Source organism: Erwinia sorbitola (assembly GCF_009738185.1).
GTDB lineage: Bacteria > Pseudomonadota > Gammaproteobacteria > Enterobacterales > Enterobacteriaceae > Erwinia > Erwinia sorbitola.
In genome coordinates, this window is record NZ_CP046509.1 from 2,338,603 (window position 1) to 2,396,273 (window position 57,671).

A 57,671-nucleotide genomic window follows, 5' to 3' on the forward strand; every position below is an offset into this window, starting at 1 on the left:
CATGAGCAGAGACCGGAGCGCGCGCTTCACCCTGCTGGCGCAGACCAGCATAGCTGGCAACGATGGCGAAGATGGCGGCAATAATGAGTTTTTTATTCATGCGCGCAGTTTAGCAAAACTGGCCTGGCAGATGATGAGAAAAATGCGATGCGGCCCGCACTTCAGGGGCCGCCGTTCGGGGGAGTTATTTATCTGCGTACTTCTTCATATTTTCAGGCGTGACCAGCTCAAACGGGATCCAGTGATAAGCGTCCAGTTTTTCGCCTTTGATCAGACGCTGTGCCACATCAACGGAGGCTTTGCCCTGTCCCACGGCATCCTGGAACACCGTCACCTGCATTTTACCGGAAGACATCGCCTTTAGTCCGTCAGGCGTGGCATCAATACCGCCTACCAGCACCTTACTCTCTTTGTTGCCTGACTGTTGCAGCGCCATAATGGCCCCAATCGCCATTTCATCATTGTTGGCGGCAACGATATCGATCTCTTCACCGTTACTGATCCAACTCAGCATCAGATCCATACCTTCACTGCGCGAGTAGTTGGCGCTCTGCTTCTGTACGACTTTCATTTTCGGATATTTAGCCACTACCTGTTCAACGTCTTTTGTACGCTGCAAAGCACCAGCATCGCTCAGGTTGCCAATCATTACCCCAACTTTGCCCTGATAATTAGCGAGTCGCGCCAGCTCTTCCATTTGTAAAGTGCCAGACTGCTTCTCATCTGATCCGACAAATACTACGCCCGGTGGCAGGGTTTTATCGCCAGGAGTACGGTTAACATAGACCAGCGGGACTTTCGCCTGGCTGACCAGTTTGGTCATCGCCGGGGTACCTGCTGAGTTCACCGGGTCAACGATAATCGCATCAACGCCTGCGCTGATAAAGCTCTGAACCTGATCGGTTTGACGGCCGACATCACCGCGAGCATCTTCAAACTGCACGGTAATGCCGCGCTCTTTAGCTTCTTTATCAATCGCCTGGCGAATAATGGTCAGGAAGTTCTGATCAAAGTAGGCCATTGATACGCCGATGGTTTCAGCCAGCGTTGAAGTGGAGCAGCTCAGTGCCGCTACCAGCAGCAGTTTTTTCATATGTTTCATTCTTATTCTCCAGAGGCGGCAAGATATCCTTGCGGTGAAAATGAAATATAAACACCGCAGCGAGAGAGTAATGAAACAAATGGTTTATCAGCAATCTAAATTTAACGGAATCGCAACATTCGTCACGCTTTACGTTCAAGAGGAGTAAAAACCCAATATCCGCTGCTCATTGCGGACTTCCATCCACGCAGGCCGGGCAGTTACCCTTCCTGATCGACACCGACGTTTAGCCTCAGGGAACATCAAAATATTAATTTTTTTTCTGACTGGCGCTTTCAGGCATTGGGACTATTCTTACGTCGGGATCGTTGCTGGTTCCTTTATGGTACAGTTTTACCGCCCGGCGAAAGCCGGGTTTTTTATGTCTGCGGAAAAACAAGGAGCATGTACCGATGATTATGCCGGTCAAAATTCTGTATATTCATTCAGCCGTCAGTATTACCTTAGGCGTTTTGCTTTATAACACTTATCGCAGAAAAGGAAGAAACCCCTCTGTTAAGAGCACAGCAATCATTATATTGCTTTTGATGCTGGCCATCGTCGCCGCTCTGGGAGGCTATCTTTGGGATGATATACATTCAGAATATTGATTGATGATGTGAATACTGTGGGTCACCCATACACCCAATCCATCGTAAGCATCAGAACTGGCGGTAATTGCTGAAAAAAGCGTGGTCAGCAGCATACTATCGCCCACACATCGAAACGGCAGTGTGGGCGATAGGATAAACATGTAAATCTGAAGCCAGCTAAAATTTTGCAAAAATATAAATGAACATTACCTAATGAAGAAAAACAGGAATGCCAAAACTGTCATGATTCCTGTTGCCCATTTCCATTTTTTGGATTTTTCAAAGTAAAAAAAGACTATCTGAGATATGAAGATAAAAAACAATATTATTCCACTAAAAACCTTTCCATTATCACTGCTATTATTTAGTGAACCTTGAGGAATCGTCGGATCCATATCGTATACCACATCGTATTTATCCACCATAGATAAATAAATCAGTACCATGCACAGTAGATAGAAAAGAATAAATAAAATCCTAATAAACTTATTCATATCATCTTAACCCTATTGCCAGATCAGCCTATTAAAGTGTTGCCAATTTTTCACAATAAAATCACCATATCGCGTATCTTTTTTGATACTTTCCAGGCTTGGGTTGGTGCCCCGGTTATATCTGGCTCCAATAATTTTTACATCATTCATACTAAGCTGAGATGGTAACTTGTCATAGTCGGCAAGTTGACGTAAGTGCATAGCCGCGAGGTTGATATTATAGGTGTCTTTTTCAAGACACTGCGACAGTACGCGGAGTTCTGATGTGCTCATCTGGTCTGCATTGAGGCCCATAGTTTTAGCGGCTGTACGCAGTTGCATACTGACGAATCCAAACGAGGTTTTAGCCGGTGGAGAGGTTACAGTGAAATTACGGTCGATATAGGCTGGCCCGCTCCAATCTATGACGCGAACCTCAAAAGCAAAACGATCTATAATATTTGGATCTCCGCCTACCTCAATCCAGCAGACACCAGCGAGTAATTCTGGGGGAAGTTTATAGCGAAGAGCAGTCGATCTGATCTGCGAACTATGTTTTTTGACCCAGGTGTCTTTAAAACCTCTGGCATAGTGTCTGCCGCCGCCGAATCTTTCAGGAAGGACTTTCCAGCGGAATACATCAAGAAAAGTCCATGAAGGTGATTTTGTCATCACCCTGCATTGTTCAAAGTTACGCATGTCCATATAAAAACCTCCATTTATTTCTCTCTGATGCTCAATGAAAAATCACGTTAAAAACTTTCGACTCTGAGAGCCTCAAAGAAACTCGAAAACCTGCTCGCCGCCATACTTTTAGTTATCTGATAAATCAGTCCATACGCTTATTTTATGCGACATATGAGAACCGTAAACAACCAAAAAAATATGTTTCATTTTTACAATCATATCGATGCCCAGACTCTTTGGTTCATAAAAGCAAATCAATGACTGATAAATATAACCATGATCGGCGTAAGGAATGGAAGGTCTTGGCAGTATAAAACTGCCCTGTTTTGCAGGGGTTTTGCAGAAGAGCTTTTTAACCCCGACATTTCCCCTTACTCACCCATACACCCAATCCATCGTAAGCATCAGAACTGGCGTGGTAATTGCTGAAAAAAGCGTGGTCAGCAGCATACTCGTCGCCGCCGGGCCGGTCAGCGCGTTAAACTGCTGTGACATCAGATAAACGTTAACGCCTACCGCCATTGAGGCCAGCAGCACCACCACCTTACTTTCCAGCGGTGGCAGGCCGATCATCCATGCAAGCCCCCACACCACCAGCGGCTGCACGATAAGTTTGATAGCGCTCAGGGCATAACTGATCGCCAACCCGTCTTTAATCCGGTATCCCGCCAGGCTCATTCCCAGCGCCACCAGCGCCAGAGGCACAGCAATCTGCCCCAGCATGGTCACGGGCTGGTCGATAAACTGTGGCAGCGGCAGGCCGGTAAGACTGAACAAGGTACCGGAAAGAATGCCAATAATTAGCGGATTTTTCAGTACGCTGATGGCGGTATTGCCGAAGCCTCTGAGGTTTAGCGCACCGTGTTTAAACCACTCCACCGAAACAGTTGCCAGCGTCCAGAGAATTAAACCATTAAATACCAGTACCAGTGCGACGGAGGGGATAGCCGCATCACCCAGCATCACGCGGGCAATAGGCAGGCCGAGAAGAACGTTATTGGAGAAGATGCCGCCGAGGGCAAATACCGAGCCGGAAATACCGTCGAGCTTAAATGCCCGCGATGCCACGACCCTGCCAAGTAAAAAAACCAGCAGGCAGCCGCCAAAAAAAGCGAGCAGCAGACGAGCATCCACCGGGGGGCCGTTGCTGAAATCACACATCAGACGAAATAACATCGCCGGTAATGCCACACGAAACACCAGACGGTTGATGGCGCTGGTAATACTCTCAGGCCACTGACGCCAGCGCACCAGCAGCCATCCAAGAGCAATCAGTACAAACAGCGGCATGGCGATAAAGATCTGATGCAGCAGCGTGGCAAGTAGCGACATGGAAATCATCCGTCAGGGCCGGTAAAACCCGGCCGCTATTAAATTAGTCGGGCAGCGCGCAGCTCCGCTTTCAGATAGGCGTAATACACCGGAGCAGCCACCACTCCGGCCAGGCCAAAGGCCGATTCAAATACCAGCATAGCGAGCAGAATTTCCCATGTCTTGGCACTGATACGGCTACCGAAAATTCGCGCATTGATAAAGTATTCCAGCTTGTGGATCAGCACGAGGTAAATCAGCGCAATCAGTGCAGCCTCAAGGGAAATAGAGAGACCGATCAGCACAATTACAGTATTCGAGATCAGATTGCCGATAATCGGCAGCAGTCCGGCAATAAAGGTCAGTACCACCACGGTTTTGGCAAACGGGAAGTGCAGACCAAACATCGGCAGTACGCCAAACAGGAAGCCACAGGTGAGCACAGTATTCACCAGCGACACTTTAATCTGTGCAAATACCACATTATGGAACGCCGCCGCGAGGGTAGATAAACGATCCAGCATTGCCTGTTTCAGCGGTGCTTCCGGTCGTACTGCGCCGCTGTTGCGCAGCGAGATGATCGCCCCAAGCAGCATGCCAATCAGCATGGTGGCAAAGGTATGTGCAGCGCTACGACCAAAAGTCTGCACCACAACAAGATGTTCACGCAGCCAGGTCACCACCTGATTTTGCAGCTCATCAATATCAGACGGCAAATAGCGGGTGACTACCGGCGACAGCGTATGCTGCGCATCTTCCAGTAACTTACTGGCGGTGGCATGAAATGCGGCGGGGTTTTGGAAATCGTGCAACAGGAAACCGATAAGTTTGGTTATACCGGTAACCAGGGAGAGAATAATCACCACGCTGAGGAACATGATACTGATCCAGCGGGCAATCGGCCCTTTCACCAGGCGCTCAACCAGCGGCGTCAGGGCAAGGATGGTTTCATAGACGATAAATCCGGCAAGAAAACAGGGCAGCAAACGAAGCGGGAAGATGGCGAACAGCGCAATAAAAATAAGTCCGTAGCTGGCGATCTGACATAACTGTGCCCGATTAACGTTACGTATTTCCATGACCAATCCTGTCTGAAAAACAAAAAATGAAGCGAATTCAGACAGTATACTATGCGGCCGCCAGATTTTGCTGAATTAACGGCGATGCGCCAGTCTTCTGACCAGGCGATCGCCCATCATCTGAACGCCCTGCACCATCAGTACCAGTACCACCACGGTGCCAATCATCACCGGCTGATTGAAACGCTGATAACCATAACGGATCGCCAGATCGCCTAAACCCCCGCCGCCAATCACTCCGGCCATGGATGAAAAACCAATCAACATCACCAGCGTAAGCGTCATCCCTGCCAGCAGCGCGGGCAACGCCTCAGGCAGCAGTACTTTACTGACCACGTGCCATCCGCTGCCACCCATGGAGACGATCGCTTCAATGCGCCCTTTGGCTACTTCATCCAGCGCATTTTCAACGATTCGGGCAAAAAATGGGATGGCTCCCAGAGTAATGGGCACCACTGCCGCAGCGCTGCCCAGCGTGGTTCCTACAATAAGGCGGGTTAGTGGGATCAGCGCAATCAGCAGCACCACAAATGGCAGCGAGCGCCCGATATTGACCACCGTCCCCAACAACGCATTCAGATGCGGCAGCGGCAAAATGCTGTTGCGACGGCTGATAAACAGCAGTACGCCCAACGGTAAGCCAATCAGCAGGGTAAACAGCCCGGCCAGCCCCACCATATAGAGGGTTTCCAGCGTGGCAGTGGCGATCATCTGCCAAAGTTCATTCAGATCTAAGCTACTGCGCACAGTTCACCTCTGCTGATACCATGCCGTTGCAGGAAATGCTGTTCGGCCAGCGGATCGTGCAGCAAGGCCTTACGCAGGGCCGAATCCGGCTGCCGGAGCAGCGTACTGAGTGCCCCGCTTTCAACAATTTTTCCCCCTTCCAGCAGTGCGGCGCGATCGCAAATTGCTTTCACCACTTCCAGCTGATGAGTGATCATGACAATCGTCAGACCAAACTGCTGATTAATCTGTTGCAGCAGCGCCAGCACTGAAGCGGTGGTTTCAACATCCAGAGCGCTGGTCGCTTCGTCACACAGCAAATATCCGGGCTGTGCCGCCAGCGCCCGTGCAATTCCTACCCGCTGCTGCTGACCGCCGGAAAGCTGTGAGGGAAAAACGTCTGCTTTGTTGCTCAGTCCCACCAAATCCAGCAGCTCCGCGACGCGTGCCCGCCGCTGTGCCCCTTTCACACCGGCAATTTCCAGCGGCACCGCCACATTACCTGCCACGGTGCGCGAATGCAGCAAGTTGAAATGCTGAAAGATCATACCGCTACGCCGTCGCTGCTGGCGCAGTGCAGCCAGGCTCAAACGGGTGATATCTTCACCGTCGATGCACACCCGACCGGTATCGGGGCGTTCAAGCAGATTAAGGCAGCGGATCAGGGTACTTTTCCCCGCGCCGCTGCGGCCGAGAATGCCGAATATCGATCCGTCCGGAACGGTCAGTGAGACGTTATCCAGCGCCGGAGGCTGATCGGGACTGAAGCGTCTGGAGACATTCTCAATTTCAATCATGTTAGTGCCCTGCCACCGGGATTACCGATCCTTTATAATTCTGCTGAATAAACTCAGCTACCTGCTTCGATTCCAGATCTTTTGCCAGCTGTTTAATCCGGGGATCGTTAGCCAGCTGCGGCGTAGTCACCAGGATATTGGCATACGGATTATTTTTTGCACTTTCCAGACCTAACGCGTCCTTCGCCGGGGTCAGCCCCGCTTCCAGCGCATAGTTGCCATTAATGACCGCCAGATCGACATCATCCAGCGCCCGGGGGATCTGCGGTGATTCCACCTCAAGTATTTTCAGATGCTTTGGATTGGTGGCGATATCTTTTGGCGTCGCCTGGTCTTTCGCCGGGTCGCCGAAGCCGGGTTTTAACGTAATCAGCCCCTGACTTTGCAGCAGGTAGAGCGCGCGACTCAGGTTGGTAACGTTATTGGGCACCGCTACCGTGCCTTTATCCGGCACTTGTTGCAGGCTTTTTACTTTGCGGGAGTAGATGCCTAGCGGTTCAATATGCACCGTCGCCGCCACGATAAATTTCTGCCCAAGAGCCTTTTCCTGATCGCGCAGGTATGGCACATGCTGGAAGTAGTTAGCATCAACATCGCCATGAGCCAGCAGTTCGTTGGCGTTTATACCGCTGGTCAGTTCAATAATTTTAATATCGAGTGACGGGTCGATTTTCTTAACATAGTTAAGAATTTCTGCGTGAGGTACGGCATCTGCCGCAATTCGCAGTGTCTCTGCCGCCTGAGCTGAAAAAGCCAGAGTAAGGGATAAGGCGATCCCTGCTAAAGAGAATGGTGCATGTCTGATCATTGCCGTTCCTTCTGTTATGCGGTGTGTTGGGGTTGTTGTTGTTGTTGTAATTCCTGATACCAGCGGGCTGCGACGTCCGGATGGGAGCGCAGCCGCCCTTTCAGATAGTTCCAGCCCACATCCCGCAACAGCGGATTGAGCGGATCGCTTGCCGGACCGTGGGCCAGGGAGGCAATCTTTTCCGGTAGATTGAAGACGGGGACTACCGCATCCAGCTGTGCGCCGAGAAAGAAGGCGATCGACAGCCGATCCTGTCCGTTTGGCGGAGATACCACCCGGTGTACCGTAGCGCGCAGGTAGCCATTGCTGGTCAGCTCAAGAAGTTCTCCGATATTGACCACAAATGCGCCCTGAAGAGGCAGTGCATCTACCCAGCGATCCGGCTCCACTTCTACCTGCAATCCGCGCTGCTGATCCTGTAACAGGAAACTCAGGAAGCCAGAATCTTTATGCGCCCCTACCCCCTGACTGGTGGTTTCCGCAGTCTGACCGGGGTAGCGGATTAGCTTAATATGTTCGTTGGGTTTTTCGCCGTAAAGCGGATCGAATGCATCCGGCGCCAGTTCCAGAGCCTGTGCGAAAGCCCGCAGCAAGCGCTGAGACATTGCCGTCATCTCTTTCTGCCAGTGCAGCAGGGTCGGTTTCAGTTCCGGCAGCGCTTCCGGCCACAGGTTCGGACCCTGCAAACGCTTCCAGCCAGCTTCACCAGCTTGCAGCGGCAGCGCTGGCCGCTCGGCACCGATATCAAACTGTTCCCGCCAGTCCGGCTGGCTGCGCGTCACCTCCGAACCCGCCCGGTTATAGCCGCGAAAGTGTGGAGAGTGGATCATCGATACCCGTTGTTTATCATCCTCTGGCAGGGCAAAAAATTGCCGGGACAGCTGCTGTACTCTGGCAGACAGCGCGGTATCAACGCCGTGATTGATCAGATAAAAAAACCCGACGTCACGTGCGGAGCGACTCAGTTTTTGCAGAAAAGCCTGCTGCTGCTCTGCGGTGCCATCAAGCTGCGAAAAGTCGAGAATTGGTAATGAGGTAATCTGGGTCATAGTTGCTCCGTAACGGGTCAGCAATCGCTGCGAATCTCTGTGGGAGACTATTCCGCTTTTTGGGCTGGCGGTAAAATATCAATAGTGGCAAAGGTTTACACACAGCTGAATAACGCCAGTTGGCAACAGTAGAAAGGGAGATATACGTAACGGGGAGGAGCTTGCAGTATGCGCTATGCCGGGTAGCGTGGCGCGTTAGAACGGTATCAACACTGACATGAACGGACGTATTGACGTCCGTTCATGTCGCAGGGGATTTTACAGTCAGGCAGCGTGCGATGCGACTTGTACCTGACGACGCCATGCGCCCGGCGACTGACCAAACTGACGTTTAAAACTACGGTTGAATGATTGCTGAGAATCAAAGCCAAAGCTGATTGCCACATCCAGAATCGGCTCACCGCCCCTTGCGAGACGTTCAGCGGATTTTTTCAGACGGCGTTCACGGATATATTCACCCAGCGCATAGCCGGTGTGCTGTTTAAACATGCGTTGCAGGTGCCATTTCGAATAGCCAGCACGAGCAGAAACCGTGTCTAAATCCATTTTCCCTTCAATATGGGTATCAATCCACTTAACGAGATCGTTAATAAAATCATCATGGCTCATCGGACTTCCCCTGTTTAGATTAATGCGGTGTTGTTATTAATGGGTGATGCTCAGAGCTGCTTAAAGAGCAACTTTAACGAGTGCACTTAATAACGGTAAGACAGGCACCGCTATAATGCAAGTTTTATTGTTACATTAAACGCATTTTTCAGGCCTGTCGGGGATCGACAATATCAGGGCTGCTGGGGGAGAATTGAGGCAGGATGCCCCCTACAGAAAACCTCGTAGGGGGATTCTGAAAATTAAATCATGATGCGCAGCGTTGATCGGGATTGAGGCTGTCACGCTGCAAAATCTCACGCAGAGCATCGGCTACGGTGCGTTTAGCCAGCACGTCGAGGGAAGCCTGTTCGGCCTCTTTTGCCAGCTGTTTGAAGTACCAGCAGGCATTAGCACTGACCACACACAGGGCCGGAACATCCGGGCGCCCTGCCATAAGCGGTTTATCTTCGATCACAGAAGTATAAATCTCACACAGGGTGATCTGATCGGCTGGACGAGCAAGGCGAGTCGTCCCGCAGCGGCCAAGCGTGGAGACAATAATTCCGTCACGCGTCAGCGGCACCATCATTTTACGCACAAAGCTGGGATTGGCATCCAGACCATCGGCGAGAATTTTACTGGTACAACGTTGCCCCTCGCCATCCGCCTTGGCGATACACAACACCATTTGTAAAGCGGTGGGAAAGCGAATATCAAGCATGATGTGATCCTTGCTTCATTCTGTTCATCTGGAAACGATTCACTGTAATAAAAGCATTAAAAATCAGTCAACTATAAAACACATGAATTTAATAATATAACAAACTCTGACACATTTATGAAGCAACCCACTAAGCACTAATGGCGATTGATCATATCACCATGATTTGCAGGGACTTATATCCGGCCTCGTTCAACCCACAGATACACTGGCTATAGCATGAATACTTAACAATAAGGTTCCTGTGACGGCTTGCTTATTTCTTCTGCTGTTCGTGCAGGTAGCGGTATACAACCGACAGGTCTTTAGCCCCATAACCGGCATCAACCGCTCCCTGCCACTGGGTAGCAATGCTCTGTAGCATCGGCATTGGACGCTTTCCGGCTGCGTCCAGCGCCAGCTGTGCATCTTTCAGCGCCCAGGTAAGCTGCATCTGCGCCGGATACTCTCCTGCGCTAATCATCGCCAGCTTACCTTTTACATAGGGTGCCGCCAGCGGGCCGCCATCCAGCACCTGCCAGAAATCATCCGGGGTAAATCCAAACTGCTGTGCCAGCTGGGTACTTTCAGCCACACCCTGCATGATTGAGACCAGCCAGGCGTTTGCCACCAGTTTCATTTTCGAACCAGCCCCCGCTTCGCCCAGCCATTTTGTCCCTTTGGCGATCGCGGCAAATACCGGCTCAATCGCCGCAGCACGCTGACGATCGCCGCTGGCGAGTACCAGAATCTGTGCCTGCTCGGCCGGGGTTTTGGTGCCGGAAACCGGCGCATCCAGCAGAACAACATCCGGGCGTAATGTATGGATGCTGTTAATAAGTTGCTGCGTTGCATCAACGCCGATAGTGCCCATCTGGCATAGCACCGCATCGGGTTTCAGCAGTGGAAGAATCTGTTCACAGGTAGCAAGCGTAGTCGCGCCATCGGAGAGCATGACGATAACCACATCAGCATCAGCCACCGCCTGCTCCCGGGTATCACACAGTGTAAGCCCGGCTGGGATCAGGTCTTCACCGCGCGCGCGGGTACGGTTCCAGCCATAGACATGGAATGATTTTTTTAGCAGATTTGCAGCGAAAGCGTGACCCATCGCACCCAGTCCCAGAACGGCGACTGAAGGAAGTGATTTCATGGCGGTATTTCTCCCTGATAATGAACAAGATGACGCAATTGCGCCATCAGCTATCGACCAGGGTATCGTAGTTTTACGATTTACAACAGCCTGCCTGTGCTGACTGTAGTAGAGAAGCACTGATGCTGATTCAGCAAGCTACCCACTGTGCATCAACATGCTGCGAGGGGTGGAAGCGAATCCGGCTTCCGCTCATTGTCCAGACTTCCACACTTTGTGGCGTGGTACGAATCATAGCCAGTTTTACTAACGCGCCAAACTGACGAAGTTGATGATTTAGCGTTAACTGTCGTGCCGGGATGACCATATATTCCCCTTCCAGATTCATCTATTGCTGTGCAGTACGATTTATTTTACTGCGCGAAATATTAGCAATTCATGCTAAACCTGTAGTTGACCACGATCAACCATTGATAACGCTATGTGATTAAGCAATGTCTGAACTGAAAAGGGTTGTCAGAATATTGAACGACCTATGCGTTCTGCCAGCAGCTCCAGCGCTGCCGTTCCCGCCAGCGAGTTTCCGGAACCATCCAGCTCCGGCGACCATACTGCAATAGTCATCTCCCCCGGCACTACGGCAACTATTCCGCCACCTACTCCGGATTTACCTGGCATTCCGACACGCCAGGCAAACTCCCCTGCACCGTCGTACATCCCGCTGGTAACCATCAGGGCGTTAATTTGTCGCGTCTGTTTAGGCGTCAGCAGCGGCTCTTCCTGTCCCAGCCCTCTGCCATGGTTGGCGAGATAGAGGAAACAGCGGGCCAGTTCGACACAGTTCAGCGTCATTGAGCAGTAATGGAAGTAGGTTTGCAGCACCTTCGTTACATCGTTGTCGAAATTGCCGAAGGATTTCATCAGCCAGGCAATTGCGGCATTACGCGCCGAGTGGTCATATTCGGAGCGGGCCACATGACGGTCATAGTTAATTTCCGGCTCACCGGTAAGGCTGCGCACCACTTCAAGCATACGCTGACGTGGTGCGGTAAGACGGGTTTCCAGCATGTCGCACACCACCAGCGCTCCCGCATTGATAAATGGATTGCGCGGCTTGCCCTGCTCCAGTTCTAATTGCAGGAGCGAGTTGAACGGCTGCCCGGATGGTTCTTTGCCCACCCGCTGCCAGATCTCATTATCCTGATAGCGTGTCAGTGCCAGCGTCAGCGACAGCACTTTGGAGATTGACTGGATGGAAAAACGCTCCTGCGCATCACCGGCCTGATAGAGAGTGCCATCCAGCGTACAGACCGCTATTCCCAGCCGGTTGGCGGGCACCTCTGCCAGCGCGGGAATATAGTCAGCCACTTTCCCCTGACCAATTAATGGCCGTACCTGATGCAAAATGTCATTTAACAATGCATTATCCAGAACGCTCACGTTTATCTTTCCTCTGCTGGCCTGACAGGATAAATTTCAAGGCGATTCTGCGGCCTTGCTCCGGTAACGTCAAACGCTGATATGGAGAATCTCTCCGCTGTTTTTAGCGGGATTTGGCGCTGAATACGGCAGCAGGTCATAACCGGTGCTTATATAAAAATTCTGATTTACAATTTAATTGATTTTTTCATTTCATCTGACGAATAAATAAAAGACAATATAGTGACTTTATTCTTTGGCCTGAACTTTCGGGTTAACATTCCTTCAACACATCGTTAACTTCAATGCAATCAACTACTGTTTCCCGTAAGACCGCATGGCTACGCGTGGTTATGCTCGCTATTGCTGCGTTTATTTTTAACACCACTGAATTTGTTCCGGTGGGACTGCTTTCAGATATCGGCAGCAGCTTCTCAATGCAGACGGCGCAGGTCGGCCTGATGCTGACTATTTATGCCTGGGTGGTGGCTCTGATGTCGCTGCCAATGATGCTGCTGACGCGTAATATTGAGCGCCGTCTGTTATTAATTATCATTTTTGTGCTGTTTATTGCCAGCCATGCCCTCTCGTCCGTGGCGTGGGACTTCACTACGCTGGTGGTATCTCGAATCGGTATTGCATTCTCACATGCTATTTTCTGGTCCATTACGGCCTCCCTGGCGATTCGTGTTGCACCGCCAGGGAAAAAAACTCAGGCGCTGAGTATGCTGGCGACAGGAACCGCACTGGCAATGGTTCTTGGGCTTCCCATCGGGCGTATGATCGGCCAGCTGCTTGGATGGCGCATCACCTTTGCGGTCATTGGCGCAGTCGCGCTGGTAACGATGCTGCTGCTGGTGAAACTGTTACCGAAATTACCAAGCGAACATACCGGTTCCTTAAAAAGCGTACCGATGCTATTTCGCCGCCCGGCGCTGGTCGCGCTCTATCTTCTGATTGCCGTAACGGTCACCGCACACTACACCGCGTACAGCTATATTGAACCGTTTATTCAGAGCGTCGCCTCACTGAGCGCAGGATTCACCACATTCCTGCTGTTAATTTTCGGCGCGGCGGGGATTGTTGGCAGCCTGCTGTTCAGTATTTACGGTAATAAATACCCGGCGGCGTTTTTACTGGGCGCTATTGGTTTAATTACGCTGTCGATGCTTTCACTCTATGTCGCTGCGACGCACACGCTGGCTATTTCCACTCTGTGTATCGTCTGGGGCATGGCGATGATGATAATTGGTCTGGCGGTGCAGGTGCGCGTACTGGCGCTGGCGCCCGATGCCACTGATGTAGCGATGTCGCTGCTCTCAGGAATCTATAATATCGGTATCGGTGCTGGCGCACTGCTGGGTAATCAGGTGAGCCTGCATCTTAATATGGCGAGTGTTGGCTATGTGGGTGGCGCAATCGGCGTGCTTTCGCTGTTGTGGTGTGCGTGGAGTATGAAGCGATATCCACAGCTGCGGCTGAATGGTTAATTCATTGCGGTGAGAGCCGGATTTAGTTCATTCAGGTTCGCTTCACCGGCAAAACGGTAAGGCGAACCTGCCATCTGCGCTGTTCAGTACGGGCTACGCACTGCCCATCACCACCACACACTGTCCGGCCCGCACTGCCGAACCAGGCAGTACGCGAACCTCACGGATCACCCCATCGCAGGGGGCCAGCAGCGGGATTTCCATTTTCATCGCCTCGATAATCACCAGCACATCGCCCTGCGTGACACTGTCACCTACGCTGCATTTAACCTGCCACAGATTTCCGGTAATCGCACTTTCAACGGCAAACTGATCCGCTGGCAACATGGCCTCTTCTGCTATTTCAATTACCGCTTCCTGACTATCGAAATGCGCCTGCCCGCTGGCGATCCAGCGCTCGCGCTCGGCGTTAAACGCAGACTGCTGATGCTGACGGAAAGCATTGATGCCCGGAGCCTGATCGGCCAGGAACTGCTGATAATCAGCCAGCGCCAGCTCCGTTTGCTCGATACGCAGCGGATAACGCCCCAGCGGGAAATCACGACGGATACGCAGCAGTTCATCAGCAGATACCGGATAAAACTTAATCTGATCGAAAAAGCGCAGCAGCCACGGCTTGCCGCCGAAGTCAGCCACTTCGCGGTAGCGGTTCCACATTTGCAACGTTCGCCCGACAAACTGGTAGCCTCCCGGCCCCTCCATGCCGTACACGCAAAGATACGCGCCGCCAATTCCCACCGAGTTCTCTGCCGTCCAGGTGCGTGCCGGATTGTACTTAGTGGTTACCAGGCGATGGCGAGGATCGAGCGGCGTAGCGACCGGGGCACCGAGATAAACATCCCCTAGCCCCATCACCAGGTAGCTGGCAGCAAATACGGTGTTAAATACTGCGTCGATATCCGGCAGATCGTTAATACGGCGAATAAATTCCAGGTTGCCCGGGCACCAGGGCGCGTCCCGGCGAACCGTGGTCATATATTTATCAATTGCCAGCTGGCAGGCCGGATCATCCCAGGACAGCGGCAGATAAACCACGCGCGATGGCACACGTAAGTCTCCGCGACTACTGACGTTCTGCCACAAATCGCTGATGATATTCAGCAGCTCGCTTTGCGGTAGCCGATCGGGCTGATAGTGGATCTGTAATGAGCGGATACCCGGCGTCAGATCGATAATGGCCGGATGCGCAAGTGCTTCCAGCGCCTGCATCAGCGCATGCCCACGAAAGCGCAGTACCAGATCCAGCTCCGGTGCACCGATCTCCAGCAGCAGATGAGTATCGCCGGAAAGCCGGGCCACGAGGCGGCAATCATCCTTACCGATATCCAGTACGACCGGAGTACTTAATGCCGCGGGTTGCCAGGACGGTTCCGCCGGGTAAAGCTGTTCCAGCTCCGCCTGACGCCCGGCATTCAAATTTCGGGCAGTGGCAATATCTACTGGCACAAAGCGCAGGCGATCCCCTGCTTTGAGCTGTCCAACCTGCCATAAATCCGCTTCAATTACCGTTACCGGGCAGACAAAGCCGCCGAGGCTGGGGCCGTCCGGGCCAAGGATCACCGGCATATCACCAGTAAAATCAACTGCGCCCACCGCGTACGGGTTGTCGTGAATATTGGACGGATGCAGCCCGGCTTCGCCGCCGCTGTCACGCACCCACTCCGGTTTTGGGCCAATCAGGCGCACTCCGGTACGGCTGGAGTTAAAATGCACCTCCCAGTCGGTGGCAAAGAACGCGTCGATGTAGCCGTCAGTGAAATATTCCGGGGCGGCATGCGGGCCATAAATGACCCGCAGTATTCGAATGTCGGGCAGCCCGGGGGTTAGCGCCTCAGGTAATTTGTCGCCCACCGTGGTATCCGTCAGCTCTGTCAGATGCAGTATATCTCCGGTGCGCAGTGCCCGGCCCGCATGGCCGCCAAACTGGCCGAGGGTAAAGGTGCTTTTACTGCCAAGATAGTCCGGCACCGCAATTCCACCGCGCAGGCAAAGGTAGCTGCGAACACCGGCGCCATCAATAGCGCCCAGGGCTAAGGTGGAGCCAGCAGGGATAAGGAAAGTCTGATTCATCGGCAGTATTTGCCCCTCCAGCGTCAGCTCAATCGGCGCGCCGCATACCACCGCCACGCAGGCTGAGTTAAAGCGCAGCGTCGGGCCGCTGAGAGTAATCTCCAGCGCCGCAGCATCAGGGGCATTGTTCAGCAGACGATTCCCCAGACGCATCGCCCGGTCATCCATGGGGCCGGACGGTGGCACACCCACCGCCCAGTAGCCAAGGCGGCCAGGGTAATCCTGTACTGTGGTCTGCGTTCCGGCGCTCACCACCTCAACGGTGGTTGCCCGATAGCCGAGATCATCCAGGAAGCGCGTCCAGGGTTCGCCGCAGGCAAAGGGTGTGGAGTGCAGAATCTGTTGCAGATACTGACGGTTAACCTCAACGCCGTACAGACGCGTATCGTTGAGGGCCTTATCCAGCGCGGCAATTGCCTGTTCACGAGTGGCACAGCAGGTAATGATTTTTGCCAGCAGCGGGTCAAAAAATGGCGGGATATCGCAGCCAGACTCTACCCAGTTATCAATACGTAACCGTTGCCCGTCGGCATCAGGGAAGCTGACGTCGGTAAGTAAGCCCGGCGATGGCTGAAACTGGCGGCCCGGGTCTTCCGCATACACGCGTGCCTGAATGGCATGACCTTTCGGTGACAGTGTCACGCCAAGTTCTGCCAGCGGCGGCAGCTCTCCGGCGGCCAGCGCTATCATCCAGTGCACCAGATCCACGCCCCACACCTGCTCGGTTACGCCATGCTCAACCTGGAGCCGGGTGTTAACCTCAAGGAACCAGAACTGCTGCGCTGCGCTGTCGTAAACAAATTCCACCGTTCCGGCGCTGCGGTAGTTAACCGCCTTTGCCAGCGTGAGCGCTGCGTCACAAAGGGCTTGTGCAATATCTGCTGGCAGATTAGGTGCGGGGGTCTCTTCAATGACTTTCTGATTACGCCGCTGCACTGAACAGTCACGGACACCCAGCGCAATCGCCTCGCCCTGCCCGTCACCGAAAATCTGCACTTCCAGATGGCGCGCCCGTTCAATATATTTCTCAATAAATACCCCGGCATCGCTGAAGTTGTTCTGCCCAAGGCGTTTCACCGCATCAAACGCCTGCGAGAGCGTCTCGGCGTCGTGGCAGACGCGCATACCGATGCCGCCGCCCCCTGCGGTACTTTTCAGCATCACCGGATAGCCAACCTGGCTTGCAGCTGTCAGTGCTGCATCAACATCATCAAGCAGATCGGTGCCTTCGAGCAGCGGCACCTGCTGCGCCCTCGCCAGCGCACGTGCGGTGTGTTTCAGGCCAAACAGCCGCAGGTGTTCAGCTGTCGGTCCGACAAAAGCGATGCCAGCTTCATCGCAGGCTTCAGCAAAGGCCGCATTCTCTGAGAGAAAACCGTAGCCCGGATGGATAGCCTGTGCGCCACTCGCAATTGCAGCAGCAATAATCTTTTCTATGACCAGATAGGTTTGTGCTGCCGCGCCTTCTCCAAGGCTTATGGCCTCATCGGCTTCACGAATATGCAGGCTGGTCACATCTGCTTCGGAAAATACCGCCACGCTGGTGATATCCATCGTGTGGAGCGTACGCAAAATTCGGCACGCAATCGCGCCACGGTTAGCAATCAGCAGTTTTTTAAACATTAGGCAGACTCACACCAGGGCGGGCCGTCCCGCCAGAATCATGGCCGCCTGGGGTCGTCCCCAGGGGAAAACAAACCGGGTTATCTCAGCGGGTTAATTCCACACCAGCACTTCGGCGGCGGTGGGATTCCAGCCATTGCAGGGATTATTTAGCTGCGGACAGTTGGAGATCAGCACAATGACGTCACACTCGGCGCGCAGTTCCACATACTTACCGGCGGCGGAGATGCCATCTTCAAAGGTCAGTCCGCCCTCTGGCGTCACCGGAACATTCATAAAAAAGTTGATATTAGCGGTGATATCGCGCTTGTTGAGTCTTCCGTCATGCAGGCAGGCGCAGAGAAAATTATCGCGGCAGCTGTGCATATAACGTGTGTCGGCGCTGTAGCGTACGGTGTTGCTCTCCTGAGCGCAGGCCCCGCCAAGGGTATCGTGACGTCCGCAGGTGTCAGCGACGATGGTCAGCAGCGGGTTGCCCAGATTGGAGTAAAGAACGCTGCCGCTGGTCAGATACGCATTATTCTGGCGGCGCAGCGTGCGCTGGGCATCATAGCGTTCACGCGGGCTGGCGGCGCGATAGAACAGCGTATCAACGGCTTGGTTACCTTCCAGATCGTGCAGCCGCAGCGTCTGGCCTTTTTTGACTTCAAACAGGAAGGGCTCCCCCGCCGGGATGATATGGCGGTAGACCGCATCGGCAGGCTGTTTATCACTGGTGGTTAGTGTCATCTGATAGCTCCTTAAACAGCAAAACGTTCGATATTCTGGAAGGCGCGCAGATTTTCCGGACGCGAGGTTTTACACAGCGTCAGACCCTGCGGATCGCTGGCCTCGCGCAGTGACAGCTCTACCGGGCGCGGGGAGTATTCAGGTTCAGGATCCATCGGATGCGGTAAGGCGGTCAGCACTGCGAGCACGTCCATTGGCGCGTAAAGTTCCACCATGCTGCCCGGCGCCGAATGCTGGCTATGGAAAGTGAAACGGCCCTTCTCATCCACCGTCACTTTGCTGAAAAGATTGAGCACCATCGGCAGATCTTCGAGCATAAGATTCCACTTACCCATCTCAACCAGCAGGTTATCCATGCCGTTACGATGGAAGCCGTTGCGCAGTTCCTGATAGCGTCCTTTGCCATATTTTTCCGCGACTTCTGCTGCATTGAGCACGCCGCCGAAGCTGTCATGCCAGCCGCAGGTATCGGTGACTATTGCCGCCAGGACGCGGCCCATATCGGAATAGAGACAGTGCCCTGCACCCAGCCGGGCGGTGTGCTGACCTTTCAGCGTATCCGGCAGGTTAAGCCGTTCGCTTTTTTCATGGGCGTTAAACAGCATCAGACTGACATTGGCTCCGCCGTCGCTATCGGTCAGACGCAGGATCTGCCCCTTTTTTATCACCAGCGAGGTGTGACCGCCGCCGGGTAGCGTCTCTTCATAGTGATGAGTCATGAGAAATCTCCTGATTAAATGGGATGGCTGCCAGCGCCGGATGCGGAATGACCAGAGCTGGCTGCTGCCGCTGGCGCAGGCGGGTTTCGTTCAGGGGCAGATCGTAGGTAACGCGTGCCCCCCAGGCGTTCGGCTCGTGGGGATCGATGCGTATTTTGTCGAATACCATCAGCCGGGTGCCGAGATTGAATCCCTCTGACAGGTCATGGGTGACCATAAATACTGTAAGTTGGGTTTCCTGCCACAATGACAGCAGCAGGCTGTGCATATCCTTGCGAATACCGGGATCCAGCGCGCCGAAAGGTTCGTCGAGCAGCAGAATGCGCGGACGCATAATAAAAGCCTGGGCAATCGCCAGCCGCTGCTGCATGCCTCCGGAAAGCTGGGCCGGATACTTCTCCAGCGCATGGCCCAGCCCTACCCGCATCAGCATCTCTGCCGCCTGTTCGCGTGCCGCTTTTTTCCGCCGACCTGACAGCCGCCCAAGAAAAGGCGCCTGCGGCAACTCCAGCCCGATCGCGACGTTATCCAGCACGTTGAGATGGGGGAACACCGAATAGCGCTGAAATACCACACCACGGCTGGCATCCGGCTCTGCCTTTAGCGGCTGACCTTCCAGCAAGATAGTCCCGCGACTGGGTTTTTCCTGGCCCAGCAGCAGACGCAGGAAAGTCGATTTTCCGCAGCCGGATGCACCGACCAGGGTGCAGAACTCCCCTTCGTTAATGCTCAGATTGAGATTTTCCAGCACCACATGGCTGCCGTACTCCTGCCAGATATGCCTGATATCGATAAAACTCATGATTTTTCTCCCTGTGCCCAGGGGAAGCACAGCCGGTTCAAATGACGCAGCCCGAGATCCATCAGCCACGCCAGCAGGGTGATCCAGATGACATAAGGCAGGATCACATCCATCGCCATATAGCGGCGTACGAGGAAAATGCGATACCCCAGTCCGGCGGTGGATGAGATTGCTTCTGCGGAGATTAAAAACAGCCAGGCAGAACCAAGCAGCAGGCGCAGTGAGGTCAGCAGCCGGGTCAGCAGCAGCGGCAGCACTACCCGCAACACCACCGTCCAGCTGTTGGCTCCAAGGGTTTGCGCTTTGATCACTATCTCTGGGGGGATTTCCCGCGCCCGCTGTTCGAGGTCACGTGCCAGCATCGGCGTAATGCCGATAACGATCAGCATTATTTTCGACAGCTCATCAAGACCAAAGACGATAAACAGCACCGGCAGCATTGCCAGCGGCGGCACCATCGATACGACGGTCATAAATGATGACATTGGCGAGCGCCACATCGGAAATACCCCGGAGGCGATGCCAAAGCACAGTCCAAGCAGTGACGCGATGCCCAGACCAATCAGCAGCCTGCCGAGGCTGGCAGCAGTATCCATCCACAGCAGATAATCACCGCTGCGTTTATCTGCTGTAAAAGCCATGCGCCATACGGCATCAGCCATTTGTCCGATCCCAGGCAGCAGTTTGTCATGGGGATTAGCCTCAAGCCGCACGGCAGAACCGATAAAATAGGCGGCTATCACCAGCACAAACGGCAGCAGAACCAGCATCAGGTGTACACCCTTTTCAGGATGTCGATTAATTTGCCGCATCGTGTGGCCTCCTCTGGATAATCATCACAGCGTGCCGGCGGCGGCCATTTTGAGGTAGCTGTCGTCAAAGCGCAGTTTGATATTGCTGCTGTCGCCCAGGGTGACGTTGCCGGGGAAGCTGATGCCGATAAAGTCGGCACTTTGCGCCCCATCGCCCAGCAGGCCTTTTTCAAAGGAGAAGTTAGCTACGCGCTGCATGGTTTTCGCCAGTTCCGCATCGCTGACAAATTTAAGGTTGTCGGCCGGGGTATAGAACAGATGGGTGGTTTTCAGCTGTGCCTGATAACCACTGAGATCGGTTCCGGACGCTGCCGCCATTGCGTTTAACGCGTTTTTATCCCCCGCTTTCATCTGCGCCATCATTTCATACCATGCCCCGGTCAGCGCTTTGCCCAGCGCCGGGTTGTCTTTTAATACAGCGCTGTTAACTACCATCATATCGATCAGTTCGCCGGGTACCTGGGAGGATTCGAAGACTTCGCTGGTATTAGGGGTGTTTTTGATTACAGAGAGCTGTGGATTCCAGGCCACGGCAGCCTGCACACCGTTAGTGGCAAAGGCGGAGACAATATCCGCATCGGAGGTGTTAACAACGGTTACGTCCTTTTCACGCAACCCGGCTTTTTCAAGGCCGCGTACCAGCAGGTAATGCGATACCGACAGTTCAGGCAGATAGACCTTCATCCCTTTCAGGTCTTTCAGTGTTTTGCCTTTGCCTTTCAGCACCACGCCGTCGTTACCCTCAGAATAGCTGCCGAGGATCAGTGCGGTGGAGTCAACGCCTCCGGCGGCAGGGATCGTCAGGGCATCCATATTGGTCATCGTGCAACCATCGAACTGTCCGGCAGTGTACTGGTTAATGGATTCGATATAGTCGTTAAGCTGGGTAACGTGGATTTTGATACCGTATTTCGCCGCCCATTTATCGATAATTCCGGAGGTGGCAATCTGGCCCCACGGCATCCAGCCTGCATAGATAGTCCAGCAGACATTAAACTCTTTCTTAGGTGCGGCCTGGGAAGGAAGCGCAACAAGTGCGGAAAAACCGAGAAGACAGACGCTCAGGAGATGGGATAGTTTCATGGTTGACCTCTGGTGGTGGCAAAAAAAACGGGCAGCGCGACACACAAGGGTGTTGCTCTCTCCCGGGCTTTTCTCCCGCCGTGTAACCCCAACCGAGGTCGCCAGCTCTCGGACCAGTCATCCACCGAGTGGACCGGAACCCTAGCCTGCTATTGTATTCAGTGATCGGTATTGCGCTGCTGCATAGAAGGGATAAAGCAAGAGTTGTGCCAGAGTGAAGTTGCTGAATAAACCTGGGGTTATTGCTGTTCTACAGAGGCTGACGATCTTAAATGGGGCATCATTTTCTTGCAGGTTGCATCAGAAGTGTGCAGCGGGATATGGCCGCCAGCAGGGTACTGGCAGCGAGTTCAATCAGTCAGCAGATGTTTTGCTGGTAAGCTGATGAGGAAACAGATCAAGCCTCGTCATCTTTCTCGCCCAGCGCCAGCGTCTCCTTCCTGACGCGTTCAATATGAATGGTCAAAAACATACGCTCCTCATTACCCAGCGTATAGTTATAGTTTTTCATCACATGGCGATCGATTTTTTCAACGCATTTATAGGCTTCCGGATAACGATCGCGTACCACATCATGCAGAGACTCATCATCACTATATACGCCTCGCTTCCCCAGCATTCGCTGGGAAAAAAACTTCAGATGGGTGACAAAACGGTTATAACTGAGCGCATCGGTCTGGTAATCAAGCTGTAGCTGATACTTCACAATATGCAGGATCTCCTGCATAAATTTCGTGATATGCATTACCGCAGGCATTTCGCTGCCCAGCTGGGCATTCACCAGGTGCAAAGCGATAAAACCCGCTTCGTCTTCAGGTAGTCGTACTTTCAGACGTTTTTCAATAATATCCAGTGCAGACAGTCCGATTGCATACTCTTTCGGGTAGAGGCTACGAATTTCCCATTGTAAAACATTGCGGATTGGCAAATTTTGCTGATGGCGCGTCAGGGCGAAGTTCACATGATCGGTGAGCGCAATTGCCAGGCTGTCATGCAGCGTGGTCGCCAGTTGCTCGCGGGCCAGGGCAATAATACATTCGGAGGCGATCACCACTTCCAGCGGGATTTCCGATAACATTTCGCTCAGACGCCCACTAAGCTCGTGACTTTTCAGAGCAAAGGTTTTTTCAACCAGGGCAGGATCCAGCTCGTCTCCGCTGCGTTTTTTAAATGCCAGCCCACGCCCCATCACCACCTGTTCATGCCCCTGCTCGTCATGAACTATAACCACGTTATTATTGAGAACTTTCGCTATTTTCATTTCCCTGCCTGAAACAAAAAAACCTGACGGCCGGATGTGTGATCCAGCGGTCAGGTTTTGCCTGTTATCCCCTTCATACTTCAAGCCGCCGATGCGTTGGCTGCGCCCATTCACCCCAGTCACATAGTGATCTATGCTCCTGGGGACTCATGGTCTTGCCGCCTTTCTGCAACTCGAATTATTTAGGGGATTTCCCCTACAATTTAAGCCGCCGATGCGTTGGCTGCGCCCATTCACCCCAGTCACATAGTGATCTATGCTCCTGGGGACTCATGGTCTTGCCGCCTTTCTGCAACTCGAATTATTTAGGGGATTTCCCCTACAATTTAAGCCACAGGTGCGTTGGCTGCACCCCTGCATTTAAGCAACAGGTGCGTTGGCTGCACCCCTGCAATTTAAGCAACAGGTGCGTTGGCTGCCAATTTCAGGTGCAAAGGAGGCGTTGAGTATTAAGGGTCGATACAGTAACAATCCAGTTGAGACACGATAAGGTATTATACGCTCGTCTCAAGTGCCAGATTGCCAATCTGTGATAAAGCTCGCGCTTTGTTACATCTGTTTCTTAGCTGGCTTTCTGGCATTTCGCTGCCGCCAGCTGCTGGAGCTGGATCTGGCGCTCTGTTGCGTGTTTCTGCGCCTGGTGTTTAGCAATGCCGTTACCAATGCCGAAATCCAGCGCAGCACCGACTACCGTCAGCCCGTCAAACTCCCCCGTTTTATCAATCTGCTGCTGCACCCTCGCCTGTTCGGCGATCTGTTGCTGAACGCCCTGGCAGTCAAGCTGGTCGGCCTGCACCGCACTAACGGGAGGCGAAGCAGGATATTGTTTCAACGCACAGCCACTGAGTATCAGAGGCACTACCAGCAGGAGAGTCAGTTTCATGATGATTACCGTATCAGACAGAATGACACTATTATGCAGGCCAGGTGGGGGAATCAATGGCTGAAGCAGCGGCGATTACCGCTGCCTTTTTCAACATTAGTGCTGCAAAATATAGAGCGTGCGGCTGTAAGCAACATCTTCCGGATTAGTGATGGGATAGCCCTTAACGTACGGTTTAATCAGCCGGCCATTAGTATATTGATAGATAGGGGCAATCGGTGCCTGCGCGGCTATCATCTGTTCAGCACGGTTATATTCGTCGTTACGCACCTTGTCGTTAGTCTGGCGGCTTGCCTCAGCCAGCAGCCCGTCATATTCACTGCTTTTAAAGCGCGCGATATTGCCGCTATGACCTGAGGTCAGCAGGCTAAGGAAGCTGGAAGGTTCATTGTAATCCCCTACCCAGGAAGCGCGTATCACATCAAAATTGCCGCTGTTACGGTTATCAATGTAGGTTTTCCACTCCTGGTTTTGCAACTTCACATTAACACCAAGATTTTTCTTCCACATCGAAGCGACAGCAATGGCGATCTTTTTATGCGTTTCAGAGGTGTTATAGAGCAGGGTCAGATTAAGGGGATGTGTTGGGCCATAACCCGCTGCGGCCAGCAGCGCTTTCGCCTGAGCATTCAGTTCTTCCTGGCTGTGCTGCTGCATAAAGCTGGCTTTCGGTGTGAAGCCCGCGGTGACATCGGGCGTAAAGTGCCAGGCAGGTTTTTCTCCGGTGCCCAGTACCTTTTCAGCGATAATTTTACGATCTATCGACCAGGTCAGCGCCTGCCGCACCCGCACATCGGCAGTCGGGCCTTTTTGCGTATTAAATGCATAGTAATAGGTGCCGAGCTGGTCAGGGGTATAGACCTCGCCGGGGATCTGTTTTTTCAGCGTTGCGTACATCTCTTTCGGGAAGGATTCAGTAATATCAATATCGCCAGCGCGGTAACGTTTAGTGGCGCTGGACTCTTCGCTGATCGGCACAAAGGTCACTTTGGTGATCACCGAATGGGCATCATCCCAGTAGTGAGGATTGCGAACCAGTTCCACCTTCTCATTCACTACCCGGTTACTGAGTTGATAGGCACCATTGCCCACCAGATTGCCCGGGCGCGTCCACTGATCCCCATACTGCGCAATCACTTTCTGCGGCACGGGGAACAGGCTGAAGTTAGCAGTAAGGCTGGCAAAATAGGGTACCGGCTTATCTAATGTCACTTTCAGATGAGTGGCGTCAACAGCGCTGACACCCAGTTTATCCGGGGTCATTTCACCTTTAACTATTGCACCCGCATTCTCAATTCCGGCCAGTTCTGCAAACCAGGCGAAAGTGGAGGTGTTTTTAGGATCAACTAAACGCTGCCAGCTATAAACAAAATCGGCAGCAGTGACAGTGTCACCGTTTGACCAGCGCGCGTCTTTTCTTAAGGTGAAAATCCAGGTTTTATTATCACTGCTTTGCCAGGCGGTAGCGACGCCGGGGATAATTTTACCGCTGGCATCCTGATTGGTCAGCCCTTCAAACAGGTCACGGATCACCGGGATCTCAGGTAAACCAACGGCTTTAACCGGATCGAGCGATGCAGGTTCATCCTTAATATGACGAACAACTTCCTGGCGCGCGGCGAGCTGCGTGCCTGCCGGAACATCGGCAGCGTATGATGTGGAGCTGATACACAGCGCTAAAGCAGCCAGCGCAAACGATGGTGATTTCCTCATGGCGATATCCTTACCTGTACCGGTCAACGAAACAGCGATTTTTTACTGCTGGCACTTTAACGTAAATTGACCGGCACGAAATAGTGTTTTTATTCAATGCTCAGGCAGTGTACCGCAGCGGGTGATGTGCTAGTTTTATCGCAGAACTTACTATTCCTGGAGCTGAGTCATGTCGTTACTTCACCCCCGGCCCCTGCGCGGTCGTCTTGATGCCCCCGCGCAACATTACGGGCAGTCGGTACTCGGCGCGCCTCTGCTCTGGTTTCCTGCCCCATTGGCGGATGAGGATAGCGGGCTGATTCTTGCCGGTACTCACGGAGATGAAACCGCTGCCGTTGTGACCCTCTCCTGTGCCATGCGCACGCTTCAGGACAGCCATCGGCGTCATCATGTGGTACTCGCCGTCAATCCGGACGGCTGCCAGCTGGGGTTACGTGCCAATGCTAACGGCGTTGATCTTAACAGAAACTTTCCTGCCGCTAACTGGCAACAGGGTGAGACGGTGTACCGCTGGAACAGCGTGGCTGAAGAACGCGATGTGTTGCTCTCCACTGGAGTTCATGCAGCCTCTGAACCGGAAACTGCGGCACTGTGCCAGCTGATCCACCGGTTATCCCCCGCGTGGATTGTCACCTTTCATGAGCCTCTGGCCTGCATCGAAGACCCTGACAGCAGCACGCTGGGGCACTGGCTGGCGGCTAAAACAGGCCTGCCGCTGGTCAGCAGCGTGGGTTACGCCACGCCGGGTTCCTTTGGCAGCTGGTGCGCCGATATCAGTCTGCCCTGCATCACGGCGGAATTTCCGCCCGTTGCCGCTGATGAAGCCACCGAACGTTATCTGGGCGCCCTGGTCGACCTGTTATACTGGCAGCCTTGACAGTTCTATGCGCCCGCAGCTAAACGGAAGCGCAGGTTCGGAGTCTGCCGCCAGCCAGGTGGGGCCGTCCAGATCAACAAAACGCGCCTGAGGTACCAGCGGTAACGCGGCACGGATGGCGCGCGAAGTGCACAGCATACAGCCGAGCATAATACTAAACCCCTGCTCCTGCGCCGCCTGTGCCAGTTCCAGCGCAGCGGTCAGCCCACCGGTTTTATCCAGTTTGATATTCACCATTTCATATCGCCCTTTTAGCGCCGGCAGGCTTTCCACCGTGTGGCAGCTTTCATCAGCACAGATTGGCAGCGGATGAATAAAGTTTGCCAGAGCTGCATCATCCGCTGCTGGCAGCGGCTGTTCCAGCATCGCCACACCAAGGTCGGCCAGCAGCTGGCAGCGTGCTGCCAGCCCTTCACTGTGCCAGGACTCATTGGCGTCGACAATCAGCGTTGCCTCGGGGACGGCGCTGCGAATAGCCACCAGGCGTTCGGCGATCAAGTGGTCATCAATTTTAATTTTCAATAACCTGGCACCGTTTTCCCACAATGCCAGCGCGCTGCTGGCCATCATTTCCGGCACGTCTATACTGACAGTTTGCGCCATCTCTATCTGCGCGGGCGCATGGCTTCCTGTCAACTGCCACAGGCTCTGGCCGTTGCGCGCTACTTCCATATTCCATAACGCGCTGTCGATAGCATTGCGCGCAGCCCCGGCGGGCATCTGTTGCTTAAGTTCGGCACGGGTTAACCCCTGCTGTAATTCTGGTAGCAGCGCGGTAATTTGCGCCAGCACCGACGCCTCGCTCTCACCGTATCGCGCATAGGGGGTGCATTCACCAAAAGCTCTGATACCATTTTCTTCCAGCTCAACCACGACCACGCCTGCTTCACTGCGGGTGCCTCGTGCGATCACAAAGGGTGAATGTAACGGCCAGTTTTCCGGGTATGTCTTCACAGATCTCATGCTTAAATCCTTCATCTGGGTTGATGCCAGCATTTTTGTATCGCATTTATACTGTCTCACTGGTTCAGCATGACATACACTGAACCAGGTTAAACACCATTAACATTAAAAGGATAGATTATGTCTCAGACCGTACATTTCCAGGGCAATCCGGTTTCCGTTGACGGGCAGCTGCCAACGCCGGGCCAGGTAGCGAAACCGTTTACCCTGGTGGCCAAAGATCTCTCCGATGTCTCTCTCTCCCATTATGCAGGCAAACGTAAAGTTCTGAACATCTTCCCAAGCATTGATACCGGCGTATGTGCCACCTCGGTGCGCAAGTTTAATCAGCTGGCGGGTGATGTTGATAATACTGTTGTGTTGTGTATTTCTGCGGATTTGCCGTTTGCCCAGTCTCGCTTCTGCGGTTCCGATGGACTAAGCAACGTGGTGACGCTCTCCACCCTGCGTGGCGGCGAGTTCAAAAAAGACTACGGTGTGGCGATTGTTGATGGCCCGCTGAAAGGCCTGACTGCCCGTGCGGTAGTGGTGCTGGATGAGAAAGATAACGTTCTTTACAGCCAGCTGGTGAATGAAATCACCACTGAACCAGATTACGATGCAGCCCTGGCAGCACTGAAGTAATACATAATGGGCAGGTCGTTATGACCTGCCCATATTCTATTTCTCTAACCCGTCTACACTTGTACCGCTCAGGTATAACTTTTACTCAGAAGTGCTCTTTTTCTGACTCAGGCCATATTCACGTAATTTATTGGCAATGGCGGTGTGAGAAACACCCAGCCGTTTTGCCAGCTTGCGCGTGCTTGGATAAGAGAGATACAGACGGGTAAGCACTGAACGCTCAAAACGGCTGGTAATTTCATCCAGCGACCCCTCAATGGCATCATCACCGAGCGGCATTTCCATCGCATACTCCGGCAGAACGATATCCTGCGGACGTAGCTCATAGCCGTCCAGCTGCGTCAGCGCGCGGTAAAGCGCATTTTTTAACTGGCGTACGTTACCAGGCCAGGTATAGCGGGTCAGGAAGCCGTTAAGCTGTGCGGAGAGTTTTGGCCGGGGCACGCCCTGCTCATCGGCGAAACGAGCCACGAACATTTCGGTGAGCGGCAGGATATCCTGAGGGCGGTCACGCAGCGGTGGCAGGTTCAGTGTCAGCACGTTGAGCCGATAGAACAGATCCTCGCGGAACTCGCCGCGCTGCACCAGCTCCATCAGATTTTTTTGCGTGGCGCAGATTACCCGCACATCTACATGTACCTCGTGCTCCTCTCCCACCCGGCGGAAAGTGCCATCGTTGAGAAAGCGCAGCAGTTTGGTCTGCATACTTGGTGACATTTCACCGATTTCATCCAGCAGCACTGACCCCCCGCTGGCCTGCTCGAAGAAGCCCTTCTTCCCCTCCAGCGCATTGGGATAGGCTCCTGCCGCATGGCCGAACAGCTCACTTTCAGCAACATCATCCGGCAGCGAAGCGCAGTTCAATGCCAGGAAAGGTTTCTTGCCACGGGCACTGCGCAGATGACAGGCGCGAGCCAGCATATCTTTTCCTGTACCGGTATCACCCACAATCAGTAACGGCGCATCCAGCATCGCCAGCTTGCGAGCCTGATCCACTACCTGGCGCATTTTGCTGCTCACGGCGACAATATGCTGGAATTCGCTGTCGTCGTTGACGGCCAGATTTTGTAATTGCTGCCCCATACGGGCGGTAGATTTTAGTAAAACCACGCCGCCCACCGGGTTTGGCGCTTCTGCGTCCTCATCCTGGGCGTAAATCGGCGTAATCTCCATCAGAAAATCACGCCCCTGTAACACCACATGGTGTGCTTCAGGCACGATGCGGTCACTTTCCAGCCAGCGCTGGAAATTAAAACCACTGATTAATGACCCGGCGCTGTAGTTACGCATTTTCTCTTCGTTGAGGGAAAAAAGGCTCTGTGCCGCCGGGTTCGCCAGCTCTACTTTACTTTTCAGGTCAATGGAAAATACCGGATCAGGCAGTGCGACTAACAGCGCACTTAGCGCGCGGTGTTCTCGCTCTGACGGCAGGTAGGAAACAGTACGAACGTCGGTTACTCCGGGAATACGGCGTATCTCCGCCATTAACTGACTAAACTGCTCAAAGCTGACGGTGGAAAAATTAAGATAGATGCGCCCAATGGCGGCAATTTCGATACCGCGCAGATCGATGCTGCGTTCAACCAGCAGATCCAGCAGTTCGCGGGTCAGGCCGATTCGGTCCTGGCAAAAAACTTCAAGACGCATGCGTTTTAACCTTTATTATCACAGTGCGGAGCGTATCCGCTGATGATACGCTATCCCTCGCCAGGCCAGAAGTGTTCTGTCATGAAAAGTTGACACTCTGTTTAACTGCTCTCTTTATTACCCTTCCCGCTGCGCTGAACGCTCTCTTTCAACTGAACAATCAGTTCACGGCGAAAATCACCCAGGCGCGGTTTATCCCCCTCCAGCCACGGCAATGGACGGCACAGCTCCATCGCTTTGATACCGAGGCGCGCTGTCAGTAATCCGGCACCGATACCCTGCGCTGCACGAGTGGAAAGTCGGGCGGCAAGATCCTGTGACATCCAGTCCATCCCCACTTCGCGGATCAGCTCTGACGCACCGGCAAAGGCGATATTTAACAGTACCAGCCGGAACAGCCGCAACCTGCTGAAGTAACCCAACTCAATGCCATAGAGTGCAGCGATGCGGTTTACCAGCCGCAGATTACGCCAGGCAATAAACGCCATATCCACCAGCGCCAGTGGACTGACGGCGATCATCAGGGTGGATTCAGCCGCATAACGACTGATTTCACGCCGCGCCTGGCGATCGAGCACCGGCTGCACCAGCTGCGCATACAGGGCCACCACCTCCCGGTCGTTCTGGGTTTCATGCAGTGAGGCGTGCCAGCGTTGCAGCGCCGGATGGCCGGAAGACAATCCAGCCTGGTGCGCCAGCTTTTCACAGAATGCACGCCCCTGCCCGCTGCTGTGGCTGGCAAGGAGTTCACGCGCTATATCACGCTCTTCCGCCCTTTCACGCAGACGATAGAGACGACGCCATTCGCTAATCAGCGACCCGGCACCAGCCGCCACAATTAATCCGCCTGCAACGCCTCCGCCCAGGCCGATCCAGTCCTGGGTAATCCACGCCTGGTGCGTCCACTGTACCCCCTGAGCAATAACGCTGACGCCAAACAATCCCAGCCCGGCCATTACCATTTTGCGCCACAGGCTGCGTTTAGGCCGCAGCGCTGCCTCAACTGCCAGTTCACCCGCTCCTTCCGGCTCGATATCCGGTTCCGGATCTGTCGCTATAAAATTATCCTGCTGCGTGGCAAATGCCTGCTGCGGACGGAAAACCGGGGCCGGTTCTTCGCTCAACGGCTTGGCAAAATCGATTCTTGGTTTAATCGGCGTATTCATCGCAGTTTATCTCCCAGTAAAAACTCCAGCGCGGCATCCATGCGGATGTGCGGCAGCGGCCGGTCGACATCCAGATCCTGCGGGCGGAACTGTTCAAAGTGGAAACCCTGATCCTGCCAGAAAGCATGACCAGGCAGGCGTGGCGGTACTTCGCCAGGGTAAACCGTTAGCGGGGTGTTATCGGATAACCGATGCCCGCGCAGTGCCGGAATATTTTCGCCCTGATGTTCGACGTAACCACTGCGTGTCGCCTGCACTGACGCAAGACCAATGCAGTCCATTTTGATGCCTTCAAACGCAGCATTTTGCCACGCATCCTGTACCAGCTGCTGTAACAGCGATACCAGGTTCGCGTGCTGATCAGCGGTGACATGGTCGGATTTAGTAGCGGCAAATTGCAGTTTGTCGATAACCGGAGAAAAGAGGCGGCGAAACAGCGTGCGCTGGCCGTACGAGAAGCTCTGCATCAGCTGAGTCAGCGCCAGACGCATATCGTTAAACGCCTGCGGTCCACTGTTGAGCGGTTGCAGGCAGTCCACCAGTACGATCTGGCGATCAAAACGCAGAAAGTGGTTTTTATAGAAACCCTTCACTACATGCTGGCAATAATAGTGATAGCGGGCGCGCAGCGTTCCGATATTACTGGCTGCATCGGCCTGCGCCAGGCGGGTCTCCTGACCTTCTGCCACGTCAGGCCAGGGGAAAAACTGCAACGCCGGAGCGCCGGCCATATCACCGGGCAGCACAAAACGGCCTGGCTGTATAAAGTGCAGTCCTTCCTGCTTACAGCGCTGTAAATACTCAGTCCAGGCGGCGGCGATGTCAGCCAGACGATTTTCATCAGCGGGAGCCAGCGGATCAAGCCCTTCACACAGCTGACGCCAGCGCTGCGCCCACTCTGCGCGGTCGCCCTGTAACAGGCCGGTCATCTGGCGTGACCAGCTGAGGTAATCCTGCTCCAGCATCGGCAGATCGAGCAACCATTCGCCAGGATAGTCGACAATCTCCAGATAGAGCGTGGAGGTATCTTTAAAGTGCCGCAGCAGAGATTCCTGCGATCGATAACGCAGCGCCAGCCGTATCTCACTGACGCCACGTGTCGGCGTTGGCCAGGCAGCGGGGATGCCGTAGAGCTGGGCGATGCCCTCATCGTATGTAAACCGTGAGACGCCCAGATCGCGCTGCGGTACACGCTTTACTCCCAGCAGGCGGTTTTCACGCGCTGCCGCAAACATTGGCAGACGCGCCCCGGAATTGACATTAAGAAGTTGATTAACCAGAGAGGTAATGAAAGCAGTTTTTCCGCTGCGGCTTAATCCGGTTACCGCGAGGCGCAGATGGCGATCCGCGCCGCGATTGACCAGCGACAGCAATTCATTTTGTAGTCGTTTCATCGGTAGCGTTAGTCCATTAGCAAGTTCTTATTCTCAGAGGAGGCTTAAACGGTCAACACCACAAACTTCTGCTGACGATACTTGAATATCTTCAGATTTTTACTGGAAGGAAGTGTCAGCACGGTTTATTCCCGGCACGGTGGTGAATAACCTAGCTTAACACATCCTCATCGGGCCAAATCAGGGTTTGGCCCAGCGCACACTGGCCCTTTTGATCACTCGACGAATCAGAGGTTCCAGCGCCCAGGCAAGCAGGATTTTTAACGGCCTGCGGGCGACGGATTTAACCGCCCAGCCGCTCAATCCAGCCGGGCCGTAAGTGATAGCGCTGATGAGAATAAATTTTCCGGCCTTTTTCAGGCGCGGATGGGGCTGCCAGTGACGCATAATGTTAACTCCTGAAAAAGTGTCGAAAGATTACAGATGTCTGAAGCGGCTGCGTACGCTAAATGTTTCTGAAGTAACGTAACGCTCCACCTCACGCAGTTCACGCTCACCGCCCTTAAGTTCAGCGCTTAATTCATCCAGCAACTGATGTGCACTAAGTGGCTTATCGCGATCCTGTTCACCTGGTGGCATATCCGGCAGGATGGCAGCCAGCAGGAAATAGCCCACAATGGTCAGCACAAACAGACCGAAAAACAGTGACATAACAACAATTACGCGCACAAGCAGCACAGGCACACCGAGGTACTCGGCAATCCCGGCGCAGACCCCCTTTAGCTTGCCCTGCTGTGGAATGCAGTACAATTTCTTCTGGATCATGGCTGCCTCCAGTTAGGGTGCTCCGCATCAAGAATGGCTTCCAGCGCCTGAATACGCTCACGCATTTTGCGCGCATCCTGGGTCAGCTGCTGAAGGCGTTGCAACTCGTTCTGCGACAGTTCCGCCCCACTATTCTGGCGTTTTGTGTAATGCAGCCAGAGCCAGATTGGCGCTACGAACAGCAGAAACAACGTCAGGGGTAAGGCAATAATGAAGACACTCATTCACGTTCCTTGAAGGTTAGGCTTAACTGTTCTGGCCACTGACGTGGCCAGTTCCGTTACTCACTGCGATTCATTTTCGCTTTCAGCGCAGCCAGCTGCTGACTGATTTCATCGTCAGCCTGTAACTCGGCAAATTCCTGATCCAGGCTTTTCTTTTTACCAAAACTGTGGCTTTCGGCTTCCGCTTCCATATGATCGATACGGCGTTCGAAGGACTCAAAACGCGCCATCGCTTCATCAATTTTACCGCTGTCGAGCTGGCGACGAACATCACGCGATGAAGAGGCTGCCTGATGGCGCAGCGTCAGCGCCTGCTGGCGGGCACGGGTTTCACTCAGTTTGCTTTCCAGCTCGCCAATCTCGCCTTTCATACGGGTAAGGCTCTCTTCAACCTGATTCGCTTCCTGTTGCAGGGAGACGGTCAGATCCGCGAGTTTCTGTTTTTCAATCAGCGCAGCACGAGCCAGGTCATCTTTCTCTTTACGCAGGGCCAGTTCAGCTTTTTCCTGCCATTCTGCCTGCTGACCTTCAGCCTGTTCAATACGACGCAGCAGCTGTTTTTTCTCTGCCAGTGCGCGAGCTGAGGTGGTACGAACTTCAACCAATGTATCTTCCATCTCCTGAATCATCAGGCGCACCAGTTTCTGCGGATCTTCTGCTTTCTCCAGCAGCGAGTTGATATTGGCATTCACGATGTCGGCAAAGCGGGAAAAAATACCCATAATTGAAATCCTCTTAAGTCATTGTCTGGCGTTTCCGCCGTTTTCCAAAACACGATTTAGCTGCATAACACTATTCAAAAGCCGTGCCAGTTATTATCTTATTGATTTTCAATGACTGTCCGGCTTTACAGCAGACTGCACAGCGACTAAAGTGGTTTTTATCACTAACACCTGGTGAAATTAATGATGAGTGAAACTCCTGATACCCTGCTCGGCGAATCTAATAACTTTATTGATGTGCTTGAGCAGGTTTCGCGGCTTGCGCCGCTGAATAAGCCGGTGCTGGTGATCGGCGAACGCGGAACCGGTAAAGAGCTGATTGCCAGCCGTCTGCATTACCTTTCAGACCGCTGGCAGGGGCCGTTTATTTCGCTTAACTGTGCAGCGTTGAATGAAAACCTGCTGGATTCGGAACTGTTCGGCCATGAGGCCGGCGCATTTACCGGAGCGCAAAAACGCCATCTGGGGCGCTTTGAACGCGCCGACGGCGGCACACTGTTTCTTGACGAACTGGCTACCGCGCCAATGCTGGTACAGGAGAAGTTACTGCGGGTCATAGAATACGGGCAGCTTGAACGCGTGGGGGGCAGCCAGCCATTGCAGGTAAGCGTACGGCTGGTGTGTGCGACAAATGATGACCTGCCGCTGCTGGCGCGGGAAGGTAAATTCCGCGCAGACCTGCTGGACAGGCTGGCCTTTGATGTTGTTCAGCTGCCGCCGCTGCGGGAACGCCGTAGCGATATTCTGGTGATGGCACAGCATTTCGCCATTCAGATGTGCCGCGAACTCGGGCTGGCGCTGTTTCCTGGTTTCACCCCGGAGGCCGAACAGCGACTGCTGGATTACGCCTGGCCAGGCAACGTGCGCGAGCTGAAAAACGTGGTAGAGCGCTCGGTCTATCGGCATGCCAGCATCGAAGAGCCGCTGGATAATATCATTATCAACCCCTTCCAGCGTGAACAGCCAGAAACGCTGGCAGATCCAGCTACCGACACTCTGCCCACCCTGCCGCTCGATTTACGCCACTGGCAGTATCAGCAGGAAAAAGCGCTGGTGGAGAAAGCGCTTGCACAGGCAAAATTCAATCAGCGGCGGGCGGCGGAGCTGCTGGGGGTAACCTATCATCAGCTGCGCGCCATGCTGAAGAAGCATGATTTGAATCCGTCGTAAAAAAAAAGCCCGCTGATAGCGGGCTAAAAAATACTGGAAGCAATGTGAGCAATGTCGTGCTCTTCTACGGTAGAGCCACCGCTGAAGTGCAGGAGAATAATAATCATTCTCAATATCTTCTGTAAAGCACTTTGTTGAGAATTTTTCTCATTTCCATAGCAACATCAGGCTTATTTTTAATCAGCCATTGTTACGATGTGGGTATTTTATGCCTGAAATATAACCACTCATTACCGCAAACTTTGGGCACAGCCTGAGAGTGCGGTACACTCTGTTTATTGCCTGAATTTTCAGAAGAGTTATGCGCACACTATTCCCGATTCTGCTTGTCAGCCTGAGCATGCTGAGTGCTCCTGTCTGGTCATCAACGCCTGGCGATATTCGTCAGAGCGGCTTCGTGTATTGCGTTAATGGCGTAATGAATACGTTTAACCCTCAGATGGCCAGCAGCGGGCTGGTGGTGGATACGCTGGCCGCCCAGCTTTATGACCGGCTGCTTGACGTTGACCCTTATACCTACCGGCTGATGCCGGAGCTGGCAGAAAGCTGGGAAGTGCTGGATGACGGAGCAACCTATCGCTTCCACCTGCGTCACAACGTCCCTTTCCAGCATACCGCCTGGTTCAAACCCACGCGTACCATGAATGCCGATGATGTGGTGTTCAGCTTTGAGCGGGTGTTTAACCGCAAGCATCCGTGGCATAACGTTAACGGCGGCAGCTATCCCTATTTTGACAGTCTTCAGTTTCCCGACTCCGTTCAGAGCGTAAAAAAACTCGATAAAAACACGGTGGAAATTCGCCTCAACAGCCCGGATGCCTCTTTCCTCTGGCATATGGCTACCCACTATGCGCCGGTGCTGTCGGCCGAGTATGCCAGTCAGCTGTCAAAGGTCGATCGTCAGGAGCAGCTTGACCGCGAGCCGGTCGGTACCGGGCCATTTATGCTCAACGATTACCGCGCCGGTCAGTATGTGCGCCTGCAGCGCAACGATGCATACTGGAAAGGTAAGCCGCGCATGTCACAGGTGGTAGTCGATATGAGCGCAGGCGGTACCGGGCGGCTGTCCAAGCTGTTAACCGGCGAATGCGATGTACTGGCCTACCCTGCCGCCAGTCAGCTCTCGATTCTGCGTGATGATCCCCGCCTGCGTCTGACGCTGCGCCCGGGGATGAACATTGCCTATCTGGCTTTCAATACCCGCAAAGCGCCGCTCGATCGCCCACAGGTACGTCAGGCACTGGCGCTGGCCATCAATAACGAACGGCTGATGGAGTCGATCTATTACGGCACGGCAGAAACTGCGGCATCAATTCTGCCGCGCGCATCATGGGCTTATGATACTGATGCCCGTGTAACGCCGTATGACCCACAAAGGGCACGTGATGAACTCAAGGCGCTGGGAATCGAAGATCTGCACCTTAATCTGTGGGTGCCTTCGGCGTCGCAGTCCTGGAACCCCAGCCCGATGAAAACCGCTGAACTGATTCAGGCCGATCTGGCACAGGTAGGCGTTAGCGTCACCATCGTACAGGTGGAAGGCCGTTTCCAGGAAGCCAGGCTGATGGAAATGAATCACGATCTGACTCTGACCGGCTGGGCCACGGACAGTAATGATCCGGACAGTTTCTTCCGTCCATTATTGAGCTGTGCCGCCATTGCCTCTCAGACTAACTTCGCGCACTGGTGTAACGCCGGATTTGATGAGTTGCTGCACAAGGCGCTGCTCTCACAGCAGCTGGCTAAACGCATTGACTATTATGACAGCGCGCAGGCAATGCTATCGCAGGAGCTGCCGGTTCTGCCGCTGGCCTACTCCCTGCGTTTACAGGCCTACCGTTATGATATCAAAGGGCTGGTACTCAGCCCGTTTGGCAACGCTTCATTTGCCGGTGTTCACCGCGAAGGCGGCGAGGAGAAGTCACCATGATTATCTACACGCTGCGCCGTCTGGTGCTGTTTGTCTTCACGCTGTTAATGCTGGCGCTGGTTGGCTTCAGTCTGAATTACTTCACCCCTCACGCCCCGTTGCAGGGTGCATCGTTTATTGATGCCGCAATGTTCTGGTTTAAAGGGATCCTGCAGCTCGACTTTGGTGTTTCCAGCATTAACGGTCAGTCGATCAATTTGCAACTGCGAGAAGTGTTTCCTGCCACACTGGAACTCTGTTTTATGGCGTTTAGCGTGGCACTTTTGGTGGGGATACCGCTGGGAATTGCCGCAGGGGTGATGCGTAATAAGTGGCAGGATAAAGCTATCAGCGCCGTGGCGTTGTTAGGATTTTCGCTCCCGGTTTTTTGGCTGGCGCTGCTGTTGACGCTGTTCTTCTCGCTTAATCTCGGCTGGTTCCCGGTCTCTGGCCGTTTTGATCTGCTGTATCCGGTGAAACATATCACCGGGTTTGCTTTGATTGATGCCTGGCTGACTGAAACGCCGTGGCGTCATGAAATGATGATGAGCGCCCTCAGGCATATGGTATTGCCGGTTACGGCGCTGGCGGTGGCACCCACCACTGAAGTTATTCGCCTGCTGCGCATCAGCACCCGTGAGGTGATGGAGCAAAACTATGTTAAAGCCGCCGCCACGCGCGGGCTTTCGTTGTTTACCATTATTCGCCGCCATGTGCTGCATAACGCTCTGCCGCCGGTTATTCCACGTCTTGGCTTACAGTTTTCAACCATGCTGACGCTGGCGATGATCACTGAGATGGTGTTCAGCTGGCCGGGTGTGGGCCGCTGGTTGATAAACGCTATCCGCCAGCAGGATTACGCAGCGATTTCTGCCGGGGTGATGGTAGTGGGCAGTCTGGTTATTGCCGTCAATATCCTGTCAGATATTTTAGGCGCCATGACGAATCCACTTAAACATAAAGAGTGGTATGCCCTGCGCTAACAGTTGCAGGCTGCATCATTCCATCGTGAATCAGAACCACTGAGCCTCATCTCTGAGGCTCTTACTTTATCCATTACCACCGCCTTATTTTTTATCAACGAACGGCTGCCCTCGGCAGGCGGCAGCACAGCACCGGACGTTGCAGAGATACGAAATTGCTGCCCGTGTTCCCTTGCCTGCGGCAGTGATATAGAAGGATAATCGCCTGTGCTGAACTGTACAGAGCGATTCTTGCAGTTTTCATGGTGAGAAAGTCGTAATGCATCAGTTAAAAAAACCTGACATTACGCGAAAATCAAGGGATGATGCAGACTAAGGTTATGATATGAATAAAAAAACCAAAGCAGACTATGACACCCTCAGAAGACTTAAAGTGAAAACAGATGCCCTCGGATAATATTTACGCTGAGAAGCGACCGCCAAGCCCGCTGCGCCATACCTGGGGGCTGTTCTACCGTGACACCACGGCAATGATTGGCTTCTACGCATTTATCGCCGTGCTGCTGCTGTGTATTTTCGGCGGTCTGCTGGCACCGTATGGGCTGGATCAGCAGTTTCTCGGCTATCAACTGCTACCACCGTCCTGGTCACACTATGGCGATGTCTCGTTCTTTCTCGGCACCGATGATCTGGGCCGCGACCTGTTAAGCCGTCTGCTTAGTGGCGCGGCTCCCACGGTAGGTTCAGCGATTGTTGTCACGCTGGTCGCCTCAGTGTGTGCAATGGTGCTTGGTGTACTGGCGGGCCTGACACACGGCCTGCGTTCGGCGGTCTTTAACCATATTCTGGATACCTTACTGTCCATCCCCTCCCTGCTGCTGGCCATTATCGTAGTGGCGTTTCTTGGCCCGCGGCTTGAACATGCCATGCTGGCGGTATATCTCGCGATCCTGCCGCGTCTGGTACGCTCTATATATAGTGCGGTGCATGACGAGCTGGAAAAGGAGTATGTGGTTGCAGCGCGCCTCGACGGCGCCAGCAGCCTGGATATCCTCTGGTACGCGATTTTGCCAAATATTCTGGCGCTGCTGGTAGCGGAGTTTACCCGCGCCCTGTCGATGGCTATCCTCGATATTGCCGCCCTTGGTTTCCTCGATCTGGGCGCGCAGCTGCCCTCGCCTGAATGGGGCGCCATGCTGGGTGATTCGCTCGAGTTGATTTATGTCGCCCCCTGGACCGTGATGTTACCTGGCGCAGCCATTATGCTGAGTGTGCTGATAGTTAACCTGTTGGGTGACGGCGTACGCCGGGCCATCGATGCGGGAGTTGAATAATGCCGCTACTCGATATTCGTAACCTGACCATTGAGTTTATGACCGCCGATGGGCCGGTCAAAGCAGTGGATCGAGTGAGTATTACGCTGACCGAAGGCGAAGTCCGTGGACTTGTGGGCGAGTCTGGTTCGGGAAAAAGCCTGATTGCTAAAGCAATTTGTGGTGTTACCAAAGATAACTGGCGTATCACCGCCGATCGTATGCGCTTTGATGATATCGACTTGCTGCATCTGTCACCACGTGAGCGCCGCAAAATTGTTGGTCATAACGTGTCGATGATTTTTCAGGAGCCACAGTCTTGCCTTGATCCTTCAGAAAGCATTGGCACCCAGTTAAAGCAGGCGATTCCCGGCTGGACGTGGAAAGGCCGCTGGTATCAGCGTTTTGGCTGGCGTCACCGCCGGGCGATTGAGCTGCTGCATCGGGTTGGTATCAAAGATCACAAAGATATTATGAGCAGCTTTCCCTATGAGCTGACGGACGGTGAGTGCCAGAAGGTAATGATTGCCATCGCACTGGCGAACCAGCCTCGTTTGCTGATTGCCGATGAACCAACTAACGCTATGGAGCCGACTACCCAGGCACAGATTTTCCGCCTGCTTTCCCGTCTCAATCAGAATAATAACACCACTATCCTGCTGATCAGCCACGATCTGCAAATGCTCAGTCACTGGGCAAACCGCATTAATGTAATGTACTGCGGACAGACGGTAGAAACGGCCGTTAGCGAGGATCTGATTACCGCCCCCCATCACCCTTATACTCAGGCCCTGATCCGGGCTATGCCTGATTTTGGTCGTTCGCTCCCGCATAAGAGTCGCCTGAATACGCTGCCTGGTGCCATACCTTCGCTGGAGCATCTGCCCATTGGCTGCCGTCTTGGCCCGCGCTGCCCTTATGCACAGAAAACCTGTATTGAAACACCGCGCCTGACGGGTACTAAAAGCCATCTGTTTGCCTGCCACTTCCCGCTGAATATGGAGAGTCAGTAATGGTTGATACGCTACTGGAAGTGCGCAATCTGTGTAAAACTTACCGCTATCGCACCGGGCTGTTTCGTCGTCAGCATGTGGAAGCGGTAAAGGAGATCAGTTTTACCTTACAGGAACGCCAGACGCTGGCGATTATTGGCGAAAACGGTTCAGGGAAATCAACCCTGGCGAAAATGCTCAGTGGCATGATCGCCCCCACTTCGGGTGAGATAGTGATTGATGATCATCAGCTGGAGTATGGCGATTACGGCTACCGCAGCCAGCTGATTCGCATGATTTTTCAGGATCCGTCGACCTCGCTAAATCCGCGTCAGCGTATCAGCCAGATCCTTGATTTTCCGCTGCGGTTGAATACCGAGCTGGATGCAGCTGAACGCGAAAAACGCATTATCGCCACGCTGCGCCAGGTCGGATTGCTGCGCGATCATGCCTCATACTATCCGCATATGCTGGCCCCCGGCCAGAAGCAACGCATCGGACTGGCACGCGCCCTGATATTACAGCCAAAGGTGATTATCGCCGATGAAGCGCTGGCGGCGCTGGATATGTCGATGCGTTCGCAGCTGATTAACCTGATGCTGGAATTACAGAATAAACACGGTATTTCCTACATCTATGTTACCCAGCATCTGGGGATGATGAAGCATATCAGCGACCAGGTGCTGGTGATGCACCAGGGGGAGGTCGTCGAACGTGGCAGCACCGCTGATGTCCTGGCCTGCCCGCTGCATGACTTGACGAAGCGGTTAATCAGCAGCCATTTTGGTGAAGCCCTGACCGCTGATGCCTGGCGCAGGGATCGTTAATTTCCCACCCCACCATCTTTCCTGTAAAGGGTCAGGCATTTCTGACCCTGAATAAGAGCGCTGCTTATACCTTCCAGCTATTTGATAGCACAGATCATTATTTCTTTCGTGTTGCGGGTTACGCCAGGATAACTCTGCCGTAATTGAAAAGGAATGATCATGGAACAGCGCCGCTTTACTGGCAACAACCACTGGTATCATGAAACCCAGACCAGCCTGCCCGCGCATCGTGCACCGCTGATGCCTGAAGCTGCCAACGTTGAAGACCGTTTTCTGCTTGGTCTGGCGCAACAGGCGGGAGGAGAACTGAACACCATTTTTCAGCAAATGCAACCCGCACTGCTGGCTTCGCGCGATCTGTATCAACTCTTGTTCCCGCCGGAAATGACCACCACCCTGAGCCATACGCTAACGCTGTATGACCGTATCAGCAGTGCCCTGACGGTAGCTCAGGTCACCGGGGTACAGCGTTTATGCAATCACTACGCAGCGCGTCTTAATCCGCTGCCGGGGCCAGACTCCTCGCGTGAAAGCAATCACCGTCTGACACAAATCACTGAATATGCCCGCCAGCTTGCCAGCCAGCCAACGCTGATTGATGCGCTGTCGGTGCAGCGGCTGGATGATGTGGGGTTGAGTGCGCCGGATATTATCAGTCTCAGTCAGATAGTTGGCTTTGTCAGCTATCAGGCGCGGGTGGTTGCCGGGGTTCATGCCCTGATGGCTCTGCCGGTACGCTGGATGCCAGGCGTAACTATTCCACCGGATGCAGTAAGCGATAATTTCCTCTCCCCGCAGGCATGGTGCCCTGCACTGCCGCCGCTGGAATTACGCTATGCCGCGCCGGATCAGCTGGAAGCATTAACCTTTTGTCAGCCACTGACTGAGCTGGAGGAAGGAGCCTGGTTATTTGCTCATGATGGTAAAGCCCTTTACGGCCTGGGTCGCCTGATTGACGCACTGGAAGAGGTGCGCAGCAGAAGCTCCTGTTCGCTGGCAGCTGCGGTTACTTCACGTATTAATGGCAGCGTCAGCTGCTTTGAGCGCTATGCGGCAAAAAATGATCTGCGCCCTGCATTACAGGAGAGCGTTGAACAGGCGCTAAGTGTGGCCGATTCACCGCGCCAGGCACTTATTTCACTGGCTGCGCAGCTGACCAGATCGCCGGAGCGGGTAAATGCTGCTCATATTCAGCCGCTGAAAGATGCCGGATTCAGCAGTGCGCAGATTTTTGAAATCATTTTAAGCGTGGCATCAGCCAGCTGGGGGAACCGTCTGATGCAAGGCCTGGGCACCAGCGGCGAATAGCGGGTCAGCTCATCAGCCAGCGCCGTACCTCGTCAAAGAAATGCTGTGCCAGCGGTGTCGCCCGCCCTGGTTCAGCAATCACCACAGCACCCTGCCGGGACATTGGCGGCATGGCCACCTGCCGGCGTTGCAGCCCGCTGGTCATGCCGTCAATCAGATGCCCGACCGGTGAAATCATACACCCCAGCCCTACCTGAACCCCCTGAAGTAGCTGAAATACCGATGTGGTTTCCAGCACCACGCGCATGGTCAGCCCCGCATCGCGAAAATGTCCGTCGAGATAGCGGCGGAAATAACGTGTCTGCTCCGCAAGACAGAGTGGCAGCGCAGCAATTGCTGAAAGTGTCAGCGGTTCGTCACCCTGCAAACCAGGAAAATGCTGCGGATGATAGACCAGCTCAATGCCGTTATCTGCCAGCGTTTCAGCCTGAAAATGTAGTTCGCGCAGCGTAGCCAGCTCAAAAAAACCAATGCCGACATCCACCGTATGACTGTTTAACGCATCCAGCAGCTGATCGGCACTCAGTACCGCTACACGATAGTCCAGCTGAGGATAGCGATCGCTAATAGCTTTTAACATCACCGGCAGTGAGATACTGCATTGCGGTACCACTCCGATACGCAGCGTGCCATTAACGCCATGTTTTAGCGATTCAACTTCCAGCTTTAAGCCCTGATAAACCGAGACGATTTCTCGCGCCCAGGAGAGTACGCGCTCCCCTTCCGGCGTGAAACCATCAAAGTTATTGCTGCGGTTAATCAGCGATAGCCCCAGCTCACGTTCAAGATTTTTCAGGCGCATTGAGAGCGTAGGCTGACTGACGAAGCTGGCCTCAGCGGCACGACCAAAGTGGCGTTCACGCTCTAAATTACATAAGTAGATGAGCTGTTTGATGTCCATTGTCTTTGTTTTTCATAAGCTTAAAGTAGTTATAATGGGTGAAAACAGCACAGGTGCATTAATTGATGTACTGGCATCATATTTGGCCTCTCTTTCTAAAGACAGTTTCAACCATCTCAGGGTTTGATGCCAGCAAAGAAGCGCAGCTTAAAAAACTCAGTTCACGACGCTTTTAAGGTGATAATGCTACATCATCCCTTGCTATCAGCAACCTTCGCCGCTCAGATTCGCCATAAAGAACAGCCTGCCCTCGCCCTCTTCTGTAAAACGTTACGAAAGCTGCTTTAGTAATTTTGACGCAGAAAAATGTGGGAACATTGAAACTTCAAAGCTGGTTGTGCGGCTGTGAACATTGTTATAGCGCCCTAACACCCCTATTTCATTATCATCTGATTTCAATCATTCCCCCCCTCTTTCCAATGATAGAAGGTAACTATAAAAATCATTAACATAAAATAAAAGGCAAAATAACCCATCTGGTTCACAAATAAACTCTTGCACTTTTTATTTTCTTTGTTTTTTACATTTTTATTGGATTTTGACTTTCTTCCAGGTTCCACCTAAAGCATAATTCGATACTAATTTTTACGAAACATCTAAGTATAAAAAGGAGACATTTTTTAATGTCAGGGAATTCTCATGTGTATAGAGCGGATATAGATGGATTGCGCGCTCTTGCAGTACTGCCTGTTATTCTTTTTCATGCTTTCCCGAAGTTGTTACCCGGTGGATTTGTTGGCGTAGATATTTTCTTTGTTATATCAGGTTATCTGATTTCATCGATTATCTTCAGAAACGTTGGCAAAGGCTCGTTTTCTTTCACAGACTTTTACATGAAGAGAGTGAACAGAATTTTCCCCTCGCTGTCTCTCGTTCTCACTGCTTGTCTTGTGTTCGGCTGGTTCGCCCTCTATGCAGATGAATACGCGCAACTCGGCAAGCACACAGCGGCGGGTGCGGGATTTGTAGCTAATATCATTCTTCTGCTGGAAAGTGGATATTTTGATACTGCATCAGAGATGAAGGTTCTGCTTCATCTCTGGTCTCTCGGAATAGAAGAACAATTCTATCTGCTGTGGCCAGTACTTATCCTCACCTTCAGACGTTCGCGGAGGGCAACACTTTTAGCTTTGCTACTAGTCATTGCTGCTTCATTTACAGCCAATATTTATTATATACGCATAGATCCCACCGTTACATTTTATTCTCCAGTGACGAGATTCTGGGAGCTGGCCTTCGGATCACTACTCGCGTATAAAGAGTTTCATTTAACACCCCGAAGTGGTCTTGCAAGTCGCAAACATCACCTTATGTCATTAGCCGGGCTGTCACTAATCGTATTTTCGATTATTTATTTTACTGACCGAGATTTTCCAGGCTGGAAAGCTTTGCTGCCGGTTATTGGAGCAGTATTGGTTATCGCCGCAGGGGGTAATGCCATAATCAATAAGCACTTACTTTCAAATAAACTGCTTGCTTTTGTTGGGTTAATAAGTTACCCATTGTATTTATGGCACTGGCCGTTATTCACATACCTGAGAATCATAAACAGTGGAACACCGCCGAATCATGTACTGTTGATGGCTGTTATACTTTCTTTTTCTTTAGCAATATTAACATATTACGTCTGGGAGAAGCCGCTCAGATATGCACAAAAAAAAGGGTATACAGCAATAGCGCTGACTATTCTTGTATCGTTGATTGGCATTGTCGGATACTTCATTTTCTCTTCCGGGGGGATTCAGACCCGAACATTTGTCGAGCAGTCAAAAAGCCAAAACTTTCAACTTAACACACATAACTGGAAATATATTACAAACGAGAACTGCCTCAACAGATACCCGTTCCCGGATGCAAAGGATTATAAATGGTTTTTCTGTTACATGACAAAAAATGAAAAACCAGAGATTCTGCTGCTGGGCAACAGCTATGCAAATCACTTGTACCACGGCCTGCATAATTCGAAATTTTTTAGGAATAAAAACATCCTCTCAATTGGAACCTGCGTGCCAAACATTGCAGACTCCTCTTCATTGACGGGAAATCACCCCTGCGCAGGTGATCACCCGGGAAAACAGAGAGAACTGATAAGGAATATCATTTCAACCGAAAAAAGTATTAAATTAGTCATAATATCTGGTCTTTTCTGGAAAAATGAAGATGGAGCAGAGAAGAGATTGGATGATTACATTGAGTTTATAATTGATAATGGAGCAATTCCAATCATTTTTTACCCGCATGTTTATCCTGGTTTTGATACAAGAGCTTGCTTTGCAAGACCTTTCTCAGAACCTGTGAAATCATGCCATGTCGGAATTAAAGCATATAAAGAAAAAGTTGATGGCGTTGAAGATATGTTCGCTCGCATACATAAAAAACATCCAGACGTTGAATTCTATAACCCTAATGACCTGTATTGCGATAAAAGTGGATGTAATTTTGTCATTAATAATATGCCGGTTTTTCGTGATGGCACTCATTTTTCATTCTATGGAAGCGATCGAGTAATTGGCGGAATGATAGACCGGAGCAGAGTAATTGAATCCGTATTGAAATAATCAATTTAGCGCCGGATTTACCGGCGCTATTTCACAAGTCTTTACCAGGAAATTATACTACCCTTACTTGCTTACTTCATTTCAAGCAGTAAACCTTTTTTCTTAGACAGAAAACACGATTAAGAACCATCATTATATAAAACTATAAAAATGATCTACCCAACCATACCGGAACATCACGAGCATTTTTTTCCGCTAAGAAAAAGCCCTCATCTGCGCTGAGGGATTTGTTATATAGTTATTCAGTTAAATTACATATTAAAAGAGATATTTATATCTGTCCGCCCGGCGACATATTCACTCGCTGTGACAATATCACCCGACTGTCTCACTTCTATTCTCGCTACACCCCCTGCGGCTGCTGAAGACGATGCAAGTGTGTAAAAAGAGTGAGAAGGCCGGGCCCATTGTGGCAAAGTAGTGATTACTGAGTCTCTCTTCCCGTCAGAAATCGCGCCGACGATATGGACAGTATTATCTCTTCTTGTTACCTGCAGTGTTCCTGCGATTGCTTCATTAGCTTGTGTGAAAGAATTAGTCAGAACAAGCATTTTCGTAAGACAGCCCGGCGAAGAGTTACACAGCGATCTTGAAAGTGCTGATGCAAACGCCGAAGCAATAGCTAGCTGTCCGCGCGTGTTTGCGTGAAGATTGTCATGAGTCCAGCTATTCATAAACCCTTTGGAGCTAAACCCGTTGGGAACGCCCGCGTTATTACCAAAACTGTCCCCAGTTTCTGCCAACATATAACCATTTGCAGCACATCGCTCACGTAAAACTTGCTGGAAAAGGGGGATGTCTTGCATATTGACAGGTTCTCCGCCACCGCCTGTTATCGACTTTGTGACAAAGCGATACGGAACTCCAAAAATTGGAATAGCACCGTCTTTTTTGATTTTTTCAGCTAATGTTGAAATGTTTGATGAGAATACACCATACCCGAGATACCCACTCGCCTGACAATCATTGACACCCAACGCAACCAGCACATAATCCTGGCCCACGAAACTGTATTTATTGATATTTTGAATAACAGTATTTAGCCTCAGACCACTAACAGAATAACTATTATTAACTGAAAGCTTTCCCAGCCCAGGAACATGTTCAGCGCAATTTTCTAAGATTGCAGGCCATTCATTCGACGCTCGTGCCCCGACGGTTATTGAGTCGCCAAGAGTCATAATCTTAATCCCTTTAGCGTATGGGACAGCATCGCGAGAGCGGAGGTGGCAAAATTGAAGTTGCATACAAGCTCGCGCATCTTTATCGGCCAGAATAACGACTGAACGCGCATTAGCAGATGACTCTGCGACCGGGTATGGATTGCCGTTCAAAATAAGTTGAATACCTCTCCCATCTGCTGCAATTCTCAGCCCGACTCTTAATGAACCGTTGTTTGTCTGTATCTGATCTTCCGGATGCCAGGTGTTATATTTTCTGACGAGCGCGTTCCCATTATAAATAGAGACCCCATCTGCTCCAATATCGAAACGATAGTTCAGCACTGCACCTAAAGTCGTTGTGTGATTTTAGTGGCTATATTTTCTCATAAAAAAAGCCAGCACTAAGGTTGGCTTGTGGATTATTAATATTAATTAAGGATAAATCACTATTAAACTGCCTGTGCAGCAGTGAACCAAATTACGGGTTTTCTCTGGATTCGCGCCCACTTCTAAGCTGCCTGTACGGCAGTGAACCCTCCCTCGCTTGTATCAATGATCAGTATTCACTTCTAAGCTGCCTGAACGGCAGTGAACTCCCAGTGATCGCGAGGGAATGCCAGCTCTCTCTTCTAAGCTGCCTGTGCGGCAGTGAACAAAATCGATGGGATTGTTCCTCTCTGACAGGACTTCTAAGCTGCCTGTGCGGCAGTGAACACGCCGCAGGCTCTAAAGGCGCGTTTTCATGCCTTCTAAGCTGCCTGTGCGGCAGTGAACGCTGAGTAAAACCCTTGGGGTGAGAGCTGAGTCTTCTAAGCTGCCTGTGCGGCAGTGAACGTTGCGCAGGGTATGATTGTACCCGTTAATCGCTTCTAAGCTGCCTGTGCGGCAGTGAACTTTTCAGAATCAGCAACATCAGCAAACGCCCACTTCTAAGCTGCCTGTGCGGCAGTGAACATACTTCCGTTACGTTCGCGGAGCGGCATGAACTTCTAAGCTGCCTGTGCGGCAGTGAACGCCCTTGAGCGAATCGAAAATAAAAATGGTAATCTTCTAAGCTGCCTGTGCGGCAGTGAACCGTTATCTTACCGCGCTAACCCGTTTACTTCCTTAGCTTTTAACCTTATTTCCTGCTCCAGACCCTTTTTTAGGCCGCTATAAAAATAGTGATAATAATCAAACAGATAAAAAACGCTAAAAAAAGAGGGTCTTAACAATGGTGCAGTGAGCTTAAAGGGGGCGTCACGCACCACGGATGGCGCGTGACGAGGCCCGCATGCATCTTTTAGCTACCTGGGGGCAGAAACGGTGTTCAAACGCTGAAGCACCAGCTTGATTAGCACCAGCTTGATTTCTACGCTTAATAAAATTCTGTGGTCAGCTGCGCATGACGCTCAATAATTTTATCACCCGGCGTGGTTTTAATAGTGAAGCGGCAAGCCACCGGCACGCCCTGCTGGTAGTCACAACGGGTGGTGGTCTCACGTGTACCCTCAGGTGTTTTGCTGATGGTTACCGCGTCAGAGGGTTTGTCGCCTGCATCCGCAGCATATTTCTGTACTCCCTCCGAAATTTGACGCTCACCGCTGAAAGCATGCTGACCAACAAGGCGATCGCTGTCGTCATAGGTCAGCTCAACGCGGTAATCAGATTGCGCTGAAGAAAGGCCGGAAATCAGACCACGATCGTTGTAGATAATATCGATGGTAAAATTACCGCTGGTTTTAGACAGCACGTTACACTTACTGTCGAGCTGCAAGAGCACCGGATTGCCGTTCTCTTCACCGACCAGCCGATCTTTATCCCGCCGTACGCTGATATTCCCCACGTCGAGGTTGGTTACGTCAAAATCTGTAACGCAGCCCTCTTTGTCAAAGTTAAATACACCATCGTAGCGTTTCTCGCCGTTGGCATCGAAAACAGTCTGATGAGTGCTTTTAACTTTTCCAGGGATAGCTTCAAATTGATAAAGAAATGAGAGATTTTTGATTTTTAAGGAAATTCCTTTATCTTCTTCTTTTTTACAGCCAGCAAGAAGAAGCACCGGCAACAGCAAGGCTATCGTCGTTTTAATCTTGTCCATGCTACGTGAGTCCTGTCAGCGTAATGATATTTACGCATTATTATCGGCAGGTTAGCGCCATTCTTAAGGCACTATCATACCGGGCCGATCAGGCCAACCCCAGCGCACTTTTCACTTCATTAGCAATTTTTTCCACCTGCGGGCCATAAATCACCTGCACATCGTGGTCACTTACGCGATTCACACCGTTTGCTCCGGTGCTCATCAGGGTATGATCGACCACTTCGTTCATCTGCTTCACCCTGACACGTAGCCGCGTAAAGCAGCAATCGACGTCCTCTATATTGGCTTCGCCCCCCAACCCGCTGATTATCACCTGCGTACGTTCACCGGCGCTCACCTTCTCCTGCTGTTGATCCTCTTCTGACTCTCGTCCGGGAGTTTCCACGCGCATGCGCAATATAATGAAGCGGAAGCCATAATAGTAAACAGGGATATAGAGCAGCCCCAGCGCTACGCTCCACCACCAGGCTGTTTTGCTGCCGCCCAGAATGCCGAACACCACCAGGTCAATGGCACCGCCCTGCACATTACCAATCATCAGGTGCAGCAGTGACATCAGCATAAATGAGAGGCCACTCAGTAAAGCATGGAAGATATAGAGCACCGGAGAAACAAAGATAAAGCAGAATTCCAGCGGCTCGGTGATCCCGGTGGTAAAGGAGGTGAGCGCTCCGGCAAGTACCAGCGCTTTAACCCGCTGTTTATGCTCAGGACGCGCGCAGTGATAGATTGCCAGCGCCGCCGCAGGCAGACCAAACATCATCACCGGAATTTTACCCTGTGCCAGAAAACGGGTCGCCGCCTGTACCGTAGCATCCGGCACTGAACCCGGGTGTGTCAGTGAGGTATTAAAGATATTTAGCGCTCCAACCACCGTCTGCCCGTCAACGGTAGCGACTCCGCCAATTGGCGTGAAGCGCACCGTTTCATTGAGGATATGGTGTAAGCCTGTGGGGATCAGCAGGCGCTCGCTGGTGCCGTAAAGAAAGGCACCATACTGCCCGCTTTTACCGATCAGTTCACCGACCCAGGCAATAGCGGAACCGATTGTTGGCCAGATTAATGCCAGCAGCACGCCGACCAGCGGCAATACCAGTACGGTAACGATTGGCACAAAGCGACGGCCTCCGAAGAAGCTAATCGCTGTAGGCAGCTCGGTGGTATAGCAGCGGTTATGGATCACGACGGTCACCAGCCCGGCAATGACCCCGCCCAGTACGCTCATGTTATAGGTAAAAATACCCAGCATCGGAATAAACTCCGCTGAAGTCATCATGGCGGTGGTTTGATCCATACCCTGCTGCTGTAACGCCGCTGCCGTAGTGGTAGCGGCGGTCAGGCCTCTGGCCGCCAGCGTCGCACTGATACCAACGTGCATCGCAATAAAACCAATGACTGAAGCAAAAGCAGCCGTCGGTTTTTCAGCCTTAGCCAGACCAATCGCGCTGGCAACCGCAAAGAACAGCGGCAGGTTGGCAAACAGCGCTCCCGCCACTTTACGAATAAAACCAATAATCAGCTGTGGTATTTGCATGCTGGCGAAGGTATCGCCGGTAATCACCGGGTTCTGTAACGCTGCCGCAACGCCGAGGAAGATACCGGCGGCGGCAATCACCGAAATCGGCATCATCAGGGCTTTGCCGAAGGCATGGATTTTACTGGCAAACGCTTTCATCTGATTTCTCCCCGCTGTAACTGCAACCGGTTAAGTATTAGTCGCATGACGGGCGATGGCCGCGTTATCAGGAAATTGGATCGAATAATCTTTGACCAGCATCACATTTTCCCATCGCTGCACGATAAACAGCACCTATCGCACCATCTCTGGAATCAATTAGACAATTACTCCTTCGGATAGCAAAATCGCCAAAAAGAAGCAATAACTTCTTAACAACTATTCAACATAAGCCTGCGATATTATGAAATTTAAAGAAGCAATTAAGCCTTACCAGGCCGCTGCGGGCGGCTGGGGTTCTCTGGAAGCGACCACCCGTTTCGTCTTCGACAGCAAACAAGTGTTAAAAAACATGCGCAATCTGATGCGTATGAATAAAGCTAAAGGTTTCGACTGCCCCGGCTGCGCCTGGGGTGATGATAATAAAAGTACCTTCAGCTTCTGTGAGAATGGCGCTAAGGCGGTTACCTGGGAAGCGACCCGCCGTCATATTGGTGCAGAATTTTTCGCCCAGTACAGCGTCTCCGCGCTTTATCAACAGAGCGACTATTTCCTTGAGTATCAGGGCCGTCTGACCGAGCCGCTGCGCTATAACCGCGCAACTGACCACTATGAACCGATCAGCTGGGAGAATGCATTCGAACTGATTGCCCGTCATATTAAAGCAATGAATCATCCTGATCAGATGGAGCTGTATACCTCCGGCCGCGCCAGTAATGAAGCCTCCTGGTTATATCAGCTGTTCGGGCGCATGAACGGCAGTAACAACTTCCCCGACTGCTCAAATATGTGTCATGAAGCCAGCGGCACCGGGCTGAAACGCAGTATTGGCGTGGGTAAAGGGACTATCCGTCTGGATGACTTTGACCATGCAGATGCTATTTTTGTGTTTGGTCAAAACCCCGGTACTAACCATCCACGAATGCTGCACAGCCTGCGTCATGCGGCAGATAATGGTGCCAAAATTGTCACCTTTAATACGCTGCGGGAACGCGGCCTGGAACGCTTTGCTGACCCTCAAAAGCCGCTGGAAGTCGTTACCAGCATGGCGGGCAAAATCAGCTCAACCTATTACCAGCCTAATCTTGGCGGCGATATGGCCGCTATTCGCGGCATGGTGAAAGTACTGGCGGAAAATCATCGTGCGCTGGTCGCCGCTGGCGAGAAAGGTCTGTTTGATGAGATGTTCATCAATGCTAAAACCGAAGGCCTTGAAGCCTGGCTTGCGGTAGTAGACGCCACCGAATGGTCTCACATTGTCCGTCAGTCCGGTTTGAGCGAACAGCAAATACGCGAAGCAGCTGCTATCTACCAAAGCTCCGAAAGGGTGATTTGTACCTGGGCGATGGGCATCACCCAGCATAAGCATTCGGTGGATACGGTGCGAGAAATCGTCAATCTGCAACTGCTGTTCGGGCAGCTGGGCAAGAAAGGTGCCGGCCTGTGTCCGGTGCGTGGTCACAGCAATGTGCAGGGTAACCGGACTATGGGCATCGATGAGAAGCCGTCAAAGGCGTTTCTCGACAGCCTGGGCCAGCATTTTGGCTTTGAGCCTCCGCGCGAGGTGGGTCATAACACCGTGCAGGCACTGGAAGCCATGCTTCGCGATGAGATTAAAGTGCTGATCGCGCTTGGCGGTAATCTTGCCGCCGCCGCACCGGACAGTCCGCGCACCGAAGAGGCGCTGAAACGCTGCGGTCTTACCGTGCAAATCAGTACCAAGCTGAACCGCAGCCACCTCTGCCCTGGGGCTATTGATGCGCTGATCCTGCCAACGCTGGGACGTACCGAGCAGGATATTCAAGCCACCGGCCCACAGTTTATTACCGTAGAAGACTCCTTCAGCATGGTGCATGCTTCTGAAGGTGTCGGTAAGCCAATTGCCGATACTCAGCGTTCGGAAACCTGGATTGTCGCCGGTATTGCGCATGCCGTATTGGGCAATGAAAAGGTTGACTGGCTGGGGCTGGCGGACGATTACAACAAAATCCGTGACCATATTGCCGCGACTCTGCCTGGCTTCAGCGATTTCAACGCCAAATGCGATATGAAAGGCGGGTTTTACCTCGGCAATGCGGCGGCTGAACTGCGTTTTAATACGCTAAATGGGAAGGCCCAGTTTAGCGCGGCTGCTCTGCCTGGCTCACTCTTTCCGCAGCTGGATGTCGAGGTGCCATTTACTCTGCAAACTTTGCGTTCTCACGACCAGTACAACACCACCATTTACGGGCTTGATGATCGTTATCGCGGTGTCTACGGTCAGCGAGAAGTGCTGTTTATCAATCCGCAAGATATGGAGAGTATGGGTTACGCTGCCGGAGATAATGTTGATATTGAAACCCTGTGGAATGACGGCATCACGCGTAAAGTCAGCGGTTTTAAGCTGGTGCCTTATGCCATCCCTCAAGGCAATCTGGCCGCCTATTATCCCGAAACTAATCCGCTGGTGCCGCTGTCGAGTTTTGGTGACGATAGCGGGACACCGACCTCAAAGTCGGTGCCGGTAAAAATTAGCCTGTCACCGCTGGTACCGGGATTACGTATCGCGTGACCGTGTAGCCCGGCCGGTCACCTGTTCAAGGGTCGTCCGCCGGGCCGTTCAACAAGGCTTTTTACTTGCCGTCAGGCGGTTAATCGCGTAAAACTGTCTGCCGCTCTTAGGCCACGAAAACGTTGAAATTATGTTCCAGGATAACCCGCTGCTCGCGCAGCTTAAAGAGAAACTCCACTCCCAGACGCCGCGTGTTGAGGGTGTGGTAAAAGGCACTGAAAAAGGTTTCGGCTTCCTGGAAGTCGATGCACAGAAAAGCTACTTTATTCCGCCACCGTTCATGAAAAAGGTTATGCACGGTGACCGTATCAGCGCAGTTATTCAGACCGACAAAGATCGTGAAGTTGCCGATCCGGAAACGCTGATTGAACCGTTCCTGACCCGTTTTGTTGGCCGCGTTCAGAAGAAAGACGATCGCCTGTCGATCATTCCTGACCATCCGCTGCTGAGAGACGCCATTCAGTGCCGTCCGGATCGAAGTGTGAAGCATGACTTCCAGGCCGGTGACTGGGCAGTAGCTGAGATGCGCCGCCACCCGCTGAAAGGCGATCGTGGTTTCTATGCCGAGCTGACCGAATTTATTACTACTGCGGATGACCATCTGGCTCCGTGGTGGGTGACCCTGTCTCGTCACAATCTGGAGCGTGAAGCACCAGATGTGGCAACGCCGGAAGAGATGCTGGACGAACAGCTGGAGCGTGAAGACCTCACCGCACTGACCTTCGTTACCATCGACAGCGCCAGCACTGAAGATATGGACGATGCACTCTATGTTGAAGAAGCCGCCGATGGCGCACTGAAACTTACGGTTGCCATTGCCGATCCTACCGCTTATGTACCGGCAGGAAGCAAACTCGATGCTGTTGCCGCCGAGCGTTCGTTTACTAACTACCTGCCGGGCTTTAACATTCCGATGCTGCCGCGTCAGCTCTCTGACGATATCTGTTCGCTGCGTCCGAATGAGCGCCGCCCGGTTCTGGCCTGCCGGGTAACCATCGCCGCTGATGGTACGCCGCATGATGACATTGAGTTCTTTGCCGCCTGGATTGAGTCTAAGTCCAAGCTGGTGTACGACAATGTCTCTGACTGGCTGGAAACGAACGGTGAGAGCGAATGGCAGCCGGAAAGCGAGGCAATTGCTGAACAGATTCGTCTGTTGCACCGCCTGTGCCTGGCGCGTAGCGAATGGCGTCAGACCCATGCGCTGGTGTTTAAAGATCGCCCTGACTTCCGCTTCCTGCTGGGTGAGAAAGGCGAAGTGCTGGATATTATTGCCGAGCACCGCCGTATTGCTAACCGCATTGTTGAAGAGTCGATGATTCTGGCTAATATCTGCGCAGCCACCGTGCTGAGTGATAAGCTGGGCTTTGGGATCTATAACGTTCACCTCGGTTTTGACGATGTGAACGCCGAGCAGGCAGCCGCTGTACTGGCAAACCATGGTGTGACAGCCGACCCTCAGGCTATCTCAACGCTCGAGGGTTTCCGTACCCTGCGCCGCGAGTTAGACACCCTGCCGACACAGTTCCTCGACAGTCGTATTCGTCGTTTCCAGTCGTTTGCAGAAGTCAGCACCACCCCTGGCCCGCACTTCGGTCTTGGCCTGGAAGCTTATGCAACCTGGACTTCCCCGATCCGTAAGTATGGCGATATGGTGAACCATCGCCTGCTGAAAGCGATCATCAAAGGGGAAAAAACCGACCGCCCTGCTGATGAAGTGACGGTGAAGATGGGCGAGCGCCGCCGTCAGAACCGCATGGCAGAGCGTGATGTGGGCGACTGGCTCTACTCGCGTTTCCTGCAGAAAGCCGTTGGCACTGACCAGCGTTTCAAAGCAGAAGTGATCGACGTTTCCCGTGGTGGTATGCGCGTACGCCTTCAGGAAAACGGCGCGGTTGCCTTTATTCCTGCCCCATTCATCCACGCGGTGCGTGATGAGCTGGTGTGCAGCAATGAAAATGGCACCGTACAGATCAAAGGCGAAGTTGTTTATCGCGTCACCGATCTGATTGAAGTGACCATCGCCGAAGTGCGTATGGAAACTCGCAGTATTGTGGCCCGCCCGGTAGCCTGATAGCTGTAAACGGGATAGCCTCAGGGTTATCCCGTTTTATTCGCCTCATCCGCCCTTCCATTCTGATAAAAAACCCCTCTGCGCTTCACAGTTCTCACTGTCTGACTTTTCATTAACATCCTTTTACATTACGTTTAATTTGTTTCCCCTCGCAGGGTTCTGGCAAGCGGTATGCCATAAACAACCTCAAAACTAACTGGATTGATCGGATGATCTGGCGGCGGCATTTTTCGCTATTAACCGCGTACTAAGCAGCCTTTTGCCTGACATTCATGAGGGTACGGTGGTTGTTCGCGAGGAAAATGTTAATAATTCTGAAATAACACTATGAAAGTAAAGATTTTTAAACACAACCTCTTAAAGTCAAATTTTACCAATAAAGAGGTCTCTTTAGTCAAATTAAGTTGTTAATATGCTCTTCCGGTCGCCAGATCGGGGTGATTATGCTACCAGCTAATTTTCATCAGAAAAATATATTGTCTTCGCAGCTTGTGATTCTGCTGGTTGCCGAATACTGTTGCTAAAATAAGAAGATACCATCTGCAAAGAAGCACCAAGGGAGAGAAGAATGACCGATGAACAAGGGCAAGCGCTATTGTATGCGTATTTCGGTACCAGCAGCCCTCATTGGCGTTTATCCTCCGATAGTGATGCCTTGCAATTTACTCAAGATGAAGGCGGCGAAACTAATATCGCCGTCCCGTTAACACCACCGCAGGCGAGCCTGCTCCGCAGTATGAAGGTGATCACCACCAGCGTTAACCTGACCATTACGCTCTACGGGGATACGCTATCCATGCATCTGGTCGGCAGGAAGGTTTCTCAGAATGCCTGGGCCGGCACCGCTTCAGCATGGGGAGACACCTCTTCCGTAGCGCGAGATCTGGCATCTGGCCTGTCGTTTGCTGAACAGGTGGTATCTGAAGCCAATTCTGTGATTGTTATCGTCGATCATCAGGGCAATATCCAGCGTTTTAACCGCCTCTGCGAAGAGTACACCGGCCTGAAAGAGCATGAAGTTATCGGCCGCAATGTTTTTCAGCTATTTATGACGCGCCAGGAAGCCGCCGCATCAAGGCGTAATATCAGCATGTTTTTCCGCGAAGGCAGCTCCTATGAAGTTGAGCGCTGGATTAAAACTAAAAAAGGTCAACGTCTTTTCCTGTTCCGCAATAAGTTTGTCCATAGTGGCAGCGGCAAAAACGAGATATACCTGATCTGCTCCGGTACAGATATTACCGAAGAGCGCCGCGCTCAGGAGCGGCTGCGCGTACTGGCAAACACCGATACTATTACCGGACTGCCAAATCGCAATGCGATTAACCACGAAATCACCGAGGCGCTGGATAAACGCGTCGACCAGCAGATTGGCGTGGTTTACCTCGATCTGGACAATTTCAAAAAAGTGAACGATGCCTACGGGCATATGTTTGGCGACCAGCTGTTGCAGGCGGTTTCTCTTGCTATTTTAAGCTGCCTGGACAAACACCAAACGCTGGCTCGCCTGGGTGGCGACGAGTTTATCGTGCTGGCTGAAGACACCAGTCAGGCAGCACTGGAGGCAATGTCTTCACGTATTCTTGAGCGACTAAAAAAACCGTTCCGTATTGGTTTGATCGAGGTCTATTCCGGGTGCTCAGTGGGTATTGCCCTCGCCCCACAGCATGGTGAAGATCGGGAAAGTTTGATCCGTAATGCCGATACCGCGATGTACACGGCGAAAGAGAATGGGCGTGGTAAATTCTGCATCTTCTCCGCCGAGATGAATCATCGCGTGTTTGAATATCTCTGGCTCGATACCAATCTACGTAAGGCGCTTGAGCATCACCAGCTGGTGCTCCACTATCAGCCAAAACTGAATTCGGATGGTTCGGTCAGTAGCGTTGAAGCGCTGGTACGCTGGATGTCTCCTGAGCGCGGATTGATCCCGCCTGACAGCTTCATTTCTTATGCTGAAGAGTCTGGTTTAATTATTCCCCTTGGCCGCTGGGTGATGCTGACCGTACTGGAGCAAATTCTGCGCTGGCGCAAAAAAGGAATTGATCTGCGGGTTGCGGTTAATGTTTCACCGCGCCAGCTCGTTGACCAAAGTATTTATACCGACCTGAAACTGGCGCTGGACGACGCCGGGCTGAAGACCTGCCCGATTGATATTGAGCTGACGGAAAGCTGTCTGATTGAAAATGAACAGCTGGCGCTGGAACTGATGGAGCAGTTCCAGAAACTGGGAGCGGCGGTACATCTGGATGA

At 52.4% G+C, this 57,671-nt stretch carries 51 protein-coding genes, 1 CRISPR repeat array and 1 riboswitch (2 of these 53 only partly in view); of the genes, 15 read left to right on the forward strand and 36 right to left on the reverse strand.

The window, feature by feature from the left end; genetic code table 11:
• On the reverse strand, nucleotides 1-100 hold the 5' end (the start) of the coding sequence (locus GN242_RS10420; RefSeq protein WP_156287435.1) for a ribonuclease domain-containing protein. It extends 374 nt beyond the left edge of the window; the window shows 100 of its 474 coding nt (coding positions 1-100); the start codon lies at nucleotides 98-100; its stop codon lies beyond the left edge, outside the window.
• Between the two features lie 84 nt (nucleotides 101-184).
• Nucleotides 185-1,102 (reverse strand): sugar ABC transporter substrate-binding protein, encoded by a 918-nt coding sequence (locus tag GN242_RS10425; protein ID WP_156287436.1) that lies wholly within the window; start codon nucleotides 1,100-1,102, stop codon nucleotides 185-187.
• A 392-nt stretch (nucleotides 1,103-1,494) separates the two neighbouring features.
• Here GN242_RS10425 and GN242_RS10430 point away from each other — a divergent pair, with 392 nt between their 5' ends.
• Nucleotides 1,495-1,692 carry a hypothetical protein gene (locus tag GN242_RS10430; RefSeq protein ID WP_156287437.1) on the forward strand — a complete coding sequence of 66 codons (198 nt, stop codon included), beginning with the start codon at nucleotides 1,495-1,497 and terminating at the stop codon, nucleotides 1,690-1,692.
• Nucleotides 1,693-1,880: 188 nt separating this feature from the next.
• Here the strand turns inward: GN242_RS10430 and GN242_RS22010 are convergent, their stop codons facing one another.
• The 13 genes from GN242_RS22010 to glsB all read right to left on the reverse strand — a co-directional run bounded on the left by GN242_RS22010 (nucleotide 1,881) and on the right by glsB (nucleotide 12,428).
• Nucleotides 1,881-2,168, reverse strand: a complete 288-nt coding sequence (locus tag GN242_RS22010) for a DUF2645 family protein (protein WP_508610859.1) — start codon at nucleotides 2,166-2,168, stop codon at nucleotides 1,881-1,883.
• Between the two features lie 12 nt (nucleotides 2,169-2,180).
• Nucleotides 2,181-2,852 (reverse strand): hypothetical protein, encoded by a 672-nt coding sequence (locus GN242_RS10435; RefSeq protein WP_156287438.1) that lies wholly within the window; start codon nucleotides 2,850-2,852, stop codon nucleotides 2,181-2,183.
• A gap of 357 nt (nucleotides 2,853-3,209) precedes the next feature.
• Nucleotides 3,210-4,166: an AEC family transporter gene (locus tag GN242_RS10440; protein WP_156287439.1), complete on the reverse strand. Its 957-nt coding sequence runs from the start codon at nucleotides 4,164-4,166 to the stop codon at nucleotides 3,210-3,212.
• Between the two features lie 38 nt (nucleotides 4,167-4,204).
• Nucleotides 4,205-5,224: an AI-2E family transporter gene (locus GN242_RS10445; RefSeq protein ID WP_154751149.1), complete on the reverse strand. Its 1,020-nt coding sequence runs from the start codon at nucleotides 5,222-5,224 to the stop codon at nucleotides 4,205-4,207.
• Between the two features lie 75 nt (nucleotides 5,225-5,299).
• Nucleotides 5,300-5,935 (reverse strand): methionine ABC transporter permease, encoded by a 636-nt coding sequence (locus GN242_RS10450; protein ID WP_154751801.1) that lies wholly within the window; start codon nucleotides 5,933-5,935, stop codon nucleotides 5,300-5,302.
• Nucleotides 5,936-5,955: 20 nt separating this feature from the next.
• Nucleotides 5,956-6,747: a methionine ABC transporter ATP-binding protein gene (locus GN242_RS10455; protein WP_154751148.1), complete on the reverse strand. Its 792-nt coding sequence runs from the start codon at nucleotides 6,745-6,747 to the stop codon at nucleotides 5,956-5,958.
• Between the two features lies 1 nt (nucleotide 6,748).
• Nucleotides 6,749-7,555 (reverse strand): MetQ/NlpA family ABC transporter substrate-binding protein, encoded by an 807-nt coding sequence (locus GN242_RS10460; protein WP_156287441.1) that lies wholly within the window; start codon nucleotides 7,553-7,555, stop codon nucleotides 6,749-6,751.
• 14 nt (nucleotides 7,556-7,569) lie between these two features.
• Nucleotides 7,570-8,604 carry an isopenicillin N synthase family dioxygenase gene (locus GN242_RS10465; protein WP_156287442.1) on the reverse strand — a complete coding sequence of 345 codons (1,035 nt, stop codon included), beginning with the start codon at nucleotides 8,602-8,604 and terminating at the stop codon, nucleotides 7,570-7,572.
• A gap of 264 nt (nucleotides 8,605-8,868) precedes the next feature.
• Nucleotides 8,869-9,213, reverse strand: coding sequence for a helix-turn-helix domain-containing protein (locus tag GN242_RS10470; RefSeq protein ID WP_154751145.1), 345 nt, complete (start codon nucleotides 9,211-9,213; stop codon nucleotides 8,869-8,871).
• Nucleotides 9,214-9,460: 247 nt separating this feature from the next.
• Nucleotides 9,461-9,916 carry an RrF2 family transcriptional regulator gene (locus GN242_RS10475; RefSeq protein WP_154751144.1) on the reverse strand — a complete coding sequence of 152 codons (456 nt, stop codon included), beginning with the start codon at nucleotides 9,914-9,916 and terminating at the stop codon, nucleotides 9,461-9,463.
• 256 nt (nucleotides 9,917-10,172) lie between these two features.
• Nucleotides 10,173-11,048 (reverse strand): NAD(P)-dependent oxidoreductase, encoded by an 876-nt coding sequence (locus GN242_RS10480; RefSeq protein ID WP_154751143.1) that lies wholly within the window; start codon nucleotides 11,046-11,048, stop codon nucleotides 10,173-10,175.
• A 130-nt stretch (nucleotides 11,049-11,178) separates the two neighbouring features.
• Nucleotides 11,179-11,355 (reverse strand): hypothetical protein, encoded by a 177-nt coding sequence (locus tag GN242_RS10485; protein ID WP_156287443.1) that lies wholly within the window; start codon nucleotides 11,353-11,355, stop codon nucleotides 11,179-11,181.
• A 149-nt stretch (nucleotides 11,356-11,504) separates the two neighbouring features.
• Nucleotides 11,505-12,428, reverse strand: a complete 924-nt coding sequence (gene glsB / locus GN242_RS10490) for a glutaminase B (protein ID WP_156287444.1) — start codon at nucleotides 12,426-12,428, stop codon at nucleotides 11,505-11,507.
• A gap of 284 nt (nucleotides 12,429-12,712) precedes the next feature.
• On the opposite strand from glsB, the gene GN242_RS10495 reads away from it, so the two are divergent.
• Entirely contained in the window at nucleotides 12,713-13,897 is a 1,185-nt protein-coding gene (locus tag GN242_RS10495; protein WP_154751141.1) for a sugar transporter, read from the forward strand.
• A 93-nt stretch (nucleotides 13,898-13,990) separates the two neighbouring features.
• Here GN242_RS10495 and uca read toward each other — a convergent pair whose 3' ends face one another.
• From uca to GN242_RS10540, 9 genes are all read right to left on the reverse strand, one after another.
• A complete protein-coding gene (gene uca, locus GN242_RS10500) occupies nucleotides 13,991-17,590 on the reverse strand; it encodes an urea carboxylase (protein WP_156287445.1) in 3,600 nt (1,199 codons plus the stop codon).
• Nucleotides 17,591-17,683: 93 nt separating this feature from the next.
• Entirely contained in the window at nucleotides 17,684-18,319 is a 636-nt protein-coding gene (locus tag GN242_RS10505; RefSeq protein ID WP_156287446.1) for an urea amidolyase associated protein UAAP2, read from the reverse strand.
• An 11-nt stretch (nucleotides 18,320-18,330) separates the two neighbouring features.
• On the reverse strand, nucleotides 18,331-19,038 hold the full coding sequence (locus GN242_RS10510) for an urea amidolyase associated protein UAAP1 (RefSeq protein ID WP_154751138.1): 708 nt from the start codon (nucleotides 19,036-19,038) through the stop codon (nucleotides 18,331-18,333).
• Nucleotides 19,022-19,840, reverse strand: a complete 819-nt coding sequence (locus GN242_RS10515; RefSeq protein ID WP_154751137.1) for an ABC transporter ATP-binding protein — start codon at nucleotides 19,838-19,840, stop codon at nucleotides 19,022-19,024. The genes GN242_RS10510 and GN242_RS10515 overlap by 17 nt, the downstream gene beginning before the upstream one ends.
• Nucleotides 19,837-20,652, reverse strand: a complete 816-nt coding sequence (locus GN242_RS10520) for an ABC transporter permease (RefSeq protein WP_156287447.1) — start codon at nucleotides 20,650-20,652, stop codon at nucleotides 19,837-19,839. Before GN242_RS10520 ends, GN242_RS10515 begins: the two co-directional genes overlap by 4 nt.
• 24 nt (nucleotides 20,653-20,676) lie before the next feature.
• The gene (locus GN242_RS10525; RefSeq protein WP_154751135.1) at nucleotides 20,677-21,735 is read right to left on the reverse strand and encodes a putative urea ABC transporter substrate-binding protein; all 1,059 of its coding nucleotides are present in this window, start codon (nucleotides 21,733-21,735) and stop codon (nucleotides 20,677-20,679) included.
• Between the two features lie 57 nt (nucleotides 21,736-21,792).
• A riboswitch (guanidine-I (ykkC/yxkD leader) is annotated at nucleotides 21,793-21,891 on the reverse strand.
• Between the two features lie 241 nt (nucleotides 21,892-22,132).
• The gene (gene licT, locus GN242_RS10530; protein ID WP_156287448.1) at nucleotides 22,133-22,996 is read right to left on the reverse strand and encodes a BglG family transcription antiterminator LicT; all 864 of its coding nucleotides are present in this window, start codon (nucleotides 22,994-22,996) and stop codon (nucleotides 22,133-22,135) included.
• Nucleotides 22,997-23,558: 562 nt separating this feature from the next.
• The gene (locus tag GN242_RS10535; protein ID WP_154751133.1) at nucleotides 23,559-23,879 is read right to left on the reverse strand and encodes a hypothetical protein; all 321 of its coding nucleotides are present in this window, start codon (nucleotides 23,877-23,879) and stop codon (nucleotides 23,559-23,561) included.
• 96 nt (nucleotides 23,880-23,975) lie between these two features.
• Nucleotides 23,976-25,592 carry a peptide ABC transporter substrate-binding protein gene (locus tag GN242_RS10540; protein ID WP_154751132.1) on the reverse strand — a complete coding sequence of 539 codons (1,617 nt, stop codon included), beginning with the start codon at nucleotides 25,590-25,592 and terminating at the stop codon, nucleotides 23,976-23,978.
• A 169-nt stretch (nucleotides 25,593-25,761) separates the two neighbouring features.
• Here GN242_RS10540 and mpaA point away from each other — a divergent pair, with 169 nt between their 5' ends.
• Nucleotides 25,762-26,469, forward strand: coding sequence for a murein tripeptide amidase MpaA (gene mpaA, locus GN242_RS10545; RefSeq protein ID WP_154751131.1), 708 nt, complete (start codon nucleotides 25,762-25,764; stop codon nucleotides 26,467-26,469).
• On the opposite strand, the gene ycjG is transcribed toward mpaA, so the two are convergent.
• Entirely contained in the window at nucleotides 26,452-27,432 is a 981-nt protein-coding gene (gene ycjG, locus GN242_RS10550) for an L-Ala-D/L-Glu epimerase (RefSeq protein ID WP_154751130.1), read from the reverse strand. The genes mpaA and ycjG overlap by 18 nt on opposite strands.
• A 120-nt stretch (nucleotides 27,433-27,552) precedes the next feature.
• Here ycjG and tpx point away from each other — a divergent pair, with 120 nt between their 5' ends.
• Entirely contained in the window at nucleotides 27,553-28,056 is a 504-nt protein-coding gene (gene tpx, locus GN242_RS10555; protein WP_154751129.1) for a thiol peroxidase, read from the forward strand.
• A gap of 81 nt (nucleotides 28,057-28,137) precedes the next feature.
• On the opposite strand, the gene tyrR is transcribed toward tpx, so the two are convergent.
• From tyrR to pspA, 7 genes are all read right to left on the reverse strand, one after another.
• Nucleotides 28,138-29,703 carry a transcriptional regulator TyrR gene (tyrR, locus tag GN242_RS10560; RefSeq protein ID WP_154751128.1) on the reverse strand — a complete coding sequence of 522 codons (1,566 nt, stop codon included), beginning with the start codon at nucleotides 29,701-29,703 and terminating at the stop codon, nucleotides 28,138-28,140.
• A gap of 101 nt (nucleotides 29,704-29,804) precedes the next feature.
• The gene (locus GN242_RS10565; protein ID WP_156287449.1) at nucleotides 29,805-30,869 is read right to left on the reverse strand and encodes a YcjF family protein; all 1,065 of its coding nucleotides are present in this window, start codon (nucleotides 30,867-30,869) and stop codon (nucleotides 29,805-29,807) included.
• Entirely contained in the window at nucleotides 30,866-32,263 is a 1,398-nt protein-coding gene (locus GN242_RS10570) for a YcjX family GTP-binding protein (protein ID WP_154751126.1), read from the reverse strand. Before GN242_RS10570 ends, GN242_RS10565 begins: the two co-directional genes overlap by 4 nt.
• Nucleotides 32,264-32,443: 180 nt before the next feature.
• On the reverse strand, nucleotides 32,444-32,650 hold the full coding sequence (gene pspD, locus GN242_RS10575) for a phage shock protein PspD (RefSeq protein ID WP_154751125.1): 207 nt from the start codon (nucleotides 32,648-32,650) through the stop codon (nucleotides 32,444-32,446).
• Between the two features lie 30 nt (nucleotides 32,651-32,680).
• Nucleotides 32,681-33,028, reverse strand: a complete 348-nt coding sequence (pspC, locus tag GN242_RS10580) for an envelope stress response membrane protein PspC (protein ID WP_156287450.1) — start codon at nucleotides 33,026-33,028, stop codon at nucleotides 32,681-32,683.
• Entirely contained in the window at nucleotides 33,025-33,252 is a 228-nt protein-coding gene (gene pspB, locus GN242_RS10585; RefSeq protein ID WP_154751123.1) for an envelope stress response membrane protein PspB, read from the reverse strand. The genes pspC and pspB overlap by 4 nt, the downstream gene beginning before the upstream one ends.
• A 56-nt stretch (nucleotides 33,253-33,308) precedes the next feature.
• Entirely contained in the window at nucleotides 33,309-33,974 is a 666-nt protein-coding gene (gene pspA, locus GN242_RS10590; protein ID WP_154751122.1) for a phage shock protein PspA, read from the reverse strand.
• Nucleotides 33,975-34,157: 183 nt separating this feature from the next.
• Here pspA and pspF point away from each other — a divergent pair, with 183 nt between their 5' ends.
• The 7 genes from pspF (at nucleotide 34,158) to GN242_RS10625 (ending at nucleotide 42,416) form a co-directional block, all read left to right on the forward strand.
• A complete protein-coding gene (gene pspF / locus GN242_RS10595) occupies nucleotides 34,158-35,144 on the forward strand; it encodes a phage shock protein operon transcriptional activator (protein ID WP_154751121.1) in 987 nt (328 codons plus the stop codon).
• Nucleotides 35,145-35,445: 301 nt separating this feature from the next.
• A complete protein-coding gene (sapA, locus tag GN242_RS10600; RefSeq protein WP_154751120.1) occupies nucleotides 35,446-37,074 on the forward strand; it encodes an ABC transporter substrate-binding protein SapA in 1,629 nt (542 codons plus the stop codon).
• Nucleotides 37,071-38,036: a putrescine export ABC transporter permease SapB gene (gene sapB, locus GN242_RS10605; protein WP_154751119.1), complete on the forward strand. Its 966-nt coding sequence runs from the start codon at nucleotides 37,071-37,073 to the stop codon at nucleotides 38,034-38,036. Before sapA ends, sapB begins: the two co-directional genes overlap by 4 nt.
• Nucleotides 38,037-38,419: 383 nt before the next feature.
• Nucleotides 38,420-39,310 carry a putrescine export ABC transporter permease SapC gene (sapC, locus tag GN242_RS10610; RefSeq protein WP_154751118.1) on the forward strand — a complete coding sequence of 297 codons (891 nt, stop codon included), beginning with the start codon at nucleotides 38,420-38,422 and terminating at the stop codon, nucleotides 39,308-39,310.
• The gene (sapD, locus tag GN242_RS10615) at nucleotides 39,310-40,302 is read left to right on the forward strand and encodes a putrescine export ABC transporter ATP-binding protein SapD (protein ID WP_154751117.1); all 993 of its coding nucleotides are present in this window, start codon (nucleotides 39,310-39,312) and stop codon (nucleotides 40,300-40,302) included. The genes sapC and sapD overlap by 1 nt, the downstream gene beginning before the upstream one ends.
• Complete coding sequence (gene sapF, locus GN242_RS10620; RefSeq protein ID WP_156287451.1) at nucleotides 40,302-41,108, forward strand: putrescine export ABC transporter ATP-binding protein SapF; 807 nt, start codon at nucleotides 40,302-40,304, stop codon at nucleotides 41,106-41,108. Before sapD ends, sapF begins: the two co-directional genes overlap by 1 nt.
• Nucleotides 41,109-41,267: 159 nt before the next feature.
• Nucleotides 41,268-42,416, forward strand: a complete 1,149-nt coding sequence (locus GN242_RS10625) for a CMD domain-containing protein (protein WP_154751115.1) — start codon at nucleotides 41,268-41,270, stop codon at nucleotides 42,414-42,416.
• Nucleotides 42,417-42,420: 4 nt separating this feature from the next.
• On the opposite strand, the gene GN242_RS10630 is transcribed toward GN242_RS10625, so the two are convergent.
• Complete coding sequence (locus GN242_RS10630; protein ID WP_154751114.1) at nucleotides 42,421-43,317, reverse strand: LysR family transcriptional regulator; 897 nt, start codon at nucleotides 43,315-43,317, stop codon at nucleotides 42,421-42,423.
• Nucleotides 43,318-43,940: 623 nt separating this feature from the next.
• Between GN242_RS10630 and GN242_RS10635 the strand changes: the two genes are divergently transcribed.
• Nucleotides 43,941-45,875 carry an acyltransferase family protein gene (locus GN242_RS10635; RefSeq protein WP_156287452.1) on the forward strand — a complete coding sequence of 645 codons (1,935 nt, stop codon included), beginning with the start codon at nucleotides 43,941-43,943 and terminating at the stop codon, nucleotides 45,873-45,875.
• Nucleotides 45,876-46,126: 251 nt separating this feature from the next.
• Here GN242_RS10635 and GN242_RS10640 read toward each other — a convergent pair whose 3' ends face one another.
• From GN242_RS10640 to GN242_RS10650, 3 genes are all read right to left on the reverse strand, one after another.
• Nucleotides 46,127-47,380 (reverse strand): SGNH/GDSL hydrolase family protein, encoded by a 1,254-nt coding sequence (locus tag GN242_RS10640; RefSeq protein WP_156287453.1) that lies wholly within the window; start codon nucleotides 47,378-47,380, stop codon nucleotides 46,127-46,129.
• Nucleotides 47,381-47,484: 104 nt separating this feature from the next.
• Nucleotides 47,485-48,113: a CRISPR direct-repeat array (repeat unit 28 nt; unit sequence CTTCTAAGCTGCCTGTGCGGCAGTGAAC).
• 282 nt (nucleotides 48,114-48,395) lie between these two features.
• Nucleotides 48,396-49,118, reverse strand: coding sequence for a YnfC family lipoprotein (locus tag GN242_RS10645; protein ID WP_156287454.1), 723 nt, complete (start codon nucleotides 49,116-49,118; stop codon nucleotides 48,396-48,398).
• Nucleotides 49,119-49,206: 88 nt separating this feature from the next.
• Nucleotides 49,207-50,796, reverse strand: coding sequence for a PTS transporter subunit EIIC (locus tag GN242_RS10650; RefSeq protein ID WP_154751110.1), 1,590 nt, complete (start codon nucleotides 50,794-50,796; stop codon nucleotides 49,207-49,209).
• A 244-nt stretch (nucleotides 50,797-51,040) separates the two neighbouring features.
• On the opposite strand from GN242_RS10650, the gene GN242_RS10655 reads away from it, so the two are divergent.
• The 3 genes from GN242_RS10655 to pdeR all read left to right on the forward strand — a co-directional run.
• Nucleotides 51,041-53,347 (forward strand): FdhF/YdeP family oxidoreductase, encoded by a 2,307-nt coding sequence (locus tag GN242_RS10655; protein ID WP_156287455.1) that lies wholly within the window; start codon nucleotides 51,041-51,043, stop codon nucleotides 53,345-53,347.
• A gap of 130 nt (nucleotides 53,348-53,477) precedes the next feature.
• Nucleotides 53,478-55,421 (forward strand): exoribonuclease II, encoded by a 1,944-nt coding sequence (locus GN242_RS10660; RefSeq protein WP_156287456.1) that lies wholly within the window; start codon nucleotides 53,478-53,480, stop codon nucleotides 55,419-55,421.
• A 568-nt stretch (nucleotides 55,422-55,989) separates the two neighbouring features.
• Nucleotides 55,990-57,671, forward strand: the 5' portion of a protein-coding gene (gene pdeR, locus GN242_RS10665; protein WP_154751107.1) for a cyclic di-GMP phosphodiesterase. 310 nt of this gene lie beyond the right edge of the window; the window shows 1,682 of its 1,992 coding nt (coding positions 1-1,682); the start codon lies at nucleotides 55,990-55,992; the stop codon falls past the right edge of the window.

Bases quoted from the DNA above. Each gene is read 5' to 3' on its own strand.
- pspA (WP_154751122.1), bottom strand. From the start codon at position 33,974: ATGGGTATTTTTTCCCGCTTTGCCGACATCGTGAATGCCAATATCAAC.
- GN242_RS10465 (WP_156287442.1), bottom strand. From the start codon at position 8,604: ATGACCCAGATTACCTCATTACCAATTCTCGACTTTTCGCAGCTTGAT.
- GN242_RS10660 (WP_156287456.1), top strand. From the start codon at position 53,478: ATGTTCCAGGATAACCCGCTGCTCGCGCAGCTTAAAGAGAAACTCCAC.
- GN242_RS10460 (WP_156287441.1), bottom strand. From the start codon at position 7,555: ATGATCAGACATGCACCATTCTCTTTAGCAGGGATCGCCTTATCCCTT.
- tyrR (WP_154751128.1), bottom strand. From the start codon at position 29,703: ATGCGTCTTGAAGTTTTTTGCCAGGACCGAATCGGCCTGACCCGCGAA.
- GN242_RS10480 (WP_154751143.1), bottom strand. From the start codon at position 11,048: ATGAAATCACTTCCTTCAGTCGCCGTTCTGGGACTGGGTGCGATGGGT.
- GN242_RS10435 (WP_156287438.1), bottom strand. From the start codon at position 2,852: ATGGACATGCGTAACTTTGAACAATGCAGGGTGATGACAAAATCACCT.
- GN242_RS10650 (WP_154751110.1), bottom strand. From the start codon at position 50,796: ATGAAAGCGTTTGCCAGTAAAATCCATGCCTTCGGCAAAGCCCTGATG.
- GN242_RS10570 (WP_154751126.1), bottom strand. From the start codon at position 32,263: ATGAAACGACTACAAAATGAATTGCTGTCGCTGGTCAATCGCGGCGCG.
- sapB (WP_154751119.1), top strand. From the start codon at position 37,071: ATGATTATCTACACGCTGCGCCGTCTGGTGCTGTTTGTCTTCACGCTG.
- GN242_RS10510 (WP_154751138.1), bottom strand. From the start codon at position 19,038: ATGACTCATCACTATGAAGAGACGCTACCCGGCGGCGGTCACACCTCG.
- pspC (WP_156287450.1), bottom strand. From the start codon at position 33,028: ATGATCCAGAAGAAATTGTACTGCATTCCACAGCAGGGCAAGCTAAAG.
- sapA (WP_154751120.1), top strand. From the start codon at position 35,446: ATGCGCACACTATTCCCGATTCTGCTTGTCAGCCTGAGCATGCTGAGT.
- GN242_RS10430 (WP_156287437.1), top strand. From the start codon at position 1,495: ATGATTATGCCGGTCAAAATTCTGTATATTCATTCAGCCGTCAGTATT.
- licT (WP_156287448.1), bottom strand. From the start codon at position 22,996: ATGAAAATAGCGAAAGTTCTCAATAATAACGTGGTTATAGTTCATGAC.
- GN242_RS10475 (WP_154751144.1), bottom strand. From the start codon at position 9,916: ATGCTTGATATTCGCTTTCCCACCGCTTTACAAATGGTGTTGTGTATC.
- GN242_RS10630 (WP_154751114.1), bottom strand. From the start codon at position 43,317: ATGGACATCAAACAGCTCATCTACTTATGTAATTTAGAGCGTGAACGC.
- GN242_RS10485 (WP_156287443.1), bottom strand. From the start codon at position 11,355: ATGGTCATCCCGGCACGACAGTTAACGCTAAATCATCAACTTCGTCAG.
- GN242_RS10495 (WP_154751141.1), top strand. From the start codon at position 12,713: ATGCAATCAACTACTGTTTCCCGTAAGACCGCATGGCTACGCGTGGTT.
- GN242_RS10470 (WP_154751145.1), bottom strand. From the start codon at position 9,213: ATGAGCCATGATGATTTTATTAACGATCTCGTTAAGTGGATTGATACC.
- sapC (WP_154751118.1), top strand. From the start codon at position 38,420: ATGCCCTCGGATAATATTTACGCTGAGAAGCGACCGCCAAGCCCGCTG.
- GN242_RS10525 (WP_154751135.1), bottom strand. From the start codon at position 21,735: ATGAAACTATCCCATCTCCTGAGCGTCTGTCTTCTCGGTTTTTCCGCA.
- pspF (WP_154751121.1), top strand. From the start codon at position 34,158: ATGATGAGTGAAACTCCTGATACCCTGCTCGGCGAATCTAATAACTTT.
- GN242_RS10520 (WP_156287447.1), bottom strand. From the start codon at position 20,652: ATGCGGCAAATTAATCGACATCCTGAAAAGGGTGTACACCTGATGCTG.
- sapF (WP_156287451.1), top strand. From the start codon at position 40,302: ATGGTTGATACGCTACTGGAAGTGCGCAATCTGTGTAAAACTTACCGC.
- GN242_RS10540 (WP_154751132.1), bottom strand. From the start codon at position 25,592: ATGAGGAAATCACCATCGTTTGCGCTGGCTGCTTTAGCGCTGTGTATC.
- GN242_RS10450 (WP_154751801.1), bottom strand. From the start codon at position 5,935: ATGATCGCCACTGCCACGCTGGAAACCCTCTATATGGTGGGGCTGGCC.
- GN242_RS22010 (WP_508610859.1), bottom strand. From the start codon at position 2,168: ATGAATAAGTTTATTAGGATTTTATTTATTCTTTTCTATCTACTGTGC.
- mpaA (WP_154751131.1), top strand. From the start codon at position 25,762: ATGTCGTTACTTCACCCCCGGCCCCTGCGCGGTCGTCTTGATGCCCCC.
- GN242_RS10425 (WP_156287436.1), bottom strand. From the start codon at position 1,102: ATGAAACATATGAAAAAACTGCTGCTGGTAGCGGCACTGAGCTGCTCC.
- GN242_RS10445 (WP_154751149.1), bottom strand. From the start codon at position 5,224: ATGGAAATACGTAACGTTAATCGGGCACAGTTATGTCAGATCGCCAGC.
- GN242_RS10440 (WP_156287439.1), bottom strand. From the start codon at position 4,166: ATGTCGCTACTTGCCACGCTGCTGCATCAGATCTTTATCGCCATGCCG.
- tpx (WP_154751129.1), top strand. From the start codon at position 27,553: ATGTCTCAGACCGTACATTTCCAGGGCAATCCGGTTTCCGTTGACGGG.
- pspD (WP_154751125.1), bottom strand. From the start codon at position 32,650: ATGCGTCACTGGCAGCCCCATCCGCGCCTGAAAAAGGCCGGAAAATTT.
- GN242_RS10655 (WP_156287455.1), top strand. From the start codon at position 51,041: ATGAAATTTAAAGAAGCAATTAAGCCTTACCAGGCCGCTGCGGGCGGC.
- GN242_RS10635 (WP_156287452.1), top strand. From the start codon at position 43,941: ATGTCAGGGAATTCTCATGTGTATAGAGCGGATATAGATGGATTGCGC.
- GN242_RS10625 (WP_154751115.1), top strand. From the start codon at position 41,268: ATGGAACAGCGCCGCTTTACTGGCAACAACCACTGGTATCATGAAACC.
- GN242_RS10645 (WP_156287454.1), bottom strand. From the start codon at position 49,118: ATGGACAAGATTAAAACGACGATAGCCTTGCTGTTGCCGGTGCTTCTT.
- GN242_RS10535 (WP_154751133.1), bottom strand. From the start codon at position 23,879: ATGAAACTGACTCTCCTGCTGGTAGTGCCTCTGATACTCAGTGGCTGT.
- uca (WP_156287445.1), bottom strand. From the start codon at position 17,590: ATGTTTAAAAAACTGCTGATTGCTAACCGTGGCGCGATTGCGTGCCGA.
- sapD (WP_154751117.1), top strand. From the start codon at position 39,310: ATGCCGCTACTCGATATTCGTAACCTGACCATTGAGTTTATGACCGCC.
- pspB (WP_154751123.1), bottom strand. From the start codon at position 33,252: ATGAGTGTCTTCATTATTGCCTTACCCCTGACGTTGTTTCTGCTGTTC.
- GN242_RS10505 (WP_156287446.1), bottom strand. From the start codon at position 18,319: ATGACACTAACCACCAGTGATAAACAGCCTGCCGATGCGGTCTACCGC.
- GN242_RS10455 (WP_154751148.1), bottom strand. From the start codon at position 6,747: ATGATTGAAATTGAGAATGTCTCCAGACGCTTCAGTCCCGATCAGCCT.
- GN242_RS10515 (WP_154751137.1), bottom strand. From the start codon at position 19,840: ATGAGTTTTATCGATATCAGGCATATCTGGCAGGAGTACGGCAGCCAT.
- GN242_RS10565 (WP_156287449.1), bottom strand. From the start codon at position 30,869: ATGAATACGCCGATTAAACCAAGAATCGATTTTGCCAAGCCGTTGAGC.
- ycjG (WP_154751130.1), bottom strand. From the start codon at position 27,432: ATGAGATCTGTGAAGACATACCCGGAAAACTGGCCGTTACATTCACCC.